The sequence below is a fragment of the Lacticaseibacillus thailandensis DSM 22698 = JCM 13996 genome, from assembly GCF_001312865.1.
Classification (GTDB): domain Bacteria; phylum Bacillota; class Bacilli; order Lactobacillales; family Lactobacillaceae; genus Lacticaseibacillus; species Lacticaseibacillus thailandensis.
The window spans coordinates 1-56,604 of record NZ_BBER01000009.1 but is presented as its reverse complement, the minus strand read 5'-3'; the positions used below and the strand labels follow the sequence as shown (position 1 = coordinate 56,604).

At 53.0% G+C, this 56,604-nt stretch carries 46 protein-coding genes, 1 tRNA gene and 14 pseudogenes; 14 read left to right on the top strand and 47 right to left on the bottom strand.

What is annotated here, in order from left to right; genetic code table 11:
• From rnr to JCM13996_RS09165, 6 genes and pseudogenes are all read right to left on the bottom strand, one after another.
• Positions 1 to 2,010, bottom strand: a pseudogene (gene rnr, locus JCM13996_RS10580) (ribonuclease R); the annotation flags it as partial.
• A 72-nt stretch (positions 2,011 to 2,082) separates the two neighbouring features.
• A complete protein-coding gene (locus JCM13996_RS09180) occupies positions 2,083 to 2,808 on the bottom strand; it encodes an alpha/beta hydrolase (RefSeq protein ID WP_054750906.1) in 726 nt (241 codons plus the stop codon).
• Positions 2,809 to 3,023: 215 nt separating this feature from the next.
• A pseudogene (secG, locus tag JCM13996_RS10575) lies at positions 3,024 to 3,259 on the bottom strand (preprotein translocase subunit SecG).
• Positions 3,260 to 3,353: 94 nt separating this feature from the next.
• Positions 3,354 to 4,894 (bottom strand): annotated as a pseudogene (locus tag JCM13996_RS09175) (ClC family H(+)/Cl(-) exchange transporter).
• 161 nt (positions 4,895 to 5,055) lie between these two features.
• A complete protein-coding gene (locus tag JCM13996_RS09170; protein ID WP_054750905.1) occupies positions 5,056 to 5,706 on the bottom strand; it encodes an MIP/aquaporin family protein in 651 nt (216 codons plus the stop codon).
• 448 nt (positions 5,707 to 6,154) lie between these two features.
• Positions 6,155 to 6,622, bottom strand: a complete 468-nt coding sequence (locus tag JCM13996_RS09165) for a hypothetical protein (protein WP_156321946.1) — start codon at positions 6,620 to 6,622, stop codon at positions 6,155 to 6,157.
• Between JCM13996_RS09165 and JCM13996_RS09160 the strand changes: the two genes are divergently transcribed.
• Positions 6,612 to 8,243: a LysM peptidoglycan-binding domain-containing protein gene (locus JCM13996_RS09160; RefSeq protein WP_156321945.1), complete on the top strand. Its 1,632-nt coding sequence runs from the start codon at positions 6,612 to 6,614 to the stop codon at positions 8,241 to 8,243. The two genes, JCM13996_RS09165 and JCM13996_RS09160, sit on opposite strands and share 11 nt — an antisense overlap.
• A 768-nt stretch (positions 8,244 to 9,011) precedes the next feature.
• Here JCM13996_RS09160 and JCM13996_RS11005 read toward each other — a convergent pair.
• Entirely contained in the window at positions 9,012 to 9,431 is a 420-nt protein-coding gene (locus JCM13996_RS11005; RefSeq protein ID WP_054750903.1) for a hypothetical protein, read from the bottom strand.
• A 3-nt stretch (positions 9,432 to 9,434) separates the two neighbouring features.
• Complete coding sequence (locus tag JCM13996_RS11155) at positions 9,435 to 9,635, bottom strand: hypothetical protein (protein ID WP_054750902.1); 201 nt, start codon at positions 9,633 to 9,635, stop codon at positions 9,435 to 9,437.
• On the opposite strand from JCM13996_RS11155, the gene JCM13996_RS09145 reads away from it, so the two are divergent.
• The gene (locus tag JCM13996_RS09145; RefSeq protein WP_054750901.1) at positions 9,607 to 11,178 is read left to right on the top strand and encodes a glucosaminidase domain-containing protein; all 1,572 of its coding nucleotides are present in this window, start codon (positions 9,607 to 9,609) and stop codon (positions 11,176 to 11,178) included. The two genes, JCM13996_RS11155 and JCM13996_RS09145, sit on opposite strands and share 29 nt — an antisense overlap.
• A gap of 366 nt (positions 11,179 to 11,544) precedes the next feature.
• On the opposite strand, the gene eno is transcribed toward JCM13996_RS09145, so the two are convergent.
• The 29 genes and pseudogenes from eno to rbsK form a co-directional block, all read right to left on the bottom strand.
• Positions 11,545 to 12,855 carry a phosphopyruvate hydratase gene (gene eno, locus JCM13996_RS09140; protein ID WP_054750900.1) on the bottom strand — a complete coding sequence of 437 codons (1,311 nt, stop codon included), beginning with the start codon at positions 12,853 to 12,855 and terminating at the stop codon, positions 11,545 to 11,547.
• Between the two features lie 87 nt (positions 12,856 to 12,942).
• A pseudogene (tpiA, locus tag JCM13996_RS09135) lies at positions 12,943 to 13,696 on the bottom strand (triose-phosphate isomerase).
• A gap of 64 nt (positions 13,697 to 13,760) precedes the next feature.
• On the bottom strand, positions 13,761 to 14,951 hold the full coding sequence (locus JCM13996_RS09130; RefSeq protein ID WP_054750899.1) for a phosphoglycerate kinase: 1,191 nt from the start codon (positions 14,949 to 14,951) through the stop codon (positions 13,761 to 13,763).
• Positions 14,952 to 15,121: 170 nt separating this feature from the next.
• The gene (gene gap / locus JCM13996_RS09125) at positions 15,122 to 16,147 is read right to left on the bottom strand and encodes a type I glyceraldehyde-3-phosphate dehydrogenase (RefSeq protein WP_054750898.1); all 1,026 of its coding nucleotides are present in this window, start codon (positions 16,145 to 16,147) and stop codon (positions 15,122 to 15,124) included.
• Between the two features lie 52 nt (positions 16,148 to 16,199).
• Positions 16,200 to 17,229 (bottom strand): annotated as a pseudogene (locus JCM13996_RS09120) (sugar-binding transcriptional regulator).
• Between the two features lie 439 nt (positions 17,230 to 17,668).
• Positions 17,669 to 18,259, bottom strand: a complete 591-nt coding sequence (gene clpP / locus JCM13996_RS09115) for an ATP-dependent Clp endopeptidase proteolytic subunit ClpP (RefSeq protein ID WP_054750897.1) — start codon at positions 18,257 to 18,259, stop codon at positions 17,669 to 17,671.
• Between the two features lie 392 nt (positions 18,260 to 18,651).
• Positions 18,652 to 18,723, bottom strand: a tRNA-Arg gene (locus JCM13996_RS09110).
• 102 nt (positions 18,724 to 18,825) lie between these two features.
• A pseudogene (whiA, locus tag JCM13996_RS09105) lies at positions 18,826 to 19,773 on the bottom strand (DNA-binding protein WhiA).
• Positions 19,774 to 19,777: 4 nt separating this feature from the next.
• The gene (mgfK, locus tag JCM13996_RS09100; RefSeq protein ID WP_054750896.1) at positions 19,778 to 20,812 is read right to left on the bottom strand and encodes a gluconeogenesis morphogenetic factor MgfK; all 1,035 of its coding nucleotides are present in this window, start codon (positions 20,810 to 20,812) and stop codon (positions 19,778 to 19,780) included.
• Entirely contained in the window at positions 20,809 to 21,681 is an 873-nt protein-coding gene (gene rapZ, locus JCM13996_RS09095) for an RNase adapter RapZ (protein WP_054750895.1), read from the bottom strand. The genes mgfK and rapZ overlap by 4 nt, the downstream gene beginning before the upstream one ends.
• A gap of 98 nt (positions 21,682 to 21,779) precedes the next feature.
• The gene (locus JCM13996_RS09090) at positions 21,780 to 22,370 is read right to left on the bottom strand and encodes an HdeD family acid-resistance protein (RefSeq protein ID WP_225353568.1); all 591 of its coding nucleotides are present in this window, start codon (positions 22,368 to 22,370) and stop codon (positions 21,780 to 21,782) included.
• A gap of 22 nt (positions 22,371 to 22,392) precedes the next feature.
• Positions 22,393 to 25,297: pseudogene (gene uvrA / locus JCM13996_RS09085) on the bottom strand (excinuclease ABC subunit UvrA).
• A gap of 50 nt (positions 25,298 to 25,347) precedes the next feature.
• Positions 25,348 to 27,351 carry an excinuclease ABC subunit UvrB gene (gene uvrB, locus JCM13996_RS09080; RefSeq protein WP_054750894.1) on the bottom strand — a complete coding sequence of 668 codons (2,004 nt, stop codon included), beginning with the start codon at positions 27,349 to 27,351 and terminating at the stop codon, positions 25,348 to 25,350.
• A 225-nt stretch (positions 27,352 to 27,576) separates the two neighbouring features.
• Positions 27,577 to 28,272 (bottom strand): HD domain-containing protein, encoded by a 696-nt coding sequence (locus JCM13996_RS09075; RefSeq protein ID WP_054750893.1) that lies wholly within the window; start codon positions 28,270 to 28,272, stop codon positions 27,577 to 27,579.
• A 269-nt stretch (positions 28,273 to 28,541) separates the two neighbouring features.
• Complete coding sequence (locus JCM13996_RS09070; protein ID WP_054750892.1) at positions 28,542 to 30,272, bottom strand: phospho-sugar mutase; 1,731 nt, start codon at positions 30,270 to 30,272, stop codon at positions 28,542 to 28,544.
• A 263-nt stretch (positions 30,273 to 30,535) separates the two neighbouring features.
• Positions 30,536 to 31,486 carry a thioredoxin-disulfide reductase gene (gene trxB / locus JCM13996_RS09060; protein ID WP_054750890.1) on the bottom strand — a complete coding sequence of 317 codons (951 nt, stop codon included), beginning with the start codon at positions 31,484 to 31,486 and terminating at the stop codon, positions 30,536 to 30,538.
• A 195-nt stretch (positions 31,487 to 31,681) separates the two neighbouring features.
• Positions 31,682 to 32,700 (bottom strand): annotated as a pseudogene (locus JCM13996_RS09055) (NAD(P)H-dependent glycerol-3-phosphate dehydrogenase).
• A 10-nt stretch (positions 32,701 to 32,710) separates the two neighbouring features.
• The gene (lgt, locus tag JCM13996_RS09050; protein WP_054750889.1) at positions 32,711 to 33,547 is read right to left on the bottom strand and encodes a prolipoprotein diacylglyceryl transferase; all 837 of its coding nucleotides are present in this window, start codon (positions 33,545 to 33,547) and stop codon (positions 32,711 to 32,713) included.
• Positions 33,548 to 33,575: 28 nt separating this feature from the next.
• Positions 33,576 to 34,523 (bottom strand): HPr(Ser) kinase/phosphatase, encoded by a 948-nt coding sequence (gene hprK / locus JCM13996_RS09045; RefSeq protein ID WP_054750888.1) that lies wholly within the window; start codon positions 34,521 to 34,523, stop codon positions 33,576 to 33,578.
• Positions 34,524 to 34,608: 85 nt separating this feature from the next.
• Positions 34,609 to 34,779, bottom strand: a complete 171-nt coding sequence (locus JCM13996_RS13010; RefSeq protein ID WP_369395716.1) for a lipoprotein intramolecular transacylase Lit — start codon at positions 34,777 to 34,779, stop codon at positions 34,609 to 34,611.
• Positions 34,780 to 34,814: 35 nt separating this feature from the next.
• Positions 34,815 to 35,249: pseudogene (locus JCM13996_RS09040) on the bottom strand (lipoprotein intramolecular transacylase Lit); the annotation flags it as partial.
• A complete protein-coding gene (locus JCM13996_RS09035) occupies positions 35,249 to 36,031 on the bottom strand; it encodes a TIGR01457 family HAD-type hydrolase (RefSeq protein ID WP_054750886.1) in 783 nt (260 codons plus the stop codon). The gene JCM13996_RS09035 and the pseudogene JCM13996_RS09040, both read right to left, overlap by 1 nt.
• A gap of 15 nt (positions 36,032 to 36,046) precedes the next feature.
• Positions 36,047 to 36,796 carry a YutD family protein gene (locus JCM13996_RS13250; protein WP_054750885.1) on the bottom strand — a complete coding sequence of 250 codons (750 nt, stop codon included), beginning with the start codon at positions 36,794 to 36,796 and terminating at the stop codon, positions 36,047 to 36,049.
• A gap of 38 nt (positions 36,797 to 36,834) precedes the next feature.
• Positions 36,835 to 37,440, bottom strand: coding sequence for a metallophosphoesterase (locus JCM13996_RS09025; RefSeq protein WP_054750884.1), 606 nt, complete (start codon positions 37,438 to 37,440; stop codon positions 36,835 to 36,837).
• Between the two features lie 27 nt (positions 37,441 to 37,467).
• Positions 37,468 to 38,213 (bottom strand): annotated as a pseudogene (locus JCM13996_RS09020) (YibE/F family protein).
• Positions 38,206 to 38,817, bottom strand: coding sequence for a YibE/F family protein (locus JCM13996_RS12020; protein ID WP_225353566.1), 612 nt, complete (start codon positions 38,815 to 38,817; stop codon positions 38,206 to 38,208). The pseudogene JCM13996_RS09020 and the gene JCM13996_RS12020 overlap by 8 nt, the downstream one beginning before the upstream one ends.
• Complete coding sequence (locus JCM13996_RS12015) at positions 38,795 to 39,289, bottom strand: hypothetical protein (RefSeq protein ID WP_225353565.1); 495 nt, start codon at positions 39,287 to 39,289, stop codon at positions 38,795 to 38,797. The genes JCM13996_RS12020 and JCM13996_RS12015 overlap by 23 nt, the downstream gene beginning before the upstream one ends.
• 94 nt (positions 39,290 to 39,383) lie before the next feature.
• On the bottom strand, positions 39,384 to 39,656 hold the full coding sequence (locus JCM13996_RS09010) for a hypothetical protein (RefSeq protein ID WP_054750909.1): 273 nt from the start codon (positions 39,654 to 39,656) through the stop codon (positions 39,384 to 39,386).
• Positions 39,657 to 39,697: 41 nt separating this feature from the next.
• Positions 39,698 to 40,615 carry a ribokinase gene (rbsK, locus tag JCM13996_RS09005; protein WP_054750883.1) on the bottom strand — a complete coding sequence of 306 codons (918 nt, stop codon included), beginning with the start codon at positions 40,613 to 40,615 and terminating at the stop codon, positions 39,698 to 39,700.
• A gap of 407 nt (positions 40,616 to 41,022) precedes the next feature.
• On the opposite strand from rbsK, the gene pepV reads away from it, so the two are divergent.
• The 7 genes from pepV (at position 41,023) to JCM13996_RS08975 (ending at position 46,022) form a co-directional block, all read left to right on the top strand.
• The gene (gene pepV, locus JCM13996_RS09000) at positions 41,023 to 42,435 is read left to right on the top strand and encodes a dipeptidase PepV (protein WP_054750882.1); all 1,413 of its coding nucleotides are present in this window, start codon (positions 41,023 to 41,025) and stop codon (positions 42,433 to 42,435) included.
• Positions 42,435 to 42,965 carry a biotin--[acetyl-CoA-carboxylase] ligase gene (locus tag JCM13996_RS08995; RefSeq protein WP_054750881.1) on the top strand — a complete coding sequence of 177 codons (531 nt, stop codon included), beginning with the start codon at positions 42,435 to 42,437 and terminating at the stop codon, positions 42,963 to 42,965. Before pepV ends, JCM13996_RS08995 begins: the two co-directional genes overlap by 1 nt.
• Positions 42,926 to 43,195: a hypothetical protein gene (locus JCM13996_RS08990; RefSeq protein ID WP_054750880.1), complete on the top strand. Its 270-nt coding sequence runs from the start codon at positions 42,926 to 42,928 to the stop codon at positions 43,193 to 43,195. Before JCM13996_RS08995 ends, JCM13996_RS08990 begins: the two co-directional genes overlap by 40 nt.
• Before the next feature lie 18 nt (positions 43,196 to 43,213).
• Complete coding sequence (locus JCM13996_RS08985; RefSeq protein WP_082383910.1) at positions 43,214 to 44,461, top strand: transglycosylase domain-containing protein; 1,248 nt, start codon at positions 43,214 to 43,216, stop codon at positions 44,459 to 44,461.
• Between the two features lie 81 nt (positions 44,462 to 44,542).
• The gene (locus tag JCM13996_RS11000) at positions 44,543 to 44,794 is read left to right on the top strand and encodes a hypothetical protein (RefSeq protein ID WP_156321942.1); all 252 of its coding nucleotides are present in this window, start codon (positions 44,543 to 44,545) and stop codon (positions 44,792 to 44,794) included.
• Positions 44,758 to 45,129, top strand: a complete 372-nt coding sequence (locus JCM13996_RS12570) for a hypothetical protein (RefSeq protein ID WP_156321941.1) — start codon at positions 44,758 to 44,760, stop codon at positions 45,127 to 45,129. Before JCM13996_RS11000 ends, JCM13996_RS12570 begins: the two co-directional genes overlap by 37 nt.
• Entirely contained in the window at positions 45,126 to 46,022 is an 897-nt protein-coding gene (locus tag JCM13996_RS08975; protein ID WP_054750877.1) for a penicillin-binding protein 1A, read from the top strand. Before JCM13996_RS12570 ends, JCM13996_RS08975 begins: the two co-directional genes overlap by 4 nt.
• A 152-nt stretch (positions 46,023 to 46,174) precedes the next feature.
• Here JCM13996_RS08975 and ccpA read toward each other — a convergent pair.
• Positions 46,175 to 47,175: pseudogene (ccpA, locus tag JCM13996_RS08970) on the bottom strand (catabolite control protein A).
• Between the two features lie 287 nt (positions 47,176 to 47,462).
• Here ccpA and JCM13996_RS08965 point away from each other — a divergent pair.
• Entirely contained in the window at positions 47,463 to 48,566 is a 1,104-nt protein-coding gene (locus tag JCM13996_RS08965) for a M24 family metallopeptidase (protein WP_054750876.1), read from the top strand.
• Between the two features lie 77 nt (positions 48,567 to 48,643).
• On the opposite strand, the gene JCM13996_RS08960 is transcribed toward JCM13996_RS08965, so the two are convergent.
• The 4 genes from JCM13996_RS08960 to JCM13996_RS08950 all read right to left on the bottom strand — a co-directional run bounded on the left by JCM13996_RS08960 (position 48,644) and on the right by JCM13996_RS08950 (position 50,470).
• Positions 48,644 to 49,306 carry an HAD hydrolase-like protein gene (locus JCM13996_RS08960; RefSeq protein WP_225353564.1) on the bottom strand — a complete coding sequence of 221 codons (663 nt, stop codon included), beginning with the start codon at positions 49,304 to 49,306 and terminating at the stop codon, positions 48,644 to 48,646.
• Between the two features lie 140 nt (positions 49,307 to 49,446).
• Positions 49,447 to 49,809, bottom strand: coding sequence for a hypothetical protein (locus JCM13996_RS10995; protein ID WP_156321940.1), 363 nt, complete (start codon positions 49,807 to 49,809; stop codon positions 49,447 to 49,449).
• A gap of 79 nt (positions 49,810 to 49,888) precedes the next feature.
• Positions 49,889 to 50,017: a hypothetical protein gene (locus JCM13996_RS12565; protein WP_263848907.1), complete on the bottom strand. Its 129-nt coding sequence runs from the start codon at positions 50,015 to 50,017 to the stop codon at positions 49,889 to 49,891.
• A gap of 12 nt (positions 50,018 to 50,029) precedes the next feature.
• Positions 50,030 to 50,470, bottom strand: coding sequence for a DUF948 domain-containing protein (locus JCM13996_RS08950; protein WP_054750874.1), 441 nt, complete (start codon positions 50,468 to 50,470; stop codon positions 50,030 to 50,032).
• A gap of 223 nt (positions 50,471 to 50,693) precedes the next feature.
• Here JCM13996_RS08950 and JCM13996_RS12560 point away from each other — a divergent pair, with 223 nt between their 5' ends.
• Together JCM13996_RS12560 and JCM13996_RS10985 are read left to right on the top strand one after the other, a co-directional pair.
• The gene (locus tag JCM13996_RS12560; protein ID WP_054750873.1) at positions 50,694 to 51,122 is read left to right on the top strand and encodes a mechanosensitive ion channel family protein; all 429 of its coding nucleotides are present in this window, start codon (positions 50,694 to 50,696) and stop codon (positions 51,120 to 51,122) included.
• 13 nt (positions 51,123 to 51,135) lie between these two features.
• Positions 51,136 to 51,582 (top strand): mechanosensitive ion channel family protein, encoded by a 447-nt coding sequence (locus tag JCM13996_RS10985; RefSeq protein ID WP_054750872.1) that lies wholly within the window; start codon positions 51,136 to 51,138, stop codon positions 51,580 to 51,582.
• A gap of 87 nt (positions 51,583 to 51,669) precedes the next feature.
• Here JCM13996_RS10985 and cbpB read toward each other — a convergent pair.
• Positions 51,670 to 52,159, bottom strand: a pseudogene (cbpB, locus tag JCM13996_RS08935) (cyclic-di-AMP-binding protein CbpB).
• 342 nt (positions 52,160 to 52,501) lie between these two features.
• Here cbpB and JCM13996_RS08930 point away from each other — a divergent pair.
• Positions 52,502 to 53,236: an MIP/aquaporin family protein gene (locus JCM13996_RS08930; protein WP_054750871.1), complete on the top strand. Its 735-nt coding sequence runs from the start codon at positions 52,502 to 52,504 to the stop codon at positions 53,234 to 53,236.
• Between the two features lie 88 nt (positions 53,237 to 53,324).
• Here the strand turns inward: JCM13996_RS08930 and JCM13996_RS08925 are convergent, their stop codons facing one another.
• From JCM13996_RS08925 to racE, 3 genes and pseudogenes are all read right to left on the bottom strand, one after another.
• Positions 53,325 to 53,819 carry a YfcE family phosphodiesterase gene (locus JCM13996_RS08925; RefSeq protein ID WP_054750870.1) on the bottom strand — a complete coding sequence of 165 codons (495 nt, stop codon included), beginning with the start codon at positions 53,817 to 53,819 and terminating at the stop codon, positions 53,325 to 53,327.
• A 2-nt stretch (positions 53,820 to 53,821) separates the two neighbouring features.
• Positions 53,822 to 54,489 (bottom strand): annotated as a pseudogene (locus JCM13996_RS12010) (XTP/dITP diphosphatase).
• Between the two features lie 90 nt (positions 54,490 to 54,579).
• A pseudogene (racE, locus tag JCM13996_RS12005) lies at positions 54,580 to 55,372 on the bottom strand (glutamate racemase); the annotation flags it as partial.
• A 169-nt stretch (positions 55,373 to 55,541) separates the two neighbouring features.
• Here racE and JCM13996_RS08910 point away from each other — a divergent pair.
• Positions 55,542 to 56,012, top strand: coding sequence for a DUF2507 domain-containing protein (locus tag JCM13996_RS08910; protein WP_054750869.1), 471 nt, complete (start codon positions 55,542 to 55,544; stop codon positions 56,010 to 56,012).
• A 179-nt stretch (positions 56,013 to 56,191) separates the two neighbouring features.
• On the opposite strand, the gene trxA is transcribed toward JCM13996_RS08910, so the two are convergent.
• Positions 56,192 to 56,506 carry a thioredoxin gene (gene trxA, locus JCM13996_RS08905; protein ID WP_054750868.1) on the bottom strand — a complete coding sequence of 105 codons (315 nt, stop codon included), beginning with the start codon at positions 56,504 to 56,506 and terminating at the stop codon, positions 56,192 to 56,194.
• Positions 56,507 to 56,604: the final 98 nt, after the last annotated feature.

Below are 56,604 nucleotides of genomic sequence, written 5' to 3'. Positions count from 1 at the left end.
GTTGCTGATGTGCACCAGCCCCTCAACCGTGTTCGGTAACTCGACAAACATCCCGAAACTCAGTACAGAGGAAACCACCGCGTCGAATTCCTGGCCGACTTTGTCCTCCATGTACTCAGCCTTCTTCAGGTCATCAACGGCGCGTTCAGTGTCCACACTCCGCCGTTCGGCCGTGGAGGTTTGCACCGCGATGTCCGGCAAGACCTGCTTCCACTTCGCCTTCACGTCATCACTGGTGCTGTGCGCATATTCACGAATCATGCGGTGCGCCACCAGGTCAGGATAACGCCGAATTGGCGAGGTGAAGTGCGAGTAGTACTTCGCGGCCAACCCAAAGTGGCCCAGTGGGTCCGGTGAGTACCGGGCCTGCTGCAGGCTCCGCAAGAGCTTGACGTTGACCATGGCTTCTTCTGGGGTCCCGGCGACGTCCGTCACTACTTGCTGCAACATCCGTGGCGTGACGTCTTTGCCCTTCACGTTGTGAATCTGAATGCCAAAGGTCGCCAGGAAGTCCATAAATTCCTTCATGGAATCCTTGTCGGGCTGCTCGTGCACCCGGTAAAGGAATGGCAGGTGGGCATCGTAGTAGTGCTTAGCGACCGTTTCATTAGCTGCAAGCATGAAGCTTTCAATCATCCGTTCCGAGGTGCCACGTTCGCGAAGGACGATATCGATGGGGTGACCCACATCGTCCACAATGATCTTGGCTTCATGTTCTTCAAAGTCGATTGCGCCACGTTCATGCCGCATCTTGTACAAAATCTGGTGCAACTGGGCCATGTCTTGGAGCATCGGCAACAACTCCTGGCGGTCACCTAACGCACTAGCATCCCCGTCAAGCGCCTTGTTGACGTTGTTGTACGTCAAGCGCCCATGTGAACGAATGATGCTTGGGTAGATGTCGTGATTGACCACGTGGCCCTGCCCATCAATTTCCATATCACAGCTCATTGCCAACCGGTCAACGTCAGGTTCAGGGAACAAATCCCGTTACTCAACCGGAATGGCAACATCGGGATGACCCGGTCCGTCAGGTAAGTTGACGTGCCCCGGTCATACGCTTCATCATCAAGCGGTGTCCCCGGACGCACATAGTACGAAACGTCGGCAATGTGGACACCCAAATGGTAGTTACCGTTGTCCAAGCGCCAAACCGTGACGGCATCGTCAAAGTCTTTGGAGTCATCACCGTCAATCGTCACCACGGCCTGGTCGGTAATATCGCGCCGACCGGTCCGGTCACTGTCCAACACGTGGTCGGGGATATTTTGCGCCTGCGCTAATACTTCCGGTGGAAATTCGGACTTAATGTGGTTGGACATCACGATACTCATGATATCTACACCTGGGTCGTTCTTGTTTCCGAGGTTCTGACTCATCATCCCGTCATGCTGGCTGGATGCAGGTTATCTGGGTAGTGGGTAATTTCCACCATCACCATGTCCCCGGCTTGGGGATGCATTCCCGTATCCTCCACCATGATGGGGTACTTGTGGATCTTCTTTTCGGGACTCGTCACCGTACCAATGAAGCCGGTTTGCCGCGCTTCTTTGTCCGAAAACGGCTGAAATTCACCTACTAATGACGTGTACTTGTGTCCCGTGACCTTGGTTACTTCGCCATCAGCCCCCCGCGGATCACCCGGTTTGGCTGGGTGCAGGATGTTGATTTCAACCGTATCCCCGTCAATAGCGTGCTTCGTGTTTGGTGGGGCGATAAACACATCCGGTCGGTGGAATCATCCACGCTCACAAAGCCGAAACCCTTATCGTTACCACGGAAAGTACCCACGATGACAGCCTTCGGGGCACCCAACGAGTACTGCTCCTGCTCGTTCTGATGAATAAAGCTTTCCTTCATCAGGCCGTTCAACGCTGTCACCATGTTCTTAATGTCGGCACTATCCCTTAGCTTCAGTGCCCGTTGCAATGACGCCACGGAGTAGTTCACCTTGGCATTGCGCCGAAACAACCCTAATAATTCATTACGTATGTGACCAACAGTGGTCATGTTCTACCTCCAGATGGGGTGCGCCCAGCGCGACCCCACTTCTTCTTTAATTAGATTTATTAATTAACAATTTTAGAGCCGGGCCAAAAATGCCAACACGTCGCGACTCAACTGGGCCTGGCTGTGGGGATCCGCAGTCAGAATGTGGTTGGCCTCCGGGTACCACGCCAATGACGCGGGGGCGCCCCGGAATAACGCCAGAGACCTCAACGCTGTCTGCGGTGTGATCACAGTGTCCTGTCCACCCTGTGCCAACAAGACCGGTACGTGAACGGATGGTGCCGCGGCAATGGTTAGATGCGCTAGGTGACGCAACGCAGCGCGCTGATGCTCAATTGCGCCCTGCGCGGCCCCAAAATCCGCTTGCTGGTCGGACTCGCGCACAATGTAGTCCATGTACCGGTGTACCGTCCGCGCAAAGTGCGGCGAACCGTCCACCAGTGGCGTGGCAAACGCACCGCCAGCCACGACCCCCGCCATCGTTTCGAGGGCGCGCAGGGCAAAGTTGCCACCCATGGAAAGACCGAACGTCACCACACGACCGTATTCGCGCCGCATCGCGCGCACCGCTGCCTGGGTCTCCGCCAGCCACCGGTCAGGGCCAAAACTCAATGGCCCCAACGGCGTCTTGTCGGCGTGGCCACTAAAGATGGGTGCCTGCACGGCGTAACCCGCCGCGTTTAGATCATTGGCCAGTAACCGCATATCACGGCTACTACCCGTAAACGAATGTAGTAAGACCACTCCGGGCAAGTCCTTACGGCCCGGCAGTGTAATTGGTTGCGGATATCTGAGCACAGGGTAACTCCTTTCGATGCACCATTGTTGCCTGTATGGCGGTTATCGTCACCACACGGGTTGAACCCAGATAATCGACCAACAACCCTTCTTCAACAACCCACCAGTAATATTGAGAACAAACTGCACGTCCAGCCCGACGGCAGCCACATAACAACGCCAGTATAACAAAAGTCCCCCGCAAATTCCGGGAGACTTCGGTCGTGGCGCTCTATTTAGTGCGAAGCAATGTATGCCAACGCAATGGCCAACCCGAAGAAGACCACACCCAAAACCAACGTGACCTTTTCCATGAAGCTTCAAAGCCCCGGGACTTGGTGTGACCAGACGGATCCATGGACCCGCCTGATAGTGCGCTCAGAGCATCCTGTTGCTTGGATGGCTGCATCATCACCGCAATGATGATCAGCACTGAGTCTGCGATTAGCAACGTGGTTAATAGTGATTGCACGATTCTTCCTCCGTGTCCGTTCAAAATACTAATGATATGCTACCACAAAAGCCTTCAATTGCATAGCGTTAACTGCAGTTTAGTCCCATCGATATTACTCGGTGAGTGGGCGCGCCGCCGCGCCGCCGATCACCGCTCGTACCCGCGCCTGGCGACTACCGTCAGTCATCACCACGAGGGTATCCCCCGCGCGAATCATGGCCGCGCCTTGTGGGACCAACCGGCGCTCACCCCGACGAATTTCGACCAGCAGGCTCCCCGTTGGCCACGTAAAGTCACGCACCTGGTGCATGTCCAACGTCGAACCGGCAAAGACGGGTACTTCGAACGTCACCGGGTGGTGCAATTGGCTTAAACTTTCTGGCACCGTCATCCGGTTCAATAGCGCCGCATAAATTGGCTGGCCGCCAAAGATATCCGTGGTGACGTACGCTACCAACGACACCACTGCCAGCGGTAGCAAGTGACCGAGGTTGCCCACCATCTCGGTGATGAGCAGAATGGCCGTAAATGGTGCCTTGCTAATACCCGCAAAGTAACCAGCCATCGCGAAAATCATCAAGTTAACCACGTACTGTTGGGGTAAGAGTCCTAGCCGCACCATGGCCACACCATACAGCGCACCAAGCACCGCCCCTAACGTCAAGATAGGAAGAAAAATCCCCCCAGGCAGTCCGGAACCGTACGCATCATCGAAAAGACGAAGCGCACGACAAACAGGAGGCACAGCGCCGAAAGGACGGGTATCTGACCACCAAGGTTGAGAATCACCCCGTTGCCACCACCCAGTACCTGGGGCATCCAAAATCCTAGCGGAATGATCAGCAACAACGGTACAACGCCCTGCGCCACGCGGGGAATGGGTAAGTGGCCATACCAGCGTGGCAGTGAAAGCAACGTGGCGTTATAGAGCAAGCCCAACAACCCCAAGATGATTCCCAACACTACCAGGTGCCAGTATTGATTCATCGGCAAACTATGCGCATAAGTGATGTGGAGCACCGGTGTGAGCCCGAAGACCCGCATGGACACGTAGTCGGCGGCCACCGCAGACGCCAGGCTACTCATCCACACCAACGGGCTAAAGTTATGGTAAACCTCCTCCAAAACGAACATCACACCCGCAATGGGTGCGTTAAAAGCCGCGGCTAACCCACCAGCTGCTCCGGCCGCAATCAGGACGCGTCGTTCACTGCCACTTTCGTGACGGCCAGCAGCGACCCCCTGACCAATTGCGGCCCCTAATTGAATGGAGGGACCCTCCCGGCCCAGGAACAAGCCGGAACCAATCGCCAGGACGCCGGCGACAAACTTGCGCCAAAGGATCCCCCACCAGTGGAACTCCATGGTGCCTTGCAACTGCCCCTCTACCTGGGGAATCCCGGAACCGCTGATGTTGGGCTCCTGACGCAACAACACAGCGGCAATGATACTAACGACGATGCCCAGTACCAACACCACTGCGAGACTTGGCCAGCTGGGGTGCGCGTAAATGCCCTGGATCCACGCTAACATGTGTGCAATGAACAGCCTGAACAAAGCCACCGTCGCTCCCGCTAAGGCCCCCACTACCAGGCCCCAACCAATGAAGTGCAATCGTGATCCATCAATTAGCCGTCGCATCGACTGATTCATCCCCCTAAAAAAAATCTCAATGTTTCCAGTATATGCCTTACCGCAACGATTAGTCAATGACAATTATCAATTGCTACAGACATGGCACAAGCCTTGGTGCTTCAACGCAGCAAAAAAATCCTACCCGGAGGCAGGATCCATACGGCGTTCTTCAACAACGGCTACTCCTCACTACCTAAGAAACGCGAAGCAATTGCGGCCAAAGCACCCCCAAGTTCCGGTGCCAGGATGTAGACCCACAGATCACTCAGCGCATTACCCCGTGCAAAAAGGGCCGGACCAATCGACCGGGCGGGGTTCAACGACCCACCCGTGAGGTTAAGCGCAACGACAATTAGTAGGGCCAAACTGATGCCAATTACCAGACCAGCAAACTGGTCGTTGCCGTGCTGGACACTAGTAACGTTGAGAATTACCAGCACGAACAGGAATGTGACCAACGTTTCCACTACGACCGCCATCCAGGGCTCAATCACGGTAAAGTCCGTTTGACCCAACTGACTGGTTGATTGTCCCAGGGCGTTAACAAACAGCGCTACAAAGGCACTCCCAACGATACAACCAAAAATCTGCGCAATGATGTATCCCACCGCATCTTTGCCACTAATACGCTTATTGATCAGCATGGCAGTGGTCACTGCGGGATTGAAATGGCCACCAGAAATTCCGCCAAAGGCGTAGGCGGAAATCGTAATCGCCAACCCAAAAGCTAACGCAATGGTCAGCACCTTACCATTCGCGATAACCACTGCGCTCGTACCAATGAAGACCAGTAAAAAGGTGCCCAAAAATTCTGCGCTCAATTTACGCACATTGCTCACTCCTTCCAACGTTCAACCACCACTCCACCTTGTGATTGTATGTACATATATCATAACGGATTATGCTGCTGCACACAAGGGTGAACCGTTATTTTGAGCCACAATCAGCTGACCACGGGTATAATGTGGCCAAATTCACGCATAGCCCGGTTGGCAGCCATATTTGTTTGAATAACCAGTATTAAATAACAAACGTAACTGATTAAGACTGGGGCAAATGCTGGCATATTCACCGCAAAATGTCTTAAGATAAACGTATACATTTTGAGAATAGCATTAATTATGAGCACGATCTGTTTCACAGGAGGATGAACGAATGGCTACATATAAACACAGCAATTTCTACAAACACGGACGTCGCATTAGTAATAAGAAGAAGATTGCCACCACAACCACTACGCTGGCAGCATTACTCACCATGGCAGGTGGTTTCAGTCAGTTAAAAACGCCAGCTGCCCAGACGGTTAAGGCCAGCACAAGTACCACTCCCGTCACGTTCTGGCGCAACTTTAGCGGTCAAGGGCACTAGCAGTGCAGCTAGTTCCGCCGCCAGCAACGGTAGTACCACCGCCTCTACTGCTAGTATTGCCTCATCAAGTGCTAACAGTAGTGCGGCTACATCCACGGCTAGCTCAGCAGCATCGAGCGCCAACAGCGCCACTAGTAGCGCCAATTCTTCGGTAAGTGCGTCATCCGCGGTCACTAGCAGTGCTACAAGTAGCGCTACCAGTTCAGCCGCCCCAACCAGCTCCAGTAACGCGACGAGTACCAGCGCGGCCACTAGTGCCGCTTCATCAGCTACTCCTTCCTCAGCCGCCAGTTCGGCTGTCTCCAGTAGTACATCTACCGCGTCAGTTTCTAGCGTTGCCGCCAGTGACACGAGCAGTAGTGCCAGCGTGACGGTCACCAGCACCGCGCCTGCATCGTTAGCCGCCGCTAAAGCATCAGCAGCCGCAACTTACGCTCAGACTGGCCAACCACAGCAGATCGTCATGACGGATGCAACCGCCGTAGTTGCCCAGCCAACCTTCAGCAGTACCGCACGTTTACAGAACTTCATTGAAAGTGTTGAAGATGGAGCCATTGCCGGTTGGTCTGAATATGGTGTCCTACCTTCCGTCACGGTTGCTCAGGCAATTCTGGAAAGTGGCTGGGGTCAATCATCATTATCTACCAGTGCCCACAACCTCTTTGGTATCAAAGCTGACAGTAGTTGGACCGGTAGCACGGTCAGCTACCCAACCCAGGAATACGTCAATGGTAGTTACGTCACCGTCAACGCGCGGTTCCGGGCCTACGCCAACAACTCAGCCAGTGTTGAGGACCACGGGGCCTTCCTCAAGGAAAATTCCCGGTATAGTAATATCATTGGCAACACTAGCTACACATCCGTAGTCAATGACCTGCAAAGTGACGGCTACGCCACCGACCCGAGTTACGCGCAGTCTCTGTTGAGCTTAATCAAGGAGTATAACCTCACCTCTTTGGACACCATTGCCCTGAATGGTGAAACTATCAGCGGCCACACCGCTACCAGCACGAGTACCGCTACGTCAGCCACCACTTCAGCCACTAATGCCGGAACTGGTACGGGCTCCAGTAACACCAACGTTTACTACACGGTCAAAGCTGGTGACACCCTGAGTGGTATCGCCGCGAAGTACAGCACGAGCGTTAACACGCTGGCTAGTTGGAACAGCATTAGCAACGTGAACTTGATTCACGTGGGTGACGTGTTACTCGTGCAAAAGGCCGCCACTACCACTAAAGCAACTACGACTACCAGTACGACTAGCGCCAACACTTACTACACCGTCAAATCTGGTGATACGTTAAGCGCCATCGCGGCCAAGTACAACACGACCGTTGGTACCCTCACCTCCTGGAATGGTATTAGTAACGCAAACCTGATTCTCGTGGGCCAGAAGTTACTGGTCAAGAAGGCTACCGTTACAACCACAACCACTACGGCAAAGGCGACTACCAGTACGACCAGCGCCAACACTTACTACACCGTTAAATCCGGCGATACACTCAGTGCCATTGCGGCCAAGTATGGCACCACGGTCAACACGTTAGCCCAGAACAACAGTATTAGTAACGTTAACTTGATTCGGGTTGGCCAGCGGCTGCTGATCAGCAAGGGTTCATCAACCACAGCGACGCAAAGTTCCGCAACCGCTGCTAAGACCGCCTCGACCGGCACCACTTACACGGTCAAGTCTGGTGATACTTTGAGTGGCATCGCCGCTAAGTACGGAACCTCTGTCGCTAGCCTGGCATCATTGAACAGTATCAGTAACGTCAACCTCATCCGCGTTGGCCAAACACTCAAGGTGACCGGCTCTAGCAGCGCTACTACTAAGACTAATACTAGTAACAGTAGTAGTACGTACACCGTCAAGTCTGGTGATACGCTCAGCGGCATTGCGGCTAAGTACGGTACATCCGTCAGCAAGTTGGCATCGCTCAACGGTATCAAGAACACCAACCTCATTCTTGTTGGTCAGTCCTTACGGCTAAACTAAGTTAATCAGCCTCAATTTACGGACCGTGCTTAATTGTCACGGGTCCGTTTTTGTACATACGTTAGGACATCATGAGTAAGACAAGGGCATGAATAACGCTTGTGTAACAAGCTATACCATTAGCTGAACGCCTGTAACCAAACTGTAACATTAGGCTAATTGATGACACTTTTTCACGAGCAAAACGTATGTTTGCGCCCATAACCACCGGTATTATCGCATTTTTAAAAAAAACACAATGTACCCCTTTATCGAACAAATACTTGCATGTTACACACACTCGTTGCCCATCTGGTCGAAAAGTTAAGAAAGTACTAACGTGATCTTGCACGATGTTGTACAATTACTTTGACGATTTCTACACGAAATGTGTTGAGGAGGAAATCAATATGGAAAAATACAAACACGCATTCACTGGCAATGCGCACGTGCCCGATAAGAATGTCTTAGCAACAACTTCAACGATTGCGGCGGCAGTTGCGGTTGCGAGTGGGTTGGGTTTAAATCATGTCAGCGCGCACACTATGAACGCTAGTGCGACTACTCCCACCACTGCGAGTGCCGCAGACACCAACAGTAGTGCTGCGTCGTCAGCAACATCTGCGCAGAGCGCAAGTACGGCTACAAGTGCCAGCAGTAGCACAACTGACAGTCAGGCTACAAGTACTGCGACTAATAAGAAGGATGCGCAGGCAACTACAACGTCAAGCAGTACCGCGACGAGCGATATGGCAAGTACCACAAGTAGTCAGGCGTCCAGTGCAAGTACTAATGTACCTCCAGCGCAACCACTAAGTCAGCGTCTAGCGCGGCATCAAGTGCAGCTACTAAGCCAGCGTCCAGCGCGGTATCCAGTGCCACTACCAAGCCGGCGTCCAGTACGGCATCAAGTGCAACTGCTAAGTCAGTGTCTAGCGCGGCATCAAGTGCAACCACTAAGTCAGCGTCCAGTGCAACGTCAAATATCGCTACTAAGCCAGCGTCCAGCGCGGTATCCAGTGCCACTACCAAGCCGGCGTCTAGCGCGGCATCAAGTGCAACGACTAAATCAACGTCCAGCGCGGTCTCCAGTACCACTACTAAGCCGGCGTCTAGCGCGGCATCAAGTGCAGCTACTAAGCCAGCATCCAGCGCGGTCTCCAGTGCCACTGCTAAACCAGCATCCAGTGCTGCTTCCAGCACCGCCACTAGTCAAGCATCCAGCGCCGCTTCCACCGCGACGACCAAGCCGGCGTCGAGTGCAACATCTAGCGCAACCGCCACACCGGCGTCCAGTGCCGCCGCCAGTGCAACGACCAGCCCAGCATCGAGTGCCAGCACCAGCGTTGCTACCCAGACAGTGGTTACGGATGATATTAACGTCGTGAACGCCGCCAAGTCGGCTGCAGCCAAGGCGTATGCTACCACGGGTCAAGCACAACAGATCGTGGCCATTGATGATGCGGTGACTTCCGCGCAGCCGACCTTTAGTTCGACTGCCAGATTGCAGAACTTTATCGAGAGTGTTGAATCCGGCGCCATCAGTGGCTGGCAGAAGTACGGTGTGCTACCGTCAGTCACGGTAGCACAGGCTATTTTGGAAAGTGGTTGGGGGACCTCCTCACTCGCAACCGCTGCCCACAACCTCTTTGGTATTAAAGCTAATAGCAGTTGGACGGGTGCTAAGGTCAACTACCCTACACAAGAGTACGTCAACGGGCGGTACGTCACCGTTAATGATTACTTCCGCGCCTATAGCAATAACTCCGCCAGCGTCGAAGACCATGGTGCCTTTCTCAAAGACAATTCGCGTTACGCCAACGTCCTCGGTAACACCAACTACCAGTCAGTGGCTAAAGATCTACAGGCGGATGGTTATGCAACCTCGCCAACCTATGCTAGTTCGTTAATCAGCTTGATTCAGACCTACAACTTAACCGCCCTGGATAGCATTGCTCTGAATGGTAGCAGCATTAGCGGGCACACTTCCAGCAGTAGCAACGCTAACTCGGCCACGACCAGTGCTACCAATGGTGGTACTGGTGCAGCTGGTTCTGGTAATGGCAATGACAGTAACCACTACACGGTTCAGTCTGGTGACACCCTGTCCGGGATTGCCAACCAGTTTAGTACAACGGTCAACACTTTGGCTCACCTGAACAACATCAAAAACGTTAACTTGATCCATGTTGGTGATAATCTGTTGGTTAAGCAGGCTAACGCAGCTACTACTAGTGCCAAAGCTACGGCGGTGAAGGCTACCACAACTACTACTGTTGCTAAGGCTGCTCCAGCCAAAACAGCAGCCAAGTCCTCGGTTACCGTGACACCGACAGCGACCGCCACTCAATCGACTGCAACAACCGTTAAGCCGCAGTTTAAGGCATTTGTTGACGCAACGTACACGACGGTCGCAGCTGCGAACAGCGCCAGCTCTGCTCAAGATACCACTGCTGCCGTATCCTCTGCTAGTACTTCATCGGCTACTACAACCGAAGCTACTAGTTCGGACGCGATGGTTACCACAAAGTCAGAAGCAAACAACGACCATGGCTCGCAGGCAACTAATTCGGCAGCGTCCTCTACCGCTAGTTCCTCTGCTACCGGTTCTTCTGCCGCTGGTTCTTCTGCTACCAGCCAAGGAGCATCAGGGGCATCAACCACAAGTTCCGCTGGGAGTAAGGCCGCCTCAGCGTCCTCGAGCACCGCTAACAACGGTGCGCAGAGCCAGGCAGCAAATGGTTCTCAACGACCAGTAGCACCCGCTACTAACACCAGTGCTACTGGCCAAACGTCATCGGCACAGAGCATCGCGGCTACTAATACAAATAATCAAGCAACATTCCCGCAGACTAACGATGATACCACGCGTGCAGCTGTTCTTTCCGGTGTGGGTGTTCTGTTAACCCTCTTCGGACTTGGTGCTTCACGCAAACGTCGTCGCGACGAAAAATAGTTAATTAATTGAATAGAGTTTGAATTATGCGTCACCGTGATAAAGCGGTGACGCTTTTTTTATTTGGCCGCTAGGAACATACCTTGATTTTGCCAAAACCATCATTTAGAAAGGTCTACGCTGCTTTCGTTGGGCGAACCGCACATCAACATATATATCCCCCAGGCGTCTACGCATCATCACCAGACTGTCACATTGGACTCCCTACACATAAAGGCAACCAGCCCCACGAGAGAGCCACTCTGGTTGATCACTCTTCATCGGTTTGAACTCCCCCATCACCATTTCGTTGTACAAAAAAAACGTCCCGCTACAATGCAACGGGACGTTCGTCGTTAAGGATTGAAGCTCAACGCAAGGTAAAGACTACTTTACGTTCAGATTCTTAACGTTGTAGAAGGAATCAAGGCCACGGTACTTGGAAGACTTACCAAGCTGGTCTTCAATCCGCATCAACTGGTTGTACTTAGCGATACGGTCAGTCCGGCTCATGGAACCGGTCTTGATCTGGCCAGCGTTAGTAGCAACAACCAGGTCAGCAATCGTGGAGTCTTCAGTTTCACCGGAACGGTGGGAAACAACGGCGCTGTAGCCGGCTTCCTTAGCCATTTCGATAGCTTCGAAGGTTTCAGTCAAAGTACCGATTTGGTTCAGCTTGATCAGGATGGAGTTAGCAACGCCCATGTCGATACCCTTCTTCAGGTAGTCAGTGTTCGTTACGAACAGGTCATCGCCGACCAACTGGACCTTGTCACCGAGCTTAGCGGTGATCTTCTGCCAGTCTTCCCAGTTGTTTTCATCCAATGGGTCCTCGATGGAAACGATTGGGTACTTGTCAACGAAACTAGCGATCAAGTCGATGAATTCGTCAGTGGTGTAGTGCTTGTCTGGGTCGCTCCAACGAAGAACGTAAGTGCCAGTCTCGGCATCGTACAGTTCGGAGGAAGCAACGTCAAAGGCCAAAGCAACATCTTCACCAGGCTTGTAGCCGGCGTTCTTGATAGCTTCAACCAAGATTTCAAAGGCTTCTTCGTTGTCCTTCAAGTTAGGGGCAAAGCCACCTTCGTCACCGACGGAAGTGATGTCACCCTTGGACTTCAGGAGTGCCTGGAGTGCGTGGAACGTTTCGGAACCCATACGGATGGCTTCGCGAACAGTCTTGGCACCAACAGGCATAATCATGAATTCCTGGAAGTCAATCGTGTTAGTGGAGTGTGCACCACCGTTGATAACGTTCATCATTGGCGTTGGCAGCACGTAGCTGTTAGGACCGCCAAGGTATTCGTACAGTGGCAGACCCAGTTCATCAGCAGCTGCACGTGCAGCAGCCAGAGAAACACTCAAGATGGCGTTCGCACCCAACTTGCCCTTGTTAGGGGTACCGTCCAGGTCGATCATAGCCTGGTCGATAGCACGCTGGTCGGTAACATCCATACCGATAACAGCCTTGGCAATCTTGTCGTTAACGTTAGCAACGGCCTTCAGCACACCCTTGCCGCCGAAACGATCCTTGTCACCGTCACGCAGCTCAACGGCTTCGTGTTCACCGGTGGAAGCACCGGAAGGAACCATGCCGCGGCCAAAGCCACCGTCTTCCGTGTACAATTCAGTTTCAACAGTTGGGTTGCCACGAGAGTCCAAGACTTCGCGAGCATAAACATCTGTAATGATAGACATGTATATTGTCTCCTTTTTCTGAGTATGACTACATTTTAAACTAACTAGCAACACTTAGTCGAGGTGCTACCAGTGCGTTACCAAAAATTAGTCTTGGAAGTGAGCCAGGGCCAAGAAGCTTTCTGGGTCCATGGAAGCACCACCGACCAAACCACCGTCGATGTCTTCTTTGCTCATCAATTCCTTAACGTTGGCAGGCTTGACGGAACCACCGTATTGAATGCGGACGTTCTCGCAGTCTGTTCGTTGTAAAGAGAAGCAACGGTCTTACGGATGTGTGCACACATCTCTTCTGCCTGGTCGGCCGTAGCGGTCTTACCAGTACCAATTGCCCAGATTGGTTCGTAGGCAATAACCAGGGAGCTAACCTGTTCAGCAGTTAAGCCGTCCAGAGCAGCCTTGATCTGACCTGCAACCCAGCTCTCAGCTTCGCCGGCTTCACGCTGTTCCAGCGTTTCGCCACAGCAAATGATTGGCAGCATGTTGTTGCGGAAGATGGCCTTAGCCTTCTTGTTGATGTCTTCGTCCGTTTCCTTGAAGTACTGGCGACGTTCGGAGTGACCAATCACAACGTAGTCAATGCCCATTTCGGACAAAGCCTTCGGACTAGTCTCACCGGTGAAGGCACCAGCATCTTCAAAGTAGGAGTTCTCAGCTGCGGTCTTCAGGGGTTCGCCCTTAGCACCAGCAACCAAGGTGCTCAGGTCAATGGCCGGAGCAGCAATGACAGTTTCTACCTTGCTAGCATCTGGCAGCTTGCCCTTGACCCCATCCAGAAACTTTTGGGTTTCTTCAGGTTCTTGTTCATCTTCCAGTTACCGGCAATAATTGGGGTACGCATGGATGTATTACTTCCTTTCACTAACGTTTACCGACAATGCACCGTTATTGCGGCGCAATGTCACTTACTTGTTGGAAATAGCGGCGATCCCTGGCAGTTCCTTACCTTCCAGGTATTCAAGGCTAGCACCACCACCAGTGGAAATGTGGGTGATCTGGTCAGCAACGCCCAATTCCTTGGCCGCAGCAGTGGAATCACCACCACCAATGATGGTCGTAGCATCCTTCAATGCACCGAGTGCCTTACCAACTTCGTAAGTACCCTTAGCAAAGTTGCTCATTTCGAACACACCCATTGGGCCGTTCCAAACAACCGTCTTGGCACCATCCAGGGTCTTCTTGAACAGTTCGATGGACTTAGCACCAATATCAACGGCCATGTAGCCATCAGGAATGTCGCCTTCAACCGTCTTGGCTGGAGAATCATTCTTGAATTCCTGCACAACCACGTTGTCAACAGGCAGAACCAGCTTATCGCCAGCTTCGTCCATGATCTGCTTAGCGAGGTCGATCTTGTCCCTTTCAACCAGGGAGTTACCAATCTTCAGGCCCTTAGCTGCGTAGAACGTGTAGGTCATACCACCACCGACGATGATCTTGTCAGCCTTTGGTACAAGGTTACGGATAACACCAATCTTATCAGAAACCTTGGCACCACCCAGGATAGCAACAAATGGGTGCTTCGGGTTCTCAACGGCGTCGCCCAAGAACTTGATTTCCTTTTCCATCAGGAAGCCAGCAGCCGTCTGTGCCATGTTGGAGGCAATCCCAACGTTGGAAGCGTGGGAACGGTGTGCAGTACCAAAGGCGTCGTTAACGAACAGGTCGCCAAGGCTAGCCCAGTACTTGCCCAATTCAGGATTGTTGCCGGATTCCTTCTTGCCGTCCAGGTCTTCGAAACGGGTGTTTTCCATAACCAGAACGTCGCCATCGTTCATGTTGTTGATGGCATCTTCCAACTGCTTGCCACGAGTGGCTGGGACGAAGGTCACGTCCTTCTTCAGCAGGTCGCTCAGGTGCTCTGCGACTGGACGCAAGCTCAACTTAGCCTTGTCTTCTTCAGTCTTAACACGACCCAAGTGGGAAAGCAGGATGGCCTTGCCACCGTGCTCGATTACGTACTTGATGGTTGGCAGTGCGGCAACAACACGGTTGTCGTCACCAATCTTACCGTCCTTGATCGGCACGTTGAAGTCAACGCGGATCAGGACCTTCTTGTCCTTGACATCAAGGTCAGAAACAATCAATTTTGCCACGAGATAATGCCTCCTAAATATTTTAGTTAACTGTTTTAAGTACCGCCCGCGCGTAACACGGGCGTTGGTACACCCCGCACCCCGAAAAAAAAGAAAGCGGAGGGAGTAAACCTCCCTCCGCTCTCGGCAGTGCGGTGTTGCTTATTAACGCAACGTGCCACTAATCGAAATTAGTCAGCAAGCTTTGCGAAGGCAAGCAGGGTACGAACCATCTGGCAAGTAAAGCCGTATTCGTTGTCGTACCAAGCAACCGTCTTAACCAACTGGTAGTCACCTGCAGTAGTAACTTCAGTCTGGGTTGGGTCAAAGATGGAACCGAACGTCGTACCGATAACATCGGAAGATACGATTTCGTCTTCGTTGTAACCGAATGATGGGTTGTCAACGGTGTGCTTCTTGATAGCTTCGTTAACTTCGTCGGCAGTAACCTTAGTCTTAAGGATAGATACCAATTCAGTCAGGGAACCATCAGGAACGCTGACACGCTGTGCGTGACCCTGCAGCTTACCCTGCAGTTCTGGGATAACCAGGCCAATAGCCTTGGCAGCACCAGTGCTGTGAGGAATAGTGTTGTAAGCAGCAGAACGTGCAGAACGCTTGTTGCCACCACGTACAGGGGCATCCAGCAACTTCTGAGTACCAGTGTATGCGTGAACAGTAGTCATGGTACCTACTTCAAGACCGAATTCCTTGTTCAGGAAGTAAGCCATAGGTGCCAAGCAGTTGGTCGTGCAAGAACCAGCAGAAACAATGCGGTCATTTGCATCCAAGCTGTCGTGGTTAACGTTGTAAACGATGGTCTTGATCTTGCCGGCAGGAGCAGAAATCAGAACACGCTTTGCGCCAGCGTTGATGTGAGCCTGGGCCTTTTCTTCGGAAGTGTAGAAGCCAGTGCATTCAAGGACGTAGTCAACACCGTCGTTCTTAACCCAAGGAATGTTGTTTGCGTCTGGTTCAGCGTAAACAGGGTATTCCTTACCATCAACAACGATGGAGTGGTCAGTAGCACTAACTTCGCCAGGGAAAGTACCGTGGGTTGAGTCGTACTTAAGAAGGTGTGCCAACAATGCTGGAGTAGTCAAGTCGTTGATAGCGACAACTTCAATGTCGCTGGACTTAGCACCCAATTCGTGAATCCGACGGAAAGCCAAACGACCGATACGGCCGAAACCGTTGATACCAATCTTAACAGTCATGCTAAAATTTCCTCCTTTAGGAAATAAAAAAAAGTTTTATTTTAAAGGGCGTCTAACCCATTAAAATCGATTGTGCAGCACCCGCATCCGTGATCAACCACGTTTGCTTAGGTGCGTGTTGCATGTACGCCTGAATTGCTTGGGCCTTGCTCTGGCCACCCGCAATTGCAAAGACATACGGAATTTGATCAAGATCCTTAATCCTCAAACCGATTTTCGGGATCTTATACACCACGTTGCCCGCCGCGTCAAAAAAACGTACCAAACGCTTCGGCCACCGCGTGATGGTCGCGCAGCAATTGCAAAATATCATCCGACATCCGTCGGCGTTCTGCCATTGCTAACGCTTCCCCTACACTATGAATGACTACCGAGCTCTTGTCAATGAGTGCTAAGACTTCCTTAACGCTCGGCTCATTGAGTAACGGCTGGTAAGTCTCCTCGCTGACATTTTCCGGAATGTACAACACCCGGTAAGTGCCCCCGGTCGACTGGGCCATCGCCGCCGCCACTGAGTTGGCTTGAATGGCGACCGTCTCACCAACCCCGCCCCGTGCGGGGACAAAGGTCAGTTCTCGGCCGGCAGACAACTGGAAGTTCATCCGACTAGCAGCTCGTGCTAACGTCGTACCACCCATGACCGCGATAATTTGCTCACCTAACGGCAACATCACTTGCATGGTTTGTGCTAACGCCGTACCCATGTCATCCAAAACCCGTGCACTTTGATCGGCATCACCAGGTACGATCAACACATGATCGATTCCCAAACGTTCAGCTAGTTGTTTCTCACTATCCTGAACACCAAGCATCTCGTTCATGAACTGATCCATACTGGTGAAAACATCCCGTCCCCGCGCAGTCAGCACCACCCCACTTTTGGAGCTGTCGAGCAATCCTTGCTGCCGCAGAAAATCAATGTCCGTACGCATAATCCGTTCCGACACGTGCATTTGGTCGGCAAGTGAACGTCTTCCCACCGGTTCCATCCAACTAACGTACTGAAGAATCTGATAGCGTTTCGTCACTACCGCGACCATATCGGGCGCGATCGATCCCAGCCATGCGAACTCTGAGTTCATCGTTTGTTCCTTCTTCGAGTGGGACATTATGCGGCCAACAGGCCCACATAGTGACCCATCGTCAACAAAAAAAATTAAGGATTACCGGTCTGTATCCGCTCTCCTTACCAACGGTTATAATTATAGCACGGCAACCGCCATAATCAACCTTTTACCGGTTAAACGCGCGCAAAAGCGCCCAAAAATTCGGCTTTACGTAGACTATCTGTCCATTTCACAAACAAAGTTCGTGTTTTTGCTCGTAGGGAGGGCCATTTACCCCCACTTGGCCAGTTCGAAGTTCGTCGACCGACTAATTCTACTTTAATAATTGGTCAATTCTTGCCCCATGGGTCGGAAATTGTCCCTCCGCCATCCATCACTGAAGCCGTAATGGGCAAACAAAAAAAGCATCGCCCAACGAATGGCGATGCTTTTACTCTTAATCAAAACGATCCGATTACTGATCCTTGTTCTTGTTAACCAGAATGTCATCGATCAAGCCATAATCCTTAGCTTCCTGGGCAGACAAGTAGTGGTCACGTTCAGTATCTGCACGGACCTTCTCAATGTCTTGGCCAGAAGCATCAGCCAGCATCTTCGTCAGCTTCTCACGAGCCTTCAGAATTTGCTTGGCAGCAATTTCGATTTCAGTCTGCTGGCCCTGGGCACCACCAAGTGGCTGGTGAATCAAAACTTCGGAGTTAGGCAAAGCAAACCGCTTGCCCTTCGTCCCACATGCCAACAGCACACTGGCCATGGAGGCAGCCATACCAATGGCAATCGTCTGCACATCGGACTTGATGAAGTTCATCGTGTCCAAGATCGCCAGGCCGGAAGTAATGACCCCACCTGGAGAATTGATGTAGAGGTAAATGTCCTTAGTGTTGTCCTGCGCGTCCAAGAACAGCAACTGTGCAATGATGGAATTAGCCATCTGGTCGTTGATTTCACCAGACAGCATGATGATCCGGTCCTTTAACAGACGGGAATAGATGTCGTAAGCACGTTCGCCCCGACTTGTTTGCTCAATAACTGTAGGTACAAGCATGGTTTGTCCCCCTTTGGTTGATACATTAATTTTAGCACTATTTAGGTTACAGTGCTAAGAGTACACTAAACGTCAGCAAAGGTCAAACTAATTTGGCATAAACCTCACCTACGTTACCCGGCCCCAAAATATTTGCGTCTCTACCGTCATCCGTCATTCTCATTAAACAATGCTTTACTCGTGGTAATCTCAACTCTTACTGTCACTACTTTGTACCTACCGAACTAGGACTAAGATTAGCAAAAACGACCCCACCCCTGGTAGCATGCAAACAACGGCGTTGAAAGTCCCCTAAAAACCGTTAACGATAGGCAAACACTTTTTTTTGCGCTAAAAAAAGCCTGATTGCTCAGACTTTTCTTTGCGGTACTTTGCGTTAAATACCTCTATACTGCGCAGCCCGGGAGTCGAACCCGGATTTCGAGAACCGGAATCTCACGTGCGATCCATTACACTAACCGCGCAAAAGTACTTAACTATATTATCGAACTGGCAAGAAAAATGCAACCATGTATTATGAATAACTTTCCACAAACGTGATTTTGTTGGTGACCACGTACCGCAGTCTACGTTCCCTCATGACGAACCCGGTCCGCCATTTCGTTGAGCTTGCGCAGCCGGTGGTTAATACCCGACTTGGAAATGACGCCGCCGGGGGCCATTTCCCCCAGCTCCTGCAGTGACACATCGGGATGGGCCAACCGCAAAGTCGCGGTCTCCCGTAACCGTGGTGGGAGGTTGTCTAATCCCACCGTCTCGGCAAGGAAGTTAATGTTTTCGATTTGGCGCTGTGCCGCGTCAATGGTCTTGTTCAAGTTGGCCGTTTCGCTATTCACCAGCCGGTTAACCGAATTACGCATATCGCGAATGATGCGGACATCCTCAAACTTCAACATGGCACTCGTAGCACCAATAACGTTGAGAAAATCGGCAATTTTTTTCCGCCTCTTTAAGGTAGGCAATGAACCCACTGCGGCGTTGGACCGCCCGGGCATTCAAATGAAAGTGGTTCATCATGGTCAAAATGTCGGCGTTGTGGTCCTCATACAGGGAATAAATCTCCAGATGGTAGCTACTGGTCTCGGGGTTGTTGACCGAACCGCCCGCTAAAAACGCACCGCGCAAATACGAACGCATCCGCTGTGGCTCTGACATGATGGCGTCTGAGATCGACGTGTTGATCGTCAACCCCGTGGCGGCCAAAATATCCATATCCTGCAGCATGGGCTGCACGCCCTGGACCAGCCGCACCACGTACTGATTATTCTTCTTCAGCTTCATTTTGCGCCGCACGCTCAAAGTAGCTTCCTGATGGTAGACCTGCTTAATTAGCGAGTAAATGCGGCGCGCAATCGCCGGATTTTCCGTGACCACGTCTAACCCCAGCTGGTGGCGAATGATAGTCAACGTACCATTCATCCGGATCAACGCCGACAGTTCGGCCTTCGCGTGTTCTGGGTGCACCTCTAACTGCGTTAGTTCTTTTTTTTGACCAAACTGGCAAAACTCGCCACGGGATCAACCCCTTCGCTGTGAACCCACCTGTAACTCCAGGTTCAAAATTTCTCGTGCTACCTTTTGTCCATCGTGGAACACCCCACCGTCGCGGAGCTTCAGGAAGTCAGATGAAATCACCCGACACCCCATCGCCCGGAGGCTAGCGTAGTCGGACTGCACCGGTGTGGAAATTTCCACGTAACGGTCACGGTCCAAATAGTCAGCCGGTACCGGCTCGATGTTGACCAGGACGGTATCCACAAACTTTTGCCCCAAATGCCGTTCCAATACCCGTACGTGGTCGGCATCAGTGAAGCCCTCAGTCTCGCCCTTTTGGGTCATGATGTTAACGATGTAAATCACTTCTGCTTTGGTCTTTAAAACCGTCTGGCCCAGATTATGGATCATCAGGTTCGGCAAAATGCTGGTAAACAAACTCCCCGGGCCTAAAACCACCACGTCCGCATCCATAATGGCACTAATCACCTGGGGTTCAGCCATCGGCAACGCTCCTTGCGAAGCATCCCCATCGTTAGGCGTGACCCACACTCGCTGGATATGCTTACCGGCCGCCGTAATTTCCGCCTCACCAGCCAGGGTCGACCCGTCACTGAACTGCGCGTTCAGGGTCAACGGCGTGTTGCTCGCCGGGTAGACGTGCCCATCAACTTTGAGTATCTTGCTCAGCTCCTGCACGGCCGCAAACACCCCACCGCGCATTTCGGCCAAAGCCGCGATTACCAGATTACCCAGTGCATGACCGCTGAAAAACGAATCGTCACTATTAAACCGGTACTGAAAAAGATCCCGGTATAACTGCGGCTGGTCTGACAGAGCCACCAAGACGTTGCGAATATCACCAGGTGGGACCACGTTAATGTAATTGCGGATGATACCACTAGAACCCCCGTCATCGGCGACGGTTACCACCGCAGTGACGTCAGCATCCTGCTCATGCAGACTCTTCACAATGACAGGTAGGCCGGTACCCCCACCAATAACCACAACTTTCGGGCGCCGCGCATGAACCAACTTAATCTCCTCCAAATCGCTCATGACCGGTTCACCCCTTCTTTATGCTTATTGACGTCCCGGTGCGAAATATCGACCGTGTAGTGCTTGCGCAGGTGTTCGCCAATCCGCCGGGCAAAGGCGACGCTCCGGTGCTGCCCACCAGTACAACCAATGGCAATCGTCAGGCTAGTCTTGCCTTCCTTTACGTACGCCGGCATAATCGTATCCAGCATCGTAATATATTGCTGATAAAACTTTGCGGCTAGCGGGTTACCCATGACGTAATCATACACACCCTTGTCCAGACCAGTTTCTTGCTTCAGTTCCGGAATATAGAAGGGATTGGGTAAGAACCGTACGTCCATTACGATATCCGCGTCGATTGGCAACCCGTACTTAAAGCCAAAGCTCATGACTTCGACATGGAATGTAGTTTGCTTCTGGGTCTTGAACTCGGCAAACAGCCGTTCACGCAATGCGCGCGGCGTCAACGTGGTGGTGTCGATCACTAGGTCAGCGTGGCGCTTCAAGTCGCCCAACAGGTCCCGTTCCTTAGTGATGCCGTCCATGAGCCGACCATCCATCGCTAACGGATGAGCACGCCGCGTCTCTTTATACCGGGAAACCAGTTCAGAATCGGTGGCATCTAGAAAGAGAATGCGGAGGGTCAACCCCGGCTTGTCGCGCATATCGACCAGAATATCACCCATCTGGTCGTAAAAAGCACGGCTACGCAGGTCAACTACCAGGGCAACTTTGCTGACCTTACCCGTTTGCTGCATGAGTTCCCAAAATTTTGGCATCAGTGCCGGGGGCATGTTATCGACACAGAAATAACCTAGGTCTTCAAAAGACTGCATGGCAACCGTTTTGCCGGCGCCAGACATTCCCGAAATAATGACAATTTCCATTTTTTTCCGCCATTGTCAGTTTCCTCCGTCCTATCCGTATAACAGTATACCAAATTGACGCCGCGTCCAAGGGCCCAACTCAGTGCAAAGAAAAGCCATTACCACTGACCGTAGTAATGGCGCATACATATACGTAACAGAAATCGCCTACTGTGCCCGCGCAAACGCGACCAGGATGCGTTAATGCCAAACAAAATCAGGTAGATGGAGACGATGCTGGCCAAGGATACTGCGGCCAGCACCGGCTGCATGAACAGCAGGAGTGCGACCAGCAAGGTCAGGACGTCCAACACGATTGAGACCAGCATCCACCCAGTACCAAAGTTGCGCAGGTGCCCGACGTTTAGCAGGTTGGCCACCGAATCGATTAGGAACCACACCGCAAACAGTGCCGTCAGACCCGCAATGCCTGCTGGTACGTTGAATAGGAACAACACACCAAGGACTAAATCCACGAGCCCTGAAAGCAGTGACAACCAGGACAGGCGCCGGTTAAACTCACGTAAGTGCGAGAATCCCGCCAGAACGGTGATTCCCCGGATAATCGCCACGCTCGCGAATAGTAGCGTCAACGTCACCAAACCGATCTGCGGATGCCGGATGAAGAAAATACCAGCGACAATGAACAGCACTCCCGTCAGTAATTCGCCCCAGTCGAAGCCCCAGGCCCTGCGCGTGTTAAACATCATGGTCAATACCTCCAATTTGCCTTTACTGGCATTGTGCCCGTCTAACCGCTGAAATGCAAGCGCATTCCGTTATTTTTTTCGCCTGCGCTGCCGCCCGCGCTTTGTCACGCTTAAGCATGGGGCCCAAGTACTGGCCCGTGTAACTTGCCGGCACCGCGGCGATCTGCTCCGGCGTCCCCGTAGCCACGACGGTACCACCGCCATCGCCACCCTCGGGACCGAGGTCGATGACCCAGTCGGCACACTTAATGACGTCCAGGTTGTGCTCGATGACCAGCACGGTGTTGCCCTCATCGACCAAGCGCTGTAAAACGCCCATTAACCGGCCAATGTCATCAGTGTGGAGCCCCGTGGTGGGTTCATCCAAAATGTAGAAGTTCTTACCCGTACTCTTTTTCTGCAGCTCACTAGCGAGCTTCATCCGCTGCGCTTCACCACCAGACAAAGTGGTAGCGGATTGACCTAGGGAGACGTAACCCAAGCCAACGTCGACAATGGTCTGCAATTTCCGTGCAATCTTAGGAATTGGGGCAAAAAAACTTCACGGCCTCATTGACGGTCATGTCCAACACTTCAGAAATGTTCTTGCCTTTATAGGTCACTTCGAGCGTTTCGGAATTGTAACGCCGTCCATGGCAGACCTCACAAGGCACATAAACGTCAGGCAAGAAATTCATCTCAATCTTGATGATCCCATCACCCTTACAGTTTTCACAGCGACCGCCCTTAATGTTGAAGCTGAAGCGGCCCTTCTTGTAGCCACGCAACTTCGCCTCGTTCGTTTGGGCAAAGAGACCGCGAATATCGTCAAAGACACCCGTGTAGGTCGCCGGGTTACTCCGCGGAGTGCGGCCAATTGGCGACTGGTCCACGTCCACCACTTTGTCGAGGTTTTCCCAACCGGAAAGGGACCGGTATGCACCAGGCTTGTTGGAATTGCGGTTCAGCTTCTGCTTCAGCACCCGCTTCAGGATGTTGTTGACCAGTGTCGACTTGCCCGAACCAGAAACGCCGGTGACCGCCACTAACTTACCCAGCGGAAAGTTGACGTTGATGTTCTTGAGGTTGTGCTCCTTGGCCCCTTTGAGAACAAGCTGTTTACCGTTACCTTTGCGACGCTCAGTCGGCACCAGAATAAACTTCTTGCCGGACAAGTATTGGCCCGTCAATGAATTAGGGTTAGCGGCCACTTCGGCCGGCGTCCCGGCGGCCATGACGCGACCACCCTTTTCACCGGCACCCGGACCAATATCGATGATGTAGTCCGAAGCACGCATAGTATCTTCATCGTGTTCAACAACGACCAAGGTGTTGCCCAGGTCGCGCATCTTTTTCAGTGAACGAATCAGCCGGTCGTTGTCCCGCTGGTGCAACCCGATGGATGGTTCGTCCAGGACGTATAGCACCCCGGACAGGTTAGACCCAATCTGGGTAGCCAACCGAATACGCTGCGCTTCACCACCAGATAGCGTCCCCGCCGCCCGGGACAGCGTGAGGTAATCCAACCCCACGTTGATCATGAAGGTCAAGCGGTCCACCACCTCTTTAACAATGGGCTGTGCAATGACCGTGTTCTGCTCTCCCAGCTTAATGTGCTTAAAGAACGGGAGGGCGTCCTTGATTGACAAGTCACTCACTTCAGCAATGTCCTGGCCTTCAACCTTTACAGACAGCGCGGCACGGTTAAGCCGTTTGCCGTGGCAAGCGGGACATGGTAACGCGGTCATGAACATCCGCATCCGTTCCGTATTAAACATGCTGTTATCCGCGTGGTAGCGCCGGTCAACGTTGTTCACGACCCCCTCAAAGGTCGTGTCCAGATCGCGCACCCCACCAAAGTCGCTGTTGTAGTGAAAGTGGAACTTGTGCTGGCCGTTACCGTACAACACGATGTTCTGTTGCGCCTTGGTCAGGTCCGCAAACGGCACGTCCATGGGAATGCCAAACGCGTTGCAAGCTTGTTCCAGTAAGCTCGGGTAGTATTGCGTACTGATGGAGTTCCACGGCGCAATGGCCCCCTGTGCAAGCGTCAGAGTGCGGTCGGGTACGACCAGGTCCACATCGACGTTGAGTTTCTCACCTAGACCATCGCAAACCGGGCAGGCCCCAAACGGCGCGTTGAAACTAAACAACCGCGGTTCAACTTCACCCACCGAAAAGCCACAAATAGGGCACGAATAGTGTTCGGAGAAGATCAGCGGTTCCCCACCGATCACGTCCACGTTGGCGTAACCATCGGACAACCGCAGGGCGGATTCGACAGAATCGAAGAGACGGGAACGGACTTCGGGCTTCACCACGATGCGGTCCACGACGATATCGATGTCGTGAAACTTGTTCTTATCCAGCTCGTACTTGGGGTCAACATCGACAATTTCGCCGTCAACCCGCATTCGCACGTAGCCTTCACGCTGAATCTTGGCGAACACTTTCTTGTGTGCACCCTTTTTGTGCCGCACGACTGGACTCATCACCTGAATACGACTGTGGTCCGGTAACTTCATCACGCGGTTGACCATCTGTTCTACCGATTGACTCTCAATCTTGGTACCGTCATTAGGACAGATAGGCGTACCGACACGTGCCCACAACAGCCGCAGGTAGTCGTTGATTTCAGTCACCGTCCCCACCGTACTACGGGGGTTCTTGGACGTTGTTTTTTGGTCAATGGAAATAGCGGGCGACAACCCATCAATAGAGTCCAAGTCCGGCTTGTCCATTTGCCCTAAGAATTGCCGGGCATATGACGATAAGCTTTCAACGTACCGCCGCTGTCCTTCAGCGTACAGCGTATCAAAGGCCAATGAGCTTTTACCCGAACCGGACAGGCCGGTCATCACCACCAGCTTATCCCGGGGAATCGTGACGTCGATATCCTTCAAGTTATGGCTACGTGCACCGTGAATAACAATCTGATTATTTGACAAATTCCTTTACCTCTACAAACTAACCACACCACAACGCATGGCCCTCTGGATTACTTGGCTGCTTCCAGTTCCAGGATCGTATCCCGCAGGCTCGCAGCCTGCTCAAAGTCGAGCTTCTTGGCGGCCTGCTGCATCTGCTCGCGCAGGTTCTTGACCAACTCAGCCCGATCCTCTTTGGACATATCCTCCATGTCTACCTGGGTGACACTCTTACCCGCATCATCGTCCGTCGACTTCTCCACCGCACTGATGGCGTCGCGGATTGGCTTGACGATCGTCTTAGGGGTAATGCCATGATCCCGGTTGAACTTTTCCTGAATTGTCCGCCGCCGGTGCGTTTCGTCGATGGCGGCCTTCATGGAGTCCGTCACCTTATCCGCATACATGATCACCTTACCATGTTCGTTCCGGCTTGCGCGCCCAATCGTCTGGATCAACGACCGCTCGGCACGCAGGAAGCCTTCCTTGTCCGCGTCCAGAATGGCAATTAACGACACTTCCGGTACGTCGATCCCTTCACGTAGCAAGTTGATTCCTACTAGCACATCAAACTTGCCCAACCGTAAGTCGCGGATAATTTGGGCCCGCTCCAGGGTCTTGATATCACTGTGCAGGTACTTGACCTTGATGCCCATCTCTTTGAGGTAATCGGTCAGGTCTTCGGCCATCTTTTTGGTCAAAGTCGTCACAAACACCCGCTCGTGCTTCTCGACCCGAATGTTAATTTCGGACACCAGGTCATCGATCTGGCCCATGATTGGCCGCACTTCGATCGTAGGATCCAACAACCCGGTCGGCCGAATAATCTGCTCGGCGATGTCCTTCTTGGGTACCCGGTCCATTTCGTACGGACCCGGGGTGGCAGACACGTACAGAATTTGGTTGACGTGCTTTTCAAATTCATCAATTTTCAGCGGCCGGTTGTCCAGGGCGCTCGGCAGACGAAAACCGTAGTCGATGAGTACCTGCTTGCGGGCCTGGTCACCGTTATACATACCGCGAATCTGTGGCATGGTCACGTGGCTTTCATCAACCATAATCATGAAATCCTTCGGGAAAAAGTCGAGCAACGTGTACGGTGGCTCACCCGGTTTACGGCCATCCATGTGCCGTGAATAGTTTTCAACCCCGCTGGTGTAGCCCATTTCGCGCAACATCTCAATATCGTAATTGGTCCGCTGTTCCAACCGTTCGGCCTCCAGCAACTTACCCTGATCACGTAACTCCTTGAGCCGCGCATCCAGTTCGGCGCTGATACTATCAATGGCACGTTCGAGCTGATCTTTATTGGTCATAAAGTGCGTCGCCGGAAAAATGGCCACGTGGTCACGTGTTCCCAGCACCTCGCCAGTTAATGCGTCCACTTCCGTGATCCGGTCAATTTCATCACCAAAGAACTCGACGCGGATCGCGTGGTCGTCAGTGTTAGCCGGGAAAATTTCGACCACGTCACCCCGTACCCGGAACCGCCCACGTTGGAAGTCAATGTCGTTACGGTCATATTGAATATCAACTAATTGCCGTAAAAGGGCGTTACGGTCAATCTCCAAACCAGGATGCAAACTGATCAAGTGATCAAAGTATTCCTTTGGATCACCTAACCCAAAGATGGACGAGACCGACGCTACCACGATTACGTCGCGGCGCTCCAGCAGGGCACTGGTGGCCGCATGCCGCAATTGGTCGATCTCATCGTTAATGGACGAGTCCTTTTCAATATAGGTATCAGAACTCGGCACGTAGGCTTCGGGCTGGTAATAATCATAGTAAGAAACAAAGTATTCGACCGCATTATTCGGGAAGAATTCCTTGAATTCACCATACAGTTGACCGGCCAGGGTTTTATTATGTGACAAAATCAGCGTCGGCCGGTTTAGCTGGGCAATGACGTTACTCATCGTAAACGTCTTCCCGGTCCCGGTGGCCCCCAGCAAAATTTGTTCCTTCTCGCCGCGCTTAAAGCCATCAACGAGCTGTTTAATCGCCTGGGGTTGATCCCCTGCTGGCTTATATGGTGACTGTAAATCAAACAATTGCTCGTTTTGTTCTGCCATAACAACACCCTCCTCACAACAACCATACGCCATTGATGGTCACAAATAACTATTTTAATTAACTAACGCCAAAAATAGAGCGTCGCGGCAGGTAACCCTAGCGCCACGCTCTATGGTAACTGGTGCAACTCATGTTATCAGCGTACAGCCATAACACTCTGCGCTTATTTTAGCATAGCGAACATATTTTCGCTACCTGTAGTCGCGGCGTACTGCCGGTGTATCTCATAATCGCCAAAATGTAGCATTTCCCACACATTCCGCTACTTTGCTAACGCTATTGGTCATCGCTTGCGCCAAGGTATCCGCCGTCACCGACTCCAGGTGCTGCTTATCGGCAAAGTTTTCGTGTAACATGTCGGGCAAAATGTGGTCTAAAAAGTACTGGACGCAGGCTAATTGCCGAAACTGCAAAATGGTCTTCAGGCTTTCCCGGTAGATATCCAAGAAGACGGGTTCAGGATTACCCTTCTCAATTTCACCAAAGCCCTCGTACATTAGGTCCACTTTGTCCGCCACGCTCAAAATCTGACCCTCGAGGGTGTCATCCTTGCCCTCACCTAGACGGCGCCGATAAACGTCCTGAAATTCAGGCGGAATTTCACCCACAATAAAGTTTTCCGTCATGGATTCCTCAACGTCTGCCAGCAGGGACCGCAACGACTTGGTGGCGTATTTGACCGGCGTTTTAATATCGCCAATGAAACGTTCCGTGTAGTCGTGATTCAACGCCTTTTCGTACAAGCGTTGCCAGTTAATGGTGTGTCCCGCCTCCTCCTCAATGTCGCCCAACATTTGGGCAATTGAGGCAACCTTGAAACTGTGTGCCGCTACACTGTGCTCCTCATACTTGAAGAAGCCGGGTGCCCGGCGCAACGTTTCCAGGTTTGTTAACCCCGTAATGTATTGGTGTAACCCCATCGTCATGACCTCCTCGCTTAGCCGGCCACATGTGCCAACCGTCGCTAAATTGTTCCAAAGGATAGCACAAATAGCGCATGATTACCAATCGGGGCAGCCTGTCCGCAAATCCGGCTAGTTGATGGAGACCTTCATGAAATTACCCCGTCACTGATTGCTACCTGTATCGGCTCACCAAATAGACGCCGGCCCCACGCACTGACGACAGCACCAAAAAGGGCGCGGACCCCATCTCGGTGTCTGCACCCACAAAACAATGCCGATTGACGTTATTCGGCTTCAGCCGCAAAGGCGTGCAACGCGTCAGCGTAACCCGCCAACTTGTCTTGCGCTGCCTGCTCACTGTCACCTTGGACCCCAATGTAGAATTTCACCTTGGGCTCCGTACCACTTGGACGAATGGCAATCCACGTGCCATCAGTCAGGTAGTACTTCAACACGTCGGACTTGGGCAAGGTCAACTGACTGGTCTCACCCGCACTAGTCCGGGCTTGCCCACTCAGGTAGTCTTCCGTCCGTTCAATGGCTGTGCCCGCAAACTGTGTAGGGGCCTCTTCACGGAACTTAGTCATCAGCGCTGCCATTTGCTTAGGACCGGTCAAACCACTAAATTCTAGTGACGTTGTCCGTTCGGAAAAGTAACCGTACTTGGCGTACAAGTCATGCAGCCCGTCAGCCAAAGTCTTGCCCTGTTCCTGGTAGTATGCAGCCACTTCCGCCAGCAGCAACGTTGACTGGACGGCATCCTTGTCCCGTACAAATGGCTTGATCAGGTAACCGTAACTTTCTTCAAAACCAAACAGGAAGGTGTGGTCATGGTGCTGCTCAAAGCCGGCAATGGCATCCCCAATAAACTTGAAGCCAGTTTCTACCGTGATCATCTGCACACCATAGTCAGCACAAATCTTGTCAGCTAACTCGGTCGAGACGAAACTCTTCACTACCGCACCATTAGCCGGCAACGTACCAGCCTGTTTCTTAGCTTCCAGAATGTAGTGTAGCAATAAGCTGGCGATCTGGTTCCCAGTTAGCAGGTGGTACTCGTCACCAATACGTACCGCCGCGCCCAGCCGGTCAGCGTCAGGATCGGTAGCAATCAGTAAGTCAGCCCCGATACGCCGGCCTTCCTTGATGGACAGGTCAAAGGCTTCCGGAAATTCTGGGTTCGGGTGGGTCACCGTAATAAACTCAGGGTCATAGATGGCTTGCTCCTTAACCATGGTGAAGTTAGCAAAGCCGGCGCGCTGTAGCGAACGCATTACCGGAAACTTCCCGGTACCGTGCAGCGGTGTATAAACTAACTTCATCGTGGCCCCAACACGCTTAACCAAATCGTGGTTGATCGTGACCGTAGCTACGTGATCCAGGTAATCCTGGTCAACATCCTCACCAATCAGCTGCATCATGCCGCTGGTCCGCAACTCGGTTTCGTTGGCGCGGTCAATGCCAAACAGATCGGTGACTTTGCGTACATACGTGGTGATTTTGTCGGACGCTTCTGGTGGCAGTTGCCCGCCATCGGCTCCGTACAACTTGTACCCGTTATACTGCTTAGGGTTGTGACTGGCCGTAATCATGATACCCGCAAAGGCGTGCAGGTCACGCACGGCAAATGACAACTCCGGTGTTGGGCGCAAACTGTCGAAGACAAACGTCTTGATACCAACCGCACCCAGTACCTGAGCCGCAACGTGGGCAAACATTTCCGAATTGTGCCGGGAGTCAAAACTGATAGCGACCCCCGCCTGCTTGGCATCAGCACCAAGTTCATCCATGTACCGGGCCAAGCCAGCAGTCGCCTGCGCTACCGTGTACTCGTTAAACCGGTTGATTCCAGCACCATAGGTACCACGCATGCCGGCCGTCCCAAAGGACATCGGTACGGCAAAGGCATCCTCGCGCGCCTCATCATCATGCGCAAGCCGCTGCATGTCGGCCCGCAGTTCTGGCGAGAGGTGCTCCTGCGCCGCCCATAACTTGTATGTATCTTCAAAACTCATTGAATCCCAACCTCGCTTTGTATTATTGACGTCCCAACGCCAACTTCAATGACAACATACATATCATACCAGATGAATTCGCTTTCGCAACGCGGTTCGCCAACGAACAGCCGCTTTTTAATTAAATTGAAAGACACGGGTAATACGTTGGACTTTTTTTGACGGTCAAACAGCTTATCGCGTTTGATTACTAGCGGTACATGGCAGGGCACAAAAAAAAGGCCAGCCCCGCGAGGACTGACCCAACCTCAATCAAATTAAACTTACTTGGCCACCGCTGCCAGGTCCTTGTCCGCCAAGTCCTGGATGTAGTTAAAAGCACCCTGACCAGCGAGCCCGCCTTCACCAACAGCCGTAGCGATTTGCCGCAGGTTCTTAGCACGCACATCACCAATTGCAAAAATTCCGGGTACGGTAGTCTTCATCTGATCGTCAGTAATGACCCAACCTTGGTCATTAAGGATACCCAGGTTCGTGAAGGCGTCCGTCATCGGCTTAATGCCGACATAAATGAAGACACCCTTAGCGTTCAGTTCGTGCTCTTCGCCAGTCACCTTGTCGCTGTAACGCACGCTGGTGATGGCGTTGCCGTCGCCCTGAATTTCTTCAAAGTTGGCGTTCCACACAAACTTCATCTTGTCGTTAGCAAACGCCCGCTTCTGCAGAATTGCCTGCGCACGCAGCTGGTCACGCCGGTGAATAACCGTGACGCTCTTTGCCATTTGGGTCAGGTACAAACCTTCCTCAATGGCCGAGTCACCACCACCGACCACAACGACGTCTTCATCCTTAAAGAAGGCTCCATCACACACGGCACAGTAGGAAACACCTTTGCCGGCGTATTCTTCCTCGCCAGGCACACCCACGTGCTTGTGTTCGGCACCCGTTGCGATGATGACGGCCTTGGCAATGTAATCACCATCATCCGTGTGCACGGTCTTGGTGGCGCCATGATCCTCGACGCTCGACACGTTACCGTAACCGTACTCCGCACCAGAATTAGTGGCACTGGCGTACATCTTTTCGCCTAAATCAGGACCGAGAATGGACGTAAAGCCCGGGTAATTTTCAATTGCAGCCGTGTTGTTCATCTGGCCACCGTAAATTCCCCGATCCAACATGAGCACAGACAGGTTAGCCCGTGCGGCGTACAAAGCTGCAGTCATCCCACCGGGGCCGGCACCAATAATAATCACATCATATTTTTTTGCCATGCGTTTCATCCCTTATCCCTTTGTCGTTTCACTTACGTTTTGTAAGTCGTTACAGTCAATATACACGCATTCTACCAAAAAGTAAAGGCATTGTCCCCTAACCAGCAGAATTGGGCACCCCCCAATACACAAACAGGCGGTCCAACAACTTGTGCTGGACCACCAGTGTGTGCAAAGCGTGATCACTCTTTGAAATTAGTTATCAAACTCCGGTTTAGCATCGCGGGCCATGAGTTCCTTAATAACGGTATTAATGGGCTGCTCTTCATACAATACCGAGTAAATGGCGTTCGTGATCGGCATATCAACGTGTTCCTTCACGGCCAATTCGTGGGCCACTTTGGCAGTCGAAACCCCTTCAACCACCTGCCCCATGTTGTCGAGTACATCCTGGAGCCGTTCACCATGCCCAAGCTGGTTACCAGCACGCCAGTTACGTGAGTGTTCACTCGTGGCGGTAACAATCAGGTCACCCACCCCGGACAAACCCATAAAGGTCTGTGGGTCAGCACCCATCTTGACACCTAAGCGGCTAATTTCAGCCAAACCACGCGTAATCAGGGCCGCCTTAGTGTTGGCGCCGTAACCGAGGCCAACCGCCGCACCCGCACCAATGGCAATCACGTTCTTCAACGCAGCCCCCATCTCAACACCAATGACGTCGGTATTGGTGTACAAACGGAAGTAGTGGTTAGCAAAGATGGCCTGGACCGCTGTGCGGCCGCCAGGTCCTTAGAGGCAGCGGTCAACGCCGTTAAGTCCTTGGTAGCCACATCTTCAGCATGACTGGGGCCAGAAACAACCACCACGGCCTGTCGGTTAGCGGCAGGAATCACGTCGTCGATCACCTGCGAAATGCGCATGTAGCTACCCTTTTCCAAACCCTTAGCGAGTGAACCCAAAATCGGCTTGTTGCCGGTCCTTTGCAGAATTGGCAGTAACTGTTCAGCAGTGCCCCGGACGACGTTCGTCGGCACAACGAACAGCACTAATTCCGCACCATCCACCGCCGTAGCCAAATCAGATGTCGCTTTCAGGTTAGGGTTCAGCCGGAAACCGGGCATATAGTGCTCGTTGGTGTGTTGGTCATTAATTTCACGAGCATCCTTTTCCAGGTACGCCCAACTGGTCACATCATGACCGTTTTCCACCAACATGTTCGCAACAACGGTCCCCCAGGAACCAGCACCTAAAACAGCAACTTTTGTAGACATAATCTGATTTTCACTCCTTATTATTGATCGCAGCGTTGAGATTACCCTCTAAGTACCAGGGTGCAGCGCTCCGATAACGACGATAGATCCACACGGCCAGGGCCCCAACAAACAGGATGACCGACAACAACTGGGACACGCGTAGGTTACCCACGAGGTACAAGCTATCCGTGCGCATGCCTTCAACAAAGAACCGGCCAAAGCTGTACCACATGACGTAGGTGAAGAATACTTCCCCCTGCTTGAACAGGTGGTGCCGGTGGCGAATCAACATAATAATCACAAAGCCGATGACGTTCCAACACGACTCATACAGGAAGGTCGGTTGCCGGTAGGCCCCGCCGATGTACATCTGCTGGATGATCCAGTTGGGGATATGGAGACCGGCCAGAAACGCCCGGCTGGTGACCCCACCAAAGGCCTCTTGGTTCATGAAGTTGCCCCACCGCCCGATAGCTTGGGCAATCATCACGGTGGGTGCCGCAATGTCGAGCACCAACCAGATAGACAGGTCATGAAGCCGACAGTAAATGATAAACACCAGTGCGGACGCAATCAGGGCACCATAAATGGCAATGCCACCGTGCCATATTGCAATGATCTGGTCTGGATGTTGACTGTAGTACTGCCACTCAAACGCCACGTAATAGGTCCGTGCGCCAATAAGTGCAAACGGTAGCGACCATAATACTAGGTTGAGAATATGGTCCTCGCTTACGTCACGCTTTTTGGCTTCCCGAATCGCTAAGTATATAGCTAGTAACACCCCACAGGCGATGATGATGCCATACCAGTGCACTTCCAATGCGCCCAACTGCAACGCAATGGGATTTAAAGCTGCAAACATCGACAAACTCCTTTAATGACTGGGCCTGTTAGTGCGCCTCATCTTCCGCTTCGTTATGCGAGATGAGTTGCGCCAAGTTGGCCTTGAATTTCTCCGTCGCGTCAAAACCCATCCGCTTGGCACGGAAGTTCATCGCTGCGACTTCAATAATGATGGCCAAGTTACGCCCAACACGGACCGGCACGGTAATTCGTGGTACCGGTACGTTCATGATTTCCTGCGTATCCTCTCCGGTACCTAGCCGATCAAACGTCTTATCGTCTGACCAGTTCTCCAGGTGCACGATCAGCGAAATGCTAGTAGCCGACCGCACCGCGCCAGCGCCAAAGAGGTCCATCACGTCGATGATCCCGACCCCACGAATTTCCAGCATGTGGTCCAAAATTTTCGGTGCTTCACCAATGACGGTGGTTTCATCTTGCTGGTGCACGTCCACACGGTCGTCGGCAATCAGCCGGTGACCACGCTGCACCAATTCCAACGCGGTTTCAGACTTACCAATGCCAGACTCACCGGTGATCAAAATCCCCATCCCGAAGATTTCCACCAGGACTCCGTGGATGCTATCACGTTCAGCTAACTCACCATCAAGGTAGTCGGTAATCAATGAAACCAACCGGGTCGTTGGTAGCTGCGAACTCAGCACCGGAATGTGCGCCTTAGTGGCAGCTTTAATCATTTCTGCGGGCGCGGATAACCCCCGCGAAACCACAAACGCCGGGGTGTCAGGGGCACACATCTGCTCCAACACCTTGATCTGACTGTCCTTGTCCATGTTTTTGGTATACGACGTTTCCGTCCGCCCAAACAGCTGTAACCGTTCGTGCGGATAATAATTGAAGTACCCGGTCAGCTCCAAACCAGGGCGAGAAATATCACTGACGGTAATGCGCCGCTCGTCCAGGTACTCCTGACCACTCACTACATCCAAATGACCGGCCTTCACCAGGTCGGCAACCGTGACGTACTCAGCCATGACGTAACCTCCGTTTCGTGTGTCTACGGTAATTTTACCATAGAAAGGCGCACCTCCGGCTAATGCGTTACATCACTACCCCAATTTATTGGTGACGCCGGGCATCACGGCGTCCCCATCGCAAGATGACTACTAGCGCCACGATCAGTAATCCAAACCCCAACACAAAGCAGGCGGCAAAGAATCCTTCCGGCAACACGTTGATGATTGGATCCAACGCCGGGTCAAACTCCCAATCCTGGTTACGGAACAGCACTTCGTGAAAAATGACGAAAAAAAACCGTTAAAGTTGATGCCCATTGCCACCAGTAAGGCCATAATCACGGCGAGCCCGCCCCAAGCGCTGGTGCGTAACACGTACCCTTGCTGATTTCGCCGCAACTGTTGCAGCCACCGCCATGAAAGTGGTAACGACACGACCATCACTATTAGGTTCAAGACAAACAAATGCTGCACGTCGGCAAAGTGGGTGGCACCGTTAACGCTCACCCGAAAATCAGGCAACCATAACCGGTGCACCCAGGGCATGTACAGGTAGGACCACATATTGAGGTAATTATGTAACAACCGCGCCGGACTAACGCCCGCCACACGGTCCAGGTGGTCCCAACGAATCCACCCCACGAAGAGCGGGATGGAGCACAGGGTCACCACCACGATGATGGTACTAATTAGCGCTAACCACAGTAGCAACAGCCGCCCCCAGCGGCGCCCGCGGCTAAGCATTAAACCTCCCAGTCATCCAGGCTATCTACCTGGTCGGTTGGCTGGATTTCTTGCCGGGCTACTTGCTCCTTGGTGGAAATGCCGGTGTACACGAGCAGGGTGCCCGTTCCGGCGTTGATTCCCGCTTTGATATCCGTGTTGTAATTATCACCAACCATCGCCACATCCGCAGCGTCCAAACCCATTTTTGCCAGCGCGGCGTCCATAATTGGCTGACGGGGCTTTCCAATGTAGAATGCCTGTTGTTGCGTTGAGCGTTCCACCAGCGCAATCACCGAACCAGCACCAGGCACCTGCCCCCGCTCGTTAGGCAGGTTGGTATCCTCGTTGGTCCCGATGAACATCGCCCCGCGCTGAATGGCCAGCGTGGCCAACTCGAACTTGTGGTACGTCACGTCGTAGTCCAACCCGACGACCACGTAATCAGGATCGAGTTCATTCATCTTGATGCCCGTGCTCAAAATGGCTTTCTTGAGGCCAATTTCACCGATGATGTAAATTGACTTGTTGCTAACATCCCCATGGTTGACCTTCAACAAGTAACTGGCCGTCGCTAGTGATGGCGTATACACTTGATCTGGCGTGACGTGGATATCATGCTTGGACGCCAAAAACGCGCAGACCGTCTCTGGTGTCCGCGTCGTGTTGTTCGTCAAAAACAGGAACGGAATACGCGCTACCTGCAGCCGCTCGATGAAACGTTTAGCGGCTGGGATACGCTCGTTACCCCGATAAATGGTACCGTCCAAATCAATTAAATAGCCTTTGTATTTACTCACGATTAATAATCTACTCCATTATTTACTTTGTTTGTCATCCAAGCGCCGAATTGTAAAGCGCCGCCCTGATTGACCCTGCTTCGTGGTTGCCACTTGGTGGTGTCCCCGTTGCGGCTGCTTTGGTTCCGCCCGGCGCTCAGTATACGGATGCTGTCCGGAAGATTCATGGTGCCGCCGCTCACTGCGACGATGTTCAGCGTGTCCGTCACCATTATTGCCGGCTTGCGTATGCTTATGCGCATCATTGTTGCGCCGACGCCGCCGGTGACCTTCTTCTTGACCCTTACCAGCGTGCTGGTTGGACTGCCGGGTTTGCTTACCATCGCCTTGGTTTTGCCGGTCCTCACTGTGACGCCGCCGACCACGTCCACCCCGGTGGGACCGCTTGCGCTTGGGTTTGGCCGCTGGAGCATCCAGCCGTTGCAACACGAAGTACGCACAGCCAAAGTTGCAATACTCGTAAAGATAATCCTCCAGGTGACTAATTATCTGGTCAGACGCAGCCTGATTATTGTCGTCGTTATAGAAGCCCCGTAACCGTAGCTGGTCGTAGCCCCAATCACCGACGATATAATCATACTTAGCCAGGATATCATCATATCGCGTGTTGATAGTCTCCCGGTCAACCGCGTCCTTGTAGTCATACACAATTTGGTAGCGTCGACCATCGATGGTCAGCATGTCGGGCGCCACTTGAATGACACGCGGCGGCACGGTCGGTGTCTCCGCGGCCGCCTTACTAGCTGGTTTTTCTTCTGCTTGAGCCAATCAACTCCACCTGCCTCTCTCCTATTAAGTACCTAGTTTTACATACGATTCTTAGCGTTAGCCGCCCACTTAGCCTGATAAATGGCCTCAATTTCCGGAACGGTCAACGGGCTGCCCCACGGTAATGGGTGCGGTAACAGCGAACGTTCAGGCGAATCCACCCCCACATTGATGTTCTCCGCTTGGTACACAGAGCTGTTATGAATGTGACCGTGCAGATTCAGAACCTGGTGCACAATGCCCATCATCATCGGATAGTGGGTCAAAAATAGCTGCCGATGGTCGGCTTTGATAATGGTACCCACATCATGAAACGTGAATTTATCCTGACCGTGCCATTGTGGATCGTGTTGGTGCAGGTACTTAAACAACGCCCGGTAGTCGTGGTTGCCCTTAATTAGCACCATGCGACCATGTAGCTGCTCCAGAATGGCCAAAACCGATGCGTTAGTCGGCACGTTTTCCGGGTTCATGGCGATATCACCCAAATGGTACACGATGTCATTATCGTCCACCCGGGCATTCCACGCGTCGATCATCGCTTGGTTCATCGCGTCAGTCGACGGAAACAGCCGGGGGGCAAATTGGTTATTACCCAGTAGGTCGCGGTGAAAGAAGTGTGTATCCGCAATAAAGAAAATCATAAACACGCCTCCTACATAAGCACCATTCTAACCCTTCTGCGCCCGACCCGCACGTGCACGGCGGCCTACCACCCAGGTGGTGACGGGCACCGTCAGCACAACGGCTACCACCGAGAAAAGCACAGTCAGTAATTCCGCTACAAAAATCTTGTTGTTGAAAACCTCCCATAACGTACTTAAGTTGGCTGAACCAGATGAACAATCCTGCAAAGCCGCCAAAAAAAGCCGAAAAACAACGTGTTAATAGCCGTGCCGATAATCTCCCGGCCCATGCGCACAATACCCGCATGATCACGCTCCACGTCCAGTTCGTTGATGCCCGCAGCTACAGCAATCGCCGCCTCCGCAATTGCCCCCAAAGTACTGAGCAACGAGGCCGCAATCATGATTTGCTGGAAGCGCACGCCAATTAGGAGCTCCATGCCCTCGAGGTCCTCGCTGTCCTCGGCCCCGAAGCCAGCGGCGTGACTGTGAATCACTACCACTAGGACTAATACCAGCAGGCCCAACATAACAATAATGGCTGAGACGAACGCCGGGCCCGCCACGTTGATGTCGCTGTTGGTCAAGAAAATCGTGGCCGCTAAAATTAGCAACCCGGCGACAGCGGCTACCCACACGGGTGAAAAACCGCCAGCCATCAAGATCACGCTGATCATCAGCACCAGACTATTTAAGATCAGGCTCATAAAGATGCTTAAACCGCGTTTACCACCGACCGCCACTAGGAGAACGAGCAAGGCCAACACTAGTAACAGCATACTATTATTCATCAACCGCCACCCCCCGCCGGTTACGGGCAAACAAGGCCGCCAAACCACTAGTAATGGGTACGGCCAGTACGATACCAAAAGCGCTGATCAGGGACTGAGCAAAGCCGAGCCCCATGACCCAGTCAACTGTCTGCGCAATACTATTGCCATTGCGTAGCCACAGAATGGATTCGCCAAAGGTGTCGGCAATAAAAATCATGAACAACACGGCAATCAGTGGACCCATGACTGCGCGCCCAATATCCATCCCGGCTTTGAACCGTTGCCGCGCACCACCGTTCAACTGGAAAATGGCGACCGAAATATCGCTCGTTTCGTCGAGTACGGCCCCCAGGGAACCCACGATGATCTCCACGTAAAACAGTAACGCCGGTGACTGGGTCACGTACCGCACCTGTTGTAAATGAATGCCGCCATAATTGGTGGCCGTCATAATGCCGTAGCCAAGCGCGACGGCACCAATCGTCGACAAGAGGGTCGCCGCCCCGATGACCAAGCCCACGGGTCGCCAGCCAATGACGAACAGGACGGTCACGATGGTAAAGATGACGACCAAACTAGTAAAGATGGCCCCACCATAATTACCGCCAAGGTGCAGATCCAAATGAATGGCCCCAAAAAAAGAGCGCCGTGTTGGCCGCAATCGAGACGATGATCACCACCGCATGCTTCGCTGCCAGCAGGCAAATCAACAATAGCGTGATGGCTAACAGCACACCTAAAACGACGTCACGCTTATTATCCCGAAATTGGTAACTGTGCCCAGAATGAGTCAAAAACACCTGGTTGCCCACTTTCAGCGGACTGTCTAAGGCACCGGAGCGCGTATAAGTATTGCTAAAACGCACGGTTTGGCCACGCCGACCAGTGTTCAGCAACCGGCCAGTCACCGTCTGCTCGGTTTGGTAGTCAGTGTTGTTGTATGAATCAACTTCCTTTTGTGCTTTATGGTTGTGCACCGCCGTAACCTGCGCAACGGGAACTGAGTAAAGGCTGGCATCGTGCCGTAACCCCACACCCACCATTAATACCAAGGCGGCGGCTACGAGCCACCACCACCAGTGATTCTTCATCATTAGCCTTCTTTCACCAATTAACATTATTTATACTGGTTAGACTGGTCGAACGAGGGCCATTTTGTCCTGCATGTAAAAACGCACCACTATATGACTACTGAATGTGGTTAGCCCGCAAAATTTCATGATAAGCGTCAGCGATGGGGCCAGCGGGTTTATCCCATTCTTCCCAGTGGTCGGGTTTTAGACTCGGAAATTCATAGTGGTCGTTAATGTACTGTTCATACTTGCGCACCGCGGTACTGTGCGGAATGTTCAGTTGCATGATCCGTACTTCTTTAATGTACCCATCCAGGGCGCACCGTTCCGCCACACCATTCATGTAAATATTGCCGAGTTCAAAGTAACGGCTACCGTCGTTACGCATAATTTCCTGAATCAAGTCAAACGTTTGGTACTGCGCCAAAATTAGTGTGCCTCCTTGAGAAATGCCGTCACTGCATCCGCACTGGGGATGGACGGCTGACCACCGGCATGCGCGACGGCAATCGCCGACGCGGCGGTCGCATAATCGATGGCCGCCGCAACATCGCCCTGACCATACTGACTCAAAAACGCGCCGATAAACGTGTCCCCAGCGCCGGTGGTATCCACCGCCTGTACGGTATAGGCTGGAACGGAAAAATCGCCACTCGGGCCAGAGTAATAACTACCACGTTCCGCCAGGGTAATAATGACCTCACCGGCGCCCTGTTGCCGCAGGGTGGCCGCTGCTTCAGCCGTCGCGGCTGCGTCCACCATGTCGATGCCGGTCAGCGCGGTGGCTTCACCCTCGTTGGGGATGATAATATCCGTGGCTGCCAATAGCCCAATCGGCACCCCGTGACGAGCTGGTGCGGGATTCAACACGGTCTTGACGCCATGTTGTTTAGCAGCAGTAAACGCGTCGGTAATGGTCTGAATGGGGGATTCAAAGGTGGCCATGAGAAAGTCATCCGGGCCCAGTTGTTCCAGAACCGGTTGCACGTCCGCCATCGTCACGGCGGCATTGGCACCACTAGCCACCACGATCCGGTTCTCACCGGATGGCTCTACCATGATCACGGCGCGTCCCGTCGGCTCGTGCGTGTCGGTGATCAGGTGCGTGGCCTGAACGCCTTTGGCCACTAACGACTGGCGCAGGGATATGCCGCTGCCGTCGTCACCCACGCGGCCGATAAAATCAACGTCCACGCCGTTCAAGGCCGCAGCCACTGCCTGGTTAGCACCCTTACCACCGGGTGCTTCGGTCAGGCTGTCCGCGATGAGGGTTTCGCCGGGGTGGGGAATCTGTTGCACAGCAAAAATCTGGTCCAAATTAATACTACCAATGATTGCTAAAGTCATTTTTCTCTCCATTCACCGGGTCCATCCCGGAAATAATTTGCCATTTTACGTTTTGTATGTAGAAAAACTGTGCCGTTGCACACTACACATCATACCAAATACCACTTGGGCCTGCTACGGGGTCAAAACGCCGGGGCAAAATGAACTGCCAGTATCTCGTGCCGGTATACATTGTATTGGCTATGTTTGCAAGCCAGGGATCAATCGGATCAATCGACGTCGGTGCGTGAGGATCGTAGCTCTGCCTTGGACACACCTAGCGACTGGAGACAATAACCGCCCTCGCGCACCGTGGACTCACGGGTAAAACTACCACGGTCAAGCGCGTATAATGGCCCGCATGTGGTATTCTTAAACCAAATATTGATTTTGTACCGCTACTGCACCACCCGAAGGAGGAATTCACCATGGCCATTGATTACGCGGCTGCGGCCGCTAAGTATCGTGATGACATCATCGCGGATCTGTCCACACTCGTTGCAATTGATTCTGAACGCGACGTTGAACACGCCACCCCGGAGGCACCACTCGGTCCTGGCCCCGCGCGAGCGCTGGCTACTATGCTGAAAATTGCTCAACGTGATCAGTTCACCACCGCTGACGTGGAACACGTTGCCGGACGCGTTGAACTGGGTGCGGGTGACGAGATCTTAGGACTGCTCGCCCACCTGGACGTCGTTCCGGCTGGCCCTGGTTGGACCCGTACCCCGTTCCAAACCACCATTGAAGGTAACCGTATTTACGGTCGGGGCACCGCCGACGATAAAGGCCCTGGCATCGCCGCTTACTACGCTTTGAAAGTTATTCGTGACCTCAATCTGCCCCTACACAAACGCGTCCACCTGATTTATGGTACCGACGAAGAATCTGAGTGGTACGGTATGACCCGTTACATGGCTACCCAGGAAAATCCTACATTAGGTTTCTCGCCGGACGCCGAATTTCCTATTATTAATGGCGAAAAGGGCATTGCGGACTTCCAGATCAGCCTCCACCACGTGGCGGCACGGCCAGCAACCACAACTCTGCAAGGCTTTACGGCTGGGATCCGCGACAACATGGTACCCGTCACCGCGACGGCTACACTGACAGGTACGATTCCGGATAACCTGCAATCACAAGCTACAGCGTTCGACCAGCAAAATGATACGCACACCGCCTTTACCCCCGTCAACAACGGTGTCACCATCACTTTGACCGGGCGGGGCGCACATTCGTCCATCCCTGCCGGTGGGATCAACGCCGGTACCTACTTGGCCGCCTTCATCCAGACGCAAGGGTTACAGCTGGATCCCGCCGGTGCGCAGTACCTCGGCGTGATCACCGACTTCTTGCACGCGGAAACTAACGGTGCCCGGCTCAATATCGCCCTAACCGACCAAAAGATGGGGCCATTGACGGCCAGTCCCGACATCTTCCACTTTGAACAGGACGGTCCCCAAACAATTCTAGTTAACATCCGTTATCCACACGGAACTGACGCCGAAGCCATTCGGGATACCATGGAAAGTACTATTGGTTCAGACCTGGTTGACGTGGATATTCACGGCCGCGTTGAGGAACCCCACTACGTACCGGCTAGCGATCCACTCGTTCAAACGCTGCTGGCGGTTTACACCGACCATACCGGCCTACCGGGCCAAGAAGGTATCGTTGGCGGTGGTACTTACGGTCGGATGTTAAAACGGGGCGTTGCCTTCGGCGCACAGATGCCCGGGGCACCGGAAGTCATGCACATGCCGGATGAGTACATCACCATCGACGACATCATGCGGGCCGTGGCGATTTACGCAGACGCCATTGTGCGCCTCGCCCAGTAATGGCACGCGCGGATGACCTGACGGCGGCGCTGGCCGCCCAGGGTGTGAACATTCCCTGCGAGCACGTACCGACCATTGATTCCACCAATGCGTGGGCGGAACGTCAACTAACCAGTGGACGTCGAGCCCCCTTTGCCCTGCTGGCGGACGCCCAAAGTGCCGGGGTCGGACAACGGGGGCACCAGTTCGATTCACCAGCGCGGACCGGCCTGTACTTCACCGTCGTGCTACCAGTGACGAATTCCCAACTGACCCTGTTAATGCCCGCTGCGGGTGTGGCCGCCAGCCGGGCCTGTACCAGCGTGAGCGGAACCACCCCGCGCTTGAAGTGGGTCAACGATCTGTTCGTGGGTCACAACAAAATTAGTGGCATTCTGGCTTGGATCCGCCAAGATCCAAGCGGACAACGCGTCGCTGTCCTCGGCTGGGGCCTTAACCTGGCTCTGCCCCGCACACAGCCAATTGTGGCCAACCAGCCGGTGGGTGCGTTGTGGGCAACGTTGCCGCACACCGACCCACGACCCGCCTGATCACCGCCTTTCTCAAACAGCTCCACCAGTTATTGGCCGAGCCCGCCACCATTATGCCCGCTTACCGGCAGCTAGCATTGGGCCTCGGTTGGCCGGTGCATATCGACGACGGCCAGCGGCAACTGGACGGGATCCTTAGTGGCTTTGCTAACAACGGTAACGCAATTGTAAAAACCGCCACGACGACGGTGGCCGTTGCCCATGGTACACTTAGGTACAAACAGTTTTAATTGAGCACTTTAATTGGCATGGTAACCACCCTTTGGTGGCTACCCTACATATTGTACTGGGAGACTTCAACGTGCGTAATTTTTTTCAATAAACTGGGCCACAGTTGGACCCGCATTGGTCGTCGCATTCACCGCGGCCTCCACCATCAAGGACGTCATCAACGGACGTCCGGCACCAAAACAGCAACGCAGCCAGCGCCACAGACGGTCAAGCAACCGGTAGCCAACCCGCTGCCGCCGTTTTCGCGTACCACATGGACGCTTTACGCTGATACCGTTTTGCAGACGATTCGCCACCTGGTCATCGCCCTGTTCGCAGGCCTGGTCTGCGCTGGCTTTCTGGCTTTGGGGGTCGGACTAGGCTACTTTGCCTCCATTCTCGACAAGACCCCCGTACCAACCGTGAGCGCCATGACGCGGCAGGTTACGAACACCGAAGACTCCGCCACGCTGTACTACGCGCACAACGTCAAAATGGCCACCGTCAAGAGCGACCTGGTCCGCGAGTCCGTCAGCAACAAAAACATGTCACCATGGGTGCGTAAAGCCATTGTGGCCACTGAAGACGCCGACTTCTACAAGAACAATGGGGTAACACCCAAGTCACTCCTACGCGCGATCATTTCCTCAGTCACCGGCGTCGGCAGTCAGACTGGTGGTTCTACGCTAACCCAACAACTAGTAAAGCTGCAGTTACTGTCCAGTGAAACCACGTTTAAACGTAAGGCCAAAGAGATTGTGCTCGCCATGCGCGTGGACAAGTACATGACCAAATCGCAAATTCTTAACGCCTACCTCAACGTTGCCACCCTCGGACGCAATAGTGATGGCGAAAACATTGCTGGTGTGGAATCGGCCGCCGAAGGTATCTTTGGCGTCTCGGCCAAGCACCTCAACATCGCACAGTCCGCCTTCATTGCGGGCTTGCCGCAAAGTCCCTTTATTTACACGCCATACAACGCCGATGGTTCCCTGAAGGATAACCAGAAGTACGGCGTGGAACGCGAACGGGAAGTGCTGTTCCGTATGTACCGTGCCGGGTACATCACCAAGAAGCAGTACCAGCAGGCCAAGCGCTTTAACCTCGTCGCGTCGTTCCGGCGGACGGGCACCAACGCGACCGATGAATCCACCAGTGGCTTTGCCTATAACTCCGTGATGCTAGAAGCCGAAAACACCCTTACCAAACAGTTAGCTCATAACGATGGTATCAGTGCAAAGAAGTTGAACTCGGACTCCTCCCTGAAAAAAAGAGTATACGGATAAGGCGACTACCCTGCTCACCACCAAGGCTACCACGTCCACACGACACTGATTAAGCCAGTGTACGAAAAGATGCAAAGCATTATGCGGGAATACCGGGATAACTGGGGCACCACCCACACCTATACCTACACCGACCCGAATACCGGGAAGACCGAAACGGCTACTGAACCGGTCCAGAACGGGACCGTCCTGCTGGATAACCACACCGGAGCCATCCTCGGCTTCGTGGGTGGGGTCAAAAAAAAGGCATCAACCACATCTACTCGACGCGTTCGTCCGGTTCAACCATCAAGCCCATGGCTGTGTACGGACCCGCCATCGAAAATCAGTTGATTGGCTCGGAATCAGCAATTGCTGACTTCAAGACCAGCTTCACTAACTACTCCGTTAGTGACTTTGGCGGCACCATTGCTAACCGTTTCATGCCGGCTAGTTACGCCCTCGCTAACTCATACAACATTCCCGCCGTTAACCTGTACAATGTTCTCAAGCAGAAAGTTAACGTGGCTAGTTACATCAAGAAGATGGGCATCACCACCTTCACCAAGGAGGATTACTCCAAGCTCGGCTTTGCTCTTGGTGGTTCTGACTACGGTGTCAGCGTCAAACAGGAAGCCAGCGCCTTCTCCACCTTTGCCAATAACGGCCGGCACGCGACCGCTACATGATCAGTAGCATCACCGACCCTTCTGGTAAAGCCATTTATAAGCACAAGGGTGGCTCCACTAAGGTATTCAGCAAGAGTACCGCCTACATCATGCAAAAGATGCTGCACGGAGTCGTGACGCGGGGGACTGGGACCACCGTCAATTACCTGGCCAACTTTAATACCGACAACATGATTGCCAAAACCGGTACCAGTAACGATGATAAGGACATCTGGTTTATCGGCAGTACCCCCGGCCTGACCATGGCTAGTTGGATGGGTTACGACAACAACTACGGTCATTCATTCTCCCTGGGTGCCAACCAAAGCCGGTTGAATGAGACCTACTGGTCCGCGTCAATGAACGCCATTTACCAGCTGATTCCCGGCAAATTTAAGCTCCACCAAACGTTGGCACGACCAAGCAACGTGAAGGCAGTCAAGGTCAATGCGCTGACTGGGTTGCCAAATGGGTCCGGTACGTTTAACGGTAAAACGGTGAAAACCAGTGGCGACACCGTCACCAGCCTGTACAATGGTTGGACGCCGAGTGCCTTCAAGCCTGAGTTTGCCATCGGTGGTACCTTCAACAACTACCGCCTGTTCTGGAACTACATGGATGGTGCCAACAACGGGTACGGGAAGGTCACGTCCGTGAAGTCCGCTGACGCTAGCGCCAACGCGGAGACGACCACCAAGGCCGAACAGGACGCCGCCAAGAAGGCCGCGACTGCCAGCAGCGCGGCAAGCAGCAGTAGTAGCAGTGTCAGCGCCGTCAGGTCCAGCAGTTCAAGCATTCTGTACAGTAGTAGTGCCGCGGCCAGCTCCAGTAGTTCGGCATCAAGTTACTCCGCGCCGACAACGCCGGCTAGTTCGTCCTCTGCAGTTAGTTCGTCAGTGTCAACGCAACAGTAACAGTACGATCACACACCACACCGTCACTCTAGGCATAGCGGGATTGACGGTGTGGTTTTGTTTTGCGTAGCCCTAATGTTCGACGCTACGGGCGACCAAAAAAAGGCTCCCCCACAGGAGGAGCCTTATCAAGGTATCATGTTCAAATATTACTACTTGGTCGTGTTCCGCTGGGTGATGTCAAAGCCGAGGCGCACGGTAATTTCGTCGATGCCCTCTTTGTTCATCAACTTCGTCAGCAGGCGCATTGCCACGGCCCCGATATCGTACAGGGCTGATCCAACGACGTCAGTTGTGGCCGCGTCATCTGCGTCAACTTCGTGTTGTTGCTACTAATAATCTGGAAGTCGTCTGGTACCTGCACACCGGCATCCAAAGCGGCGTTCAGCACCCCAACGGCCATTTCGTCGTCACTGACCAGGGCGGCCGTAGCACCCGTCTTTTGAATCTGCTTGAAGACGGCTAACCCAGCCTGGTAACTATACTCAGTTTCAAAGACTAGACTCTCATCATACGCGATGCCAGCTTCATCCAAAGCCTGCTTGTAACCACGCAGACGGTACTTCCCGGACAGCGGCTCGGTCAGCGGTCCAGTAACCAAGGCGACCTTCTTATTGCCAGCGTCCAACAGCTGCTTGGTGGCACCCTTAACGGCGGCCACGTAGTCGATATTGACACTCGCTAACTGTTCATCCGGATCAACGGAACCCGCCAGCACCACCGGCGTCTTGCTCCGTGAAAATTCGGACCGCAGTTCGTCGCTGATCGAACGACCCATGTAGATCAAGCCATCCACCTGCTTGGCCAGTAACGTGTTGACCACTTGGACTTCTTTCTGGTTGTTCTCATCCGAGTTGGCCAAAATGATGTTGTACTTGTACATCGAGGCCACGTCGTCAATGCCCCGCGCTAAGCTGGAATAGAACATGTTTGTGACGTCAGGAATGATTACCCCGACCGTGGTCGTCTTTTTGGAAGCTAATCCCCGGGCGACCGCATTTGGCCGGTAGTCAAGACGGTCGATTACGTCCAATACCCGGCGACGAGTTGCAGCCTTCACGTTCGGGTTACCGTTAACCACCCGGGATACGGTGGCCATCGACACCTTTGCTTCACTGGCAACGTCATAAATTGTAATTGCTTGTTTCTCCATTGTTTCAAATCGTCCCTTCAAATTACTATCTTTATCATCGAATGCTGATTGATTTGTCTTGTATAAGATAGCAGATAACCGGCCGGAATGCAAGCGTTTTACCGCTATTTACACCGCTTTTTTTCATGACATTTTCAATAGTATTTGGCAAAGGCGCTTCTAATCGTTTGACACACGGGCGTTTTCATTTAACCGTTTCCATTCGCGTAACACTAACGTTTTGTTTTTCTCATATGCTATACTATGAGCAGACGTCCAACGACGCTAACCAAAGGAGGAACACATTCATGAATGAACACTTACAGCAACTCACCCAGTGGCTTCAAGACCAGCAACTGGACATTGCTTACATCAGTAATCCCACCAACATTAGCTACTTCAGTGGCTTCTTCCAGGATCCTGAGGAACGGGTGACTGCCCTGTTCGTCTTTCCCGACCACGATCCGTTCCTGTTCACCCCAGCCCTCTCCATCCAGGAGGTCAAGCGCAGCGGGTGGACATACGATGTCCAGGGGTACCTCGACCACGAGGATCCCTTTGGCTTGATTGGCGACGCCATCCGCAGCCGTGTGGGACACCCGGCTCAGTGGGCCATCGAAAAGGATGACCTGCCCGTCTACCGCTATGATGCCATTCGCGCGCAGTTTCCTGACGCTACGTTCCCGGCTGATGCATCACGGTTCATTGAACAAAAGAAACTCATCAAGTCGCCAGACGAAATCGCGTTGCTCGAAGCAGCCGGTCAAGAAGCTGACGCCGCCTTTGCTGCCGGGTTCGCTGCCCTCCACACCGGCGTAACTGAGCAAGCCGTCGTGGCGGAGATCAACTACGCCATGATGAAGCAAGGTGTAATGTCCATGAGTTTCGACACCATCGTGCAGGCCGGCCCGAACGCGGCCAATCCCCACGGCGGCCCTGAGCTGAACCAGGTGCAGCCAGGCCAGATGGTCCTGTTTGACCTGGGGACCGTTCACCAGGATTATGACAGTGACGCGACCCGGACCGTCGCCTTTGGTCAGGTGGGTGAGCGCGAGCGCGAAATTCATGCAGTGTGCCTGGAGGCCAACCTCGCCGCCATGGATGCCGCCAAGCCAGGGGTGACCGCAGCTAGTCTGGACAAGATTGCCCGAGACATTATCACCAAAGCCGGTTACGGTGAATACTTCAACCACCGCCTCGGTCACGGTATCGGCACCAGCACCCACGAATTCCCGTCCATCATGGAAGGTAACGATATGGAGTTACGGCCCGGTATGTGCTTCTCCATTGAACCCGGCATTTACGTACCCGGCTTTGCGGGCGTCCGCATCGAGGACTGCATCCACATCACGGAGAACGGTAACGAACCATTTACCCACACACAAAAGACGCTGCAGGTCATCGAACCTTAGTGGTTAACCACAAAAATAGACGTAGCAACCGTTGTCCATTGCAGGACGTACGGTCGCTACGTCTATTTTGATCTACTTTACCCGGCTAAGGCGCTTGAACCCGCCACAAGTTGCGTCGGGTGGTCGACGACTTTGTTCGCCCCAGCATCTACTAGTTCCTGCCGGTCGCCAAAACCATAAGTCACGCCCAGCGTTTTCACCCCGTTGGCCTGACCACCTTTGATGTCAGTAAAGCGGTCACCAATCATCACGGAGTGGTCCTGCAGGGCGTGCTGGTTGCGCATGGCGTAAGCGAGCACGTCGGCCTTCTTCACGCGGGTGTGCTCATCCATGGACGCACCGTAGACCCCGTCGAATAGTGGACCCAAGTCAAAGTGGTCCACTAACCGTACGACCATTGCTTCTGGCTTCGAGGACGCCACGGCCGTGTGGAACCCGTCTGCCCGTAATGCCTGCAAGCTATCCGTGATGCCACGATACAAGTCAGCCTCAAAGATGCCCCGTGCTTCGTAATAGACCCGGTAACTTTCAATGGCCCGGTCCACTCCGGCCGCATCCAACTCGGGGTAAAACTGATTGATGCTGTAGGTTAAGCTGGGCCCAATCCAGGTCCGGTACTGCGCGTCAGTCAACGGCTTGAGTCGCCGTTGCCGCACCATGTACTTGATGCTATCCACGATGCCACGCTCGGAATCGGCAATGGTACCATCGAAATCAAAAAAAATCGTCTTGTCCGTCACTACTTTACTCCCCATTTCGTTTGCATATGGTTGGTCCGCTTAACGTATAAGAAAGCTGTTACCAACCGAACCGGATCATGGTAACAGCTTTCTTATTTGGTCAACGACCAATAAAGTGTTCGTCTACCCTTTGCGCCTGCCTACTGGTTGTCCGTCGGTGTGTCCGCGTCAGCAGTTGGTGTGTCCGCAGTCGGGGCATCACTACCAGCAGCATCGCTACCAATCGTAGCGGTTCCGTCAGTCGCTACCTGCGTGTCAGCAGCCACGTCGGCGCCCTCCGCATCACCAGCGGTCGCTTCTGGCGCTACATCATCAGCCGCCTCAACCCCGGCATCCTTAGCCTGGCCAAAGGCGCTCTTACCGTCCACGACGATATCATCAAAGTCGGCATCATCATCAGCGCTGTTACCAGTTAACTTGGTCCGAATGGCCGCCGTTGCGTTGGTAAAGGCGGAAATATCACCGTCTTCATTCGGCGTAATTTTGGTCTTGAGACCCGTCACGAACTCTTCGGCACTCGTCCGAAAGTCTTCCGTGGCGTCCTTGGCAAAGTCAAAATAGTCAGCTGCCCGGTCGGATAGCTCATTCGTACCCGACTTCAGTTTTTTTCTTCAATTCATCGGTTGCTTGTGGTGTTAAGAGGTAAGTTGCAGCCAGCGCACTAGCGCCACCTAAAATAAAACCTAGCAAAAAGTGGTTCTTTTTAGACATTAATGGGACCCCCTATTCCTCGTTGCTATTCCGGTTCTTAGACATTGTTTTTCGTAACACGCTCCAAGCGGTTCGGCCGACCCGGAAGGCCGCCAATCCGCCCGTCGCCTTTGCGGTCTTATTGATACTACCAGTCAAATCACGGGCAGCATGGTTCAGGTCCGAAACACTCTCACCGAGATCGCCCGTTGCGGTGAACACCGGATCGATGGTCTTGACCTTACTGTTAACGTCGGCTAACAAATCATTGGTCTTCACGAGCAGTTCCTCCACCTCATTGGTGACGGTACCAAGCTCCCCGTTAATGGTTGCCAACGTCTTGTTTGTTTCGGCGACCGTGTTCTTCAAATCCTTGCTGACACTCCCCAAGTTAACGCACACAATGAAAATGCCGAGGGCAATAATCAAAAATGCGACTGCCGCAATGATGAGTGCAATTGTTCCACCAGTCATGGCTCAACTCCCTTTCGCTGTCATCATTAATAGGTGACGCTAATAATAGCACGACCACCAATTAAATACAGAATATCATCAAATGAACACGCATTCAATTTTTTTGTGCCGGTTTTATCAATTAAAATTAAGTGGAAATGGTCAGCAAAGCTGTAGTTAGGCGCGACCCCGTCGACCTTTTTTTGCTAAAATTAAGTGAACGTTTCACGAGGGGGAATTGATCGTGCCAACCATTAGCGCTAAAGCCACCAGTCAGTCGGTTACCACCACCGTTACCAAAGCCGACCATTGGTTCAACCGTATTGACTGGGCTAACATTCAGGCCACCGTCATTAGCCGCGCCATACTCATCGCCATTGCCAGCGTACTCTTCTTTCTACTAAACCGTGGTGGTAAGTACTTGATTCGGCGCATTTTTAGCCACTACGAAAATAGTCAGTTAGCCGGTAGCCGTTTTGCGACCGTTAAAATGCTGATTCTGAACATCTATGGGTACGTAATCATCTTCTTTTATCTATACACCCTGCTCAGCATCCTCGGCATCCCCGTCGGTACACTCCTTGCTGGTGCTGGGATTGTCGGCATTGCGGTCGGCTTAGGTGCCCAGGGCTTTATCAGTGACATCGTCAACGGCTTTTTTTATCATCCTTGAAGGCCAACTGGACGTGGGCGACAGCGTAAAACTCGGCGACATTAGTGGGACCGTTCGCGCCGTCGGTCTTCGCACCACGCAGGTCGTCAGCTCTGACGGGACACTGAACTACATTCCTAACCGCAACATCACAATTGTCCAGAATTTGTCGCGTAACGCCATGATTTCGCTGGTGGACCTGCCAGTCGGGGGGGCGAGCGACTCCAGTAGTATTGAAACGGTCGTTAAAGCAGTCAACGCTAAGCTGGTACCTGAAGAACAGGACCTCATCAAAGAACCTGAGCTGGTTGGCCTCGTACCCTCCCAATGGGGTAACCTGGTTTACCAGGTGCGCCTCACGGCTAAGCCCGGCACTCAGGCCGCGGTGCGGGCACGCTTCCTAACGGCCTACGTTGACGCGTTACAGGCAGCCGGGATTGCCGTACGCACCGCACCAAGCACCAACAAAGCACCGCACTAAATTCAGTGGGTAACAAAAATTCCCCCAATCACCTGAGCCACACCGGTCATGCCGGTGCCACGGGTCATTGGGGAATTTGTTTGCCGTTTATTGATGGTGACCAGCGTGAACCGTCGTCTTCGGGGTCACCTCATAGTCCTTGCCTAAATCATGACAAATGTAGTTAAGACTCTTCATCCATTCACGCCGGGTCACGATGCCGGTGAATTCACCGGTACTTGCGACCACCGGCAAGAACGGATCATTGACCAGCAAGTGCATGACTTCCTCGAGCGCGTATGGGTTGTCGACCGTCGTCACGTCCGTATCCATCACGTCGCGCACGCACATGTCGTCAAGCTGTTCAATTTTGAGGCTGTCTAACCCCAACATGGTTTCGGTGACCATGGGTAGGGAGATGAGGCCCACGAACTGGTCACCATCCAGCACGGGAATCCGTGCGTACCGAACCTTCGTTAACACCAAAAAAAGCGTGGGTCAGCGAATTATCGGCTTGTACCGTCGCCACCATGGAGGCCGGAATCACGTAATGTTCGCGGTTCACCATTAGCATATCCTCAACGGTTTTGTCTAACATGTATATTCCCCCAAACTATCATGGTTGCAATGGGTGCGTACTACCACCCGGTTGTTTTTTTGTAAGCGATTGTATGCTTGTCAGGCTGGCGTCGATTGCCGCCCTTGAATATTATTGTACCCTGTCCATTACCGAAACAACAGGGCCAACGAGAAGCTTCAACCTTTCTTCAATCCCGGCGCACGAACATCACATAACCTTCACCACACGTGGTTTCATCATTACCGGGCGCAGCAATCTCTGGATGACACTAGGATACAAATCTGGTACACTGTTAAGGTTTGTGAATCGTTACATAAGTAGCACCTAAATCAAGCTCGTAATTTCAAGGAGGATTTACTCGTGACATACGCTTTAGGCACACGCCTGATCGCCGAATTTATCGGTACCGCCATCATGGTAATTTTGGGGAACGGGTCCGTGGCCAACGTGGATCTCAAAGGGACCAAGGGTAACGGATCGGATTGGCTAGTCATTGCATTCGGTTACGGTTGTGGGGTGATGATCCCTGCCTTACTCTTTGGGTCCATTTCTGGCAACCACATTAACCCTGCCTTCACCATCGGCCTAGCTGTGGCCGGCCTCTTTAGCTGGAGTGAGGTACTCCCGTACATTCTGGTACAGTTTGCGGGTGCCATCGTGGGCCAACTCATCGTGGTGGCTGCCTACAAGCCGCACTACGATATGACCACCAACCCGCAACATATCCTGGGCACATTCAGCACCATCAGTGCCAGTAAGAGCCGCCTCAACGGCTTTGTCAACGAATTTGTCGGGTCCTTCATCCTCTTCTTCGGGGCCCTGGGGATCACCAAGGCACCGTTCTTTCAGAATAACCTTGGTACAGCGCACCTGGCCCTTGGCTTCCTGGTCCTCACGCTGGTCGCCAGTGTCGGTGGGCCCACTGGTCCGGCACTAAACCCAGCCCGTGACCTCGGACCACGCATCGTGCACGCACTGTTACCGTTGAAGCACAAAGGTAGCTCGGACTGGGCCTATGCCTGGGTTCCGGTTGTGGCGCCAACGCTGGCCAGTATCTGTGCCATCTTGCTGTACAAGGGCGTGTTCATGAAATAAGGCCACTAACGCAAATACGGTTCGCCCCATGATGGGTGAACCGTATTTTTGTGTACTTAATTAGGCTTTCACACTGCAAAGGTGCGCGTTAACTTGGGATGATGCCCTGCGTCCGGGTACCGTACTCTACGCGCCGGCCATCATCATCGACGGTCACCACTGCATACATGCCTCCCAACGACGCCAACTCACCCCGCGGCTGGCTAATGCTACCAGGGTTAACCACCAGGATGCCCTGATGCACCTCAGCCAGTGCCACGTGCGTGTGGCCGTACAGGATAACGTCTGCACCCACCGCCTGACCCGCTGCGACGAGCTCATCACGGCGCCAGCCAACAGCGTACTTATGGCCGTGTGCCATAAAGATGGTGTGTCCCGCAACGTGAGCAGTCAAGGTCAACGGAAAATCGGGGTCGTAGTCCATGTTGCCTTGGACGGCCTGCCACTGCTGGAAGAGCGGATTGCTAGCGCGTAGCTCGGAATCACCACAGTAAAAATAACCATCCATGTGCGGATACTCCGTCAATAATTCCTGCAGGATCAAATCATCCCCGTGAGTATCACTCGCCACCAAGATTTTCATTGTTACTCCTCCTCCAGGTCCTCGTTCACCTGTGGCTCCGTTGTGGGCTGTGTGGTCGGTTGTTGCGCTTGTTTGGGTAAGCCAAAGCGGACCGGATCAGCATCCATCAATGCGGCCAAGGCCCGTAGCGCATTACCACGATGACTGTACCGGTTCTTTTCTGCGGGCGACATTTCCGCCATGGTTTTACCCTGTTCCGGAATGTAAAAGAACGGGTCGTATCCAAAGCCGTTATCACCTGCGGGCATCACCGTGATCCGCCCATCAACTTCGCCGTCAACTTCAACGTCGTCATCTGGCCGGGCTGGGTCCACCCACACCAACGTCGTGTGGAAGTGAGCCGTCCGCTTGGCCGTGGGTACACCGGCGAGGTTGGCTAACATTTTGGCGTTATTAGCTGCATCATTGTGGTCACCCGCGTACCGCGCCGACAAGACTCCCGGGCCCCGTCCAGGGCATCGATCATCAACCCAGAATCGTCAGCGATGACCGGCAACCCCAGCGCCTCACTGTAACCACGGGCCTTGAGCCGCGCGTTTTCCAGGAAGGTGGTCCCGGTTTCGTCAACTGTAGGCAAGTCGTCAAAATCAGCCAAGCTCCGCACATTAATACCGCGGGGCCCAAAGAAATCAACAAACTCCCGGACCTTACCCGGATTTTTCGAAGCCACGACCACCGTCTGCTCATGCCCGGTTGCTGCTGACTGCGGGATCGAAGCACCAAGTTCAGCGACAGCTACAAAGTGGTCAGGCTCGTGCTCAATGTCCACGTGATGCACGTCCAAATGATCCAAACCTAACCAGTCGCTAGCAATATCTTTGAACATCGCCGGACTCGCCGTGGTGTAAAAATGGCGGCTACCATCGTGGTCAGCATGATTTGCGAGCCCCAGGTAATCCAACACGGTACCTAACTCCACGACCGTTTCACGGCCGGGGTCGATCAGGTCACGTCATCGCCGAGAGCAGCCTGAATAAACGGCCGCAACAATGGGTAGTGCGTGCACCCCATGACGACCGTGTCGGGATGCTTAGCCGCCAGCGGGGCCAATGTGGTCGCCACCACTTGCTTGGCTAGCGCCGACCGGTACTCGTTGCTTTCGACCAGGGAGACAAACTTAGGTGCGGCTAAACTGCTGACCGTTAACGCCGGATTTTGCTGGTGAATCGCATCATCGTAAGCACCACTAGCAACCGTGCCTTCAGTAGCTACCACCCAATGTTGCCACCCGTGCTGACCTTAACGGCTGCCGGCGCCCGGGACGATCACCCAATGACGGGGATGTCGAGCCGCGACTGGATATCGTGCCAAGCAGCTGCCGTGGCCGTATTGCAGGCAATCACCAACGCCTTGATGTGTTGCGTACGCAGGTAGTTGACCATTTGCCAAGTAAATGCCCGCACTTGTGCAGCCGGACGGGGGCCGTACGGTAAACGCGCTTGATCACCTAAAAACAGGACGTTTTCGTGGGGCAACTGCCGTAGAGCTTCCCGCACGACCGTTAAACCACCCACACCAGAATCAATGAAACCAATTGGTGCCGTTGCATCCATTATTTTGCCACCTTTACTATCCATTTTGTTCGTTACTCCTATTGTTCACCGCCATCACGATAAGTTCAACTATTCACCTACCCGGGTTTAACGAAAATTACGGTCATTGCATACTGCTTTTACCGCAATATTTCGGTATACTGGTGTAGTCAAACGAGGAGGAACCATCATGGCTGACGCACAATACTTAGAATTACTACAAAACGCGGATCAACACCCCCACGCGGGGGAAATTCTGCTCCGGGACCTCATGCTACCGGAATTGTTGGGAGAACGGGCCGAGGGCATCTTATACTTTGCTGGTCGGAGCTTAGCCGCGCACCTCAACGTACCTGAGGACCAAATTGCCAGCACCTTTGCGGCCATGGGTTTTGGGGAGCTCAGCCCTGAAAAAATCAAGAACAAAGTACGTACATATACACTTGGTGGTCCCGTGGTAAACCAACGCCTGCATTTGCGTGGCAACGCCACCGATTTTCGGCTCGAGGCTGGTTTCCTGGCACAGCTGGTGCAGCAAGCGCTCGGCCACACCGTCGAGGGGGCCTGTGAAAACCACCATGATCACGTCATCTTAACGCTGAGTGTCGATCCGGGTGAAGAGCAACCCTTCTACAACGATTTATCAACAAGGAAGTCTTAATTGTAAACCATTACCGTGGTTTTGCAAGATACGGTAACTGCAACGCCGCGCCACCAGCACTGGCGTAACCAGCGCCGGGCGCCGGCTCGGAATGGTCCCACAGTAATTAACCTGTGGGACCATTTTTTGTACAAAAAAAAGCATCCCCACCAAAGGGACGCCTCAAACACGACCAACGCTTACTGATCAGTGTACTTCTTCAAGATGCTGGCCAACTGGTCACCGGTATGGTACCCCGTGATCCGCTCAACCACTTCGCCATCCTTCTTTACCAACAACGTTGGGATGGCCATAATACCAAAATTCTTCGGGGTGTCCGGGTTAGCGTCCACATCCATCTTGGTAAACTTCACCTCAGGCATTTCTGGCTCCAACTTCTCAATCACTGGAGACTGCATCCGACACGGGCCACACCAAGTTGCCCAGAAGTCGGTCAGGGTTACGCCAGTACCAGTTTCGGTAGTAAAGTTGTCATCTGTAATTACCTTAACCATGCTATCACGCTCCTTCTTACCTTTTGTAAGTCATTATATGCGCATCAGGGGAGAAAGTAAAGCACTGAGTGTCATCATCAGTTTGCTTCACTGCCAAA

Excerpts from the sequence above, each read along its gene's own strand:
- JCM13996_RS09070 (WP_054750892.1), bottom strand. The coding sequence starts at position 30,272 with ATGAGTTTTGAAGATACATACAAGTTATGGGCGGCGCAGGAGCACCTC.
- hprK (WP_054750888.1), bottom strand. The coding sequence starts at position 34,523 with ATGGCTGAGTACGTCACGGTTGCCGACCTGGTGAAGGCCGGTCATTTG.
- JCM13996_RS12570 (WP_156321941.1), top strand. The coding sequence starts at position 44,758 with ATGGCTGTGTACGGACCCGCCATCGAAAATCAGTTGATTGGCTCGGAA.
- JCM13996_RS12015 (WP_225353565.1), bottom strand. The coding sequence starts at position 39,289 with ATGATGAAGAATCACTGGTGGTGGTGGCTCGTAGCCGCCGCCTTGGTA.
- JCM13996_RS08925 (WP_054750870.1), bottom strand. The coding sequence starts at position 53,819 with ATGAAAATCTTGGTGGCGAGTGATACTCACGGGGATGATTTGATCCTG.
- JCM13996_RS08975 (WP_054750877.1), top strand. The coding sequence starts at position 45,126 with ATGATCAGTAGCATCACCGACCCTTCTGGTAAAGCCATTTATAAGCAC.
- trxB (WP_054750890.1), bottom strand. The coding sequence starts at position 31,486 with ATGGCAAAAAAATATGATGTGATTATTATTGGTGCCGGCCCCGGTGGG.
- JCM13996_RS08995 (WP_054750881.1), top strand. The coding sequence starts at position 42,435 with ATGGCACGCGCGGATGACCTGACGGCGGCGCTGGCCGCCCAGGGTGTG.
- JCM13996_RS08950 (WP_054750874.1), bottom strand. The coding sequence starts at position 50,470 with ATGACTGGTGGAACAATTGCACTCATCATTGCGGCAGTCGCATTTTTG.
- JCM13996_RS08910 (WP_054750869.1), top strand. The coding sequence starts at position 55,542 with ATGGCTGACGCACAATACTTAGAATTACTACAAAACGCGGATCAACAC.
- mgfK (WP_054750896.1), bottom strand. The coding sequence starts at position 20,812 with ATGAGCGATTTGGAGGAGATTAAGTTGGTTCATGCGCGGCGCCCGAAA.
- pepV (WP_054750882.1), top strand. The coding sequence starts at position 41,023 with ATGGCCATTGATTACGCGGCTGCGGCCGCTAAGTATCGTGATGACATC.
- rapZ (WP_054750895.1), bottom strand. The coding sequence starts at position 21,681 with ATGGAAATTGTCATTATTTCGGGAATGTCTGGCGCCGGCAAAACGGTT.
- JCM13996_RS09075 (WP_054750893.1), bottom strand. The coding sequence starts at position 28,272 with ATGGGGTTACACCAATACATTACGGGGTTAACAAACCTGGAAACGTTG.
- uvrB (WP_054750894.1), bottom strand. The coding sequence starts at position 27,351 with ATGGCAGAACAAAACGAGCAATTGTTTGATTTACAGTCACCATATAAG.
- JCM13996_RS12565 (WP_263848907.1), bottom strand. The coding sequence starts at position 50,017 with ATGTCTAAAAAGAACCACTTTTTGCTAGGTTTTATTTTAGGTGGCGCT.
- trxA (WP_054750868.1), bottom strand. The coding sequence starts at position 56,506 with ATGGTTAAGGTAATTACAGATGACAACTTTACTACCGAAACTGGTACT.
- JCM13996_RS08965 (WP_054750876.1), top strand. The coding sequence starts at position 47,463 with ATGAATGAACACTTACAGCAACTCACCCAGTGGCTTCAAGACCAGCAA.
- lgt (WP_054750889.1), bottom strand. The coding sequence starts at position 33,547 with ATGTTTGCAGCTTTAAATCCCATTGCGTTGCAGTTGGGCGCATTGGAA.
- JCM13996_RS09025 (WP_054750884.1), bottom strand. The coding sequence starts at position 37,440 with ATGATTTTCTTTATTGCGGATACACACTTCTTTCACCGCGACCTACTG.
- JCM13996_RS09010 (WP_054750909.1), bottom strand. The coding sequence starts at position 39,656 with ATGCGTAACGACGGTAGCCGTTACTTTGAACTCGGCAATATTTACATG.
- rbsK (WP_054750883.1), bottom strand. The coding sequence starts at position 40,615 with ATGACTTTAGCAATCATTGGTAGTATTAATTTGGACCAGATTTTTGCT.
- clpP (WP_054750897.1), bottom strand. The coding sequence starts at position 18,259 with ATGCTTGTACCTACAGTTATTGAGCAAACAAGTCGGGGCGAACGTGCT.
- eno (WP_054750900.1), bottom strand. The coding sequence starts at position 12,855 with ATGTCTATCATTACAGATGTTTATGCTCGCGAAGTCTTGGACTCTCGT.
- JCM13996_RS09090 (WP_225353568.1), bottom strand. The coding sequence starts at position 22,370 with ATGATGTTTAACACGCGCAGGGCCTGGGGCTTCGACTGGGGCGAATTA.
- JCM13996_RS08985 (WP_082383910.1), top strand. The coding sequence starts at position 43,214 with ATGGTAACCACCCTTTGGTGGCTACCCTACATATTGTACTGGGAGACT.
- JCM13996_RS11000 (WP_156321942.1), top strand. The coding sequence starts at position 44,543 with ATGCGGGAATACCGGGATAACTGGGGCACCACCCACACCTATACCTAC.
- gap (WP_054750898.1), bottom strand. The coding sequence starts at position 16,147 with ATGACTGTTAAGATTGGTATCAACGGTTTCGGCCGTATCGGTCGTTTG.